Source organism: Lactobacillus sp. ESL0785, assembly GCF_029395455.1.
Lineage (GTDB): Bacteria > Bacillota > Bacilli > Lactobacillales > Lactobacillaceae > Lactobacillus.
The window spans coordinates 1499148-1556818 of record NZ_CP113916.1 but is presented as its reverse complement, the minus strand read 5'-3'; the positions used below and the strand labels follow the sequence as shown (position 1 = coordinate 1556818).

Below are 57671 nucleotides of genomic sequence, written 5' to 3'. Positions count from 1 at the left end.
CAACAGCAGCTTGGGAGGATTCTGTTGACACTCGTCAAGTTGGTCCGCAAATAGCAATAGTTATTGTAACTTTTAAGGATGGTTCGACTAAAGAAGTTCCTGTCTTAGTTGAAGTTATTAAACCAGCAGCAGCTCCTACTGAAGCTTCTCAATCTACTGTAACAGCTAAGAATAATGGCTTAATTCAAGTAAAACAGGGTGAAAGTGTTGGCAGCGCTGCAGATGCAGTAACAGCTTTACCTGCTGATGCAAGTGCTGCTTGGAAAACGCCAGTTGATACGAGTAAAGTTGGCCCACAAATAGCAATAGTTATCGTTGCTTTTAAGGATCACTCAACTAAAGAAATCACTATACTGGTTGAAGTTACAAGTAAGCCTACCGAGGCTGAAACAACTACTGTTTCTGCTAAGGATTCAATTCAAGTAGAACAGGGTACAAGTATTGGCAATGCCGCAGATGCATTAAACAACTTACCTACTGATGCAAGTGCTGCTTGGAAAATGCCAGTTGATACGAGTAAGGTTGGCCCGCAAATAGCAATAATTATCGTTGCTTTTAATGATGGTTCGACTAAAGAAGTTCCTGTCTTAGTTAATGTGACAGCTCGTCTTACAGCAGCAGATAAATCAACAGTTACAGCTAATAAACCGATTGAAGTTGCTAAAGGTGGCACTATTAGTGATGAAATGATCAGGAGTAGTTTGAGTGATTTGCCATCAGATGCAAAAGTTGAACTTATCACTGCTGTTGATACTACCCAACTTGGTCTAATAATTGCTACAGTTAAAATTACATTTAGTGATAATTCAATTAAAACTATTCCTGTTATAGTTAATGTTATTGCACAAGGAACAACTGATGCTGATACTTCAAATGTAGTTGCTCAGGGCACAGTCCCGGCTGTACACAATGTTATCTTAGCTGATGCAGAGGCTACTAAAGGATTATCGTCATTACCCAATGGTGCCAAGGTAAAATGGAAGGATCCTGTTAATACTAGTGAACTTGGTCCGCAATTAGCGGTTGTAACAGTTATCTTTGGTGATGGTTCGACTAAGGAGATAACCGTCTTGGTTAATGTTGTAGCTTCACAAGCTGATACTTCGAATGTCCAATCAAACGGCACACTAACGGCTACTAGAGGGCGAGCTATCGTGGATGCTTTTAAAGCAGTAACAGATTTACCTGATAATGCAACAGCAGCTTGGAAGACATCGGTAGATACTTCTTCAGCAGGCTTAACAACTGGAATAGTAACAGTTACTTACAGTGATGGTTCGACTAAAGATATTTCAATTACAATTAATGTCCAAGATAATTTGATTGTGGATGTTACTGATGCCGCAATAGCTGCTAAACCCGGATTGACAGCCTTGTATAATAAGTTAGTTGATCTAAGTAGTAAGCTGGCCGATGGTGATCATAAAACGGCCAAAAAAGATGTTGATAAATTATTGCAAGAAATGGGTAATTTACCATCAACATGGACTAGTGGCTGGGAGATGTTAGCACCGCTTAGTTCAGTTTATAATGGCTTAGTTACAGTAGCTAAAGATTTAGTTAACATTGATGCAAACTCTGATTTGACGGCTATTTTTTCTGCTATGACAACAATTAGCAGCAGTATAGATTCGGTTAAGCGTATAGGACTTAATAATGTACTTACAGCTATAACGAATTATACTGGAAATAACAGTTCATTAAAGATACTTGCAGCCTTAATGAAAGCTTGGAGTCCGAGTTTGTCAAAAATCTTTACCGCTTTAGAAGCTATCCAATCTCATATAACATCAGATCAAGCGCAGGATGTCCAAACAAAATTTAATTCTTTTGTATTGCAATTAAAAGACTTGCCACATTTGTCTGGTAGCCCTGTAGATATTTTCACAATGGGACTTTATGCAAAAAAATTTGATATAATTTATAATCTTGGTAGTGACATCTTGGATGATTTAAAGAATGCAGAACCAGATATTGCTAATTTATTCAAGGTGATTGATCAGGTTAAAGGTAACTTTACTGGTGATCAAGTTAAAGAATTAACAGAGCTGTATACTTCTTCAGAGAATTATACTGGTACTGATCCGACTCTTAAGCAGGTCAGTGGACTTGCAACATTGTTGGATCCGGATGCTACTAAGTTATTTAGTGCAGCTAGGAAAATTATTACTAGTTCAGCGGGAGCTGATTTTGCAAGTGTTGCTACAACGTATCAAGAGATGATGTCGGAATTTGCTCAATTACCTAAAACAGCTAATGAAAAAAATCCAAGTACTGGCAAGCCGTATAATAGTATTTCAATAGCTTCAGATAACTTAGAGGCTATTAAAGCTATCTATAACGATATGAAGGCAATTTCTAGGGTCTTTGATGCTGCAGGAATTAATTCCCAGGCGCAAACTATTCAGGATAGTCTTGTAGATATTATCGATAAGTTAAGTACAAAAGAGCAAATTCTAAATGACCTCTATGGTGCTTTAGAGAATGGTAAATTACCATTTTTGTCAGAACTTTAAAATAAATTAATTACTTTTTAAAACGGTAACGAGTCAGTCGTTGCCGTTTTTTGTGCTAACTAAAAAAGTGCCATCATGTAAGCGGTAAAAAAACAATCAAAAGTATCAAAATAATTAAATAATTTTCAAAGTAATAAAAATAACAAAAATTATAACAAAATTTTGTTAAAAATAAAATTAATGATAGAATTTTACCACTTAAAATAAATAACATATTAAGTAACAAGAACTATGATTTTATCATATGATAACGCTTGACTATTTTTTACTAATAGTTATTATTGAAGTGAAATATAAGATTAATTAGGAGGACTCTAAATTGGATTTTAATTCTAAGAAAAAGTTACAAAAAGATGTGTCTAAAGCATTAAAAAACGGTAAGCTTCATAAAGCTGCTCGTAACTTACTGGTAACTACAATCGCTGCGGGTAGTGCTTTGGGCGGCTTAGCATTTGTCTCAAATGTTAACCCGAGTGCTAATACTGTAGTAGTGGCTGCTAAGAAAGCCGTTAAGAAGGCTAAGGCTGCTGAAGTTAAGAGATCATCAGCAGTTTACAACAAGAAGGGCAAGAAGGTAGCCGGCCACTTTAAGAAGGGTAAGACCATTAAAGTTTACGGTACTAAGACTATTAAGGGTAAGAAATATTACTCATTAGGTCATGGTAAGTACATAGCTGCCAAGAACGTGAAATTAGCTAAGACGGTTACTCTTAAGAAGACATCATATATTTTCAATAGTAAGGGTAAGCGTGTAGGCGAGAAGACCTTTAATAAGAACAAGAAGATTAAGGTATATGGTACTAAGACCATTAAAGGTAAGAAGTACTACAGTATTGGTAATGGCAAGTATGTACTTGCTGCTAATACTACGAGCGGAGCAGTTTCAACACCAACCAGCAATGGTTCAAAGGGTTCAAATAGTTCGAACTCATCAAACGGTTCAAATGGCTCAAACAATTCAACTGGTACTAACACTCCAAGTGGTAATACTGCTCCGGGAGGTTCAAATACTAATACTCAAGATGGTGTTTACTTTGTAAGAACTGTTTCAGATGATAATACACCAATTACTTCAGATACAATTGATATGGGTTCAAAAGGAAGCATTGATTCATTAGTTGCTTTGATTAAGTCAGAGTATGCACCTAAGATTGATGTTGAGGGTGCCACTGTTGCTTGGGATGAAGCTTCTCTTGAATCAGATATTAAAGCATCACTAAAAGCAAGTAATGTCACTGTTGACGACAAAGGCTATTTTGAAGCTCCAGCTAAAGCTTTTGATATTAAATTAAAAGCAACGGCATCAAATGGTAAAGTAGCCACACTAACAATTACGGTTAATGTTCCTAAATCAGATTCAAATACTAATAATACTCAAGATGGTGTTTACTTTGTAAGAACTGTTTCAGATGATAATACACCAATTACTTCAGATTCAATTGATATGGGTTCAAAGGGAAGTATTGATTCATTAGTTGCTTTGATTAAGTCAGAGTATGCACCTAAGATTGATGTTGAGGGTGCCACTGTTGCTTGGGATGAAGCTTCTCTTGAATCAGATATTAAAGCATCACTAAAAGCAAGTAATGTCACTGTTGACGACAAAGGCTATTTTGAAGCTCCAGCTAAAGCTTTTGATATTAAGCTAAAAGCAACGGCATCAAATGGTAAAGTAGCTACACTAACAATTACAGTTAATGTTCCTAAATCAGATTCAAATGATTCAGAAGGTTCAAGTAGTGAAAGTCAAACTGCAGGTGATATTACTGTTAAGTTCGTAACAACAGATGGAACAACGGATACTCCAGTATTGGATATGGATAATGTTACTATTCCAGGAGCAGGTCATAAAGTTGGCGATGCAGTAGGTGAAAAATTCTTAGATGCTTTTATACAAGCAGAAGGACGTAGCGTCTACAAATTAGCAACTGGCACTGACTTACATGGTAAGACTCAGGGGTTAACTGGAGATAGTAAGTTTACTAAAGCTGGTCAAACAGTAACAGTATATCTAACTAAGCAAGATGCTAAGAAGATTACAGTTAAGTTTGTTAACCCTGATGGCAGTCCAGTAGCAGGATTAAACAGTGTAAACTTAATGCCAACTGCAAATCAAAAAGCAGGTGATATAGTTGACTTAAAGACTGATGCAGCAATTATCTCGGCCTTAGGCAGTAATTATCGTTTAGCTGAGGATAATGAAATTACAGACACCACTAATTCATATAAGAAACAACCAAAAGTCGAATTTAAGGGTAAGGAACAAACGATTACTGTTTATGTAGTAAAAGCACAATAGACAAAATAAAAGTAACAGTTCCAACTACTGATATTAATAAGTATGGTAAATTGTCAGAACTTTAAAATAGAATAATTCCCCTTTAAAACGGTAACGAGTCAGTCGTTGCCGTTTTTTTGTGCTAGTCAAAGTAGCTGACTAAAAAGTTCACTTTTTCAAAATTTTCACTATGCAAGCGGTACCAAATTTAGTATAATTTGATAAGTAAAAAATAATTAAAGGAGGAAATTAATTTGCCGAAAGCGACAAATCAAGGTTGGCACCTGCCGACTACCCCAGAATATCGTCAATGGTCGAAAGCCAAGCTCCGTGAGCGAATAGGCCATGACCAGAAGTTAGATAATTATTTAGTTAGGAATCAGAATTATTATATCAATGCTAATACGCTTGCTCTTTATGAGTTTCAAAAGAAACCATTACTGGGTAAGTATAAGAGTGTCTTGTTTGATGCTGAAGCAGGAATTATTCTTAGTGAACGCAGCAGTCAGGCATTGATTACGGCTTTTTGCAGGCAGAATTTGTTGACAGGGTTGGAATTTCAGCGCGAATTATCAGTTAAGCTGCATTTGCAGGCGCATTATGTGATTGCAACTGGTAAGTTAGCGTTCTTCTCCATGCGCAGTTATACAACGGGAGCGGTTGATTGGGTAGCCTTGCACCAGATGAATGAGTATCGTTCGTTAGGTAAGCGGGCAATTGCATTTGAGTCAGTCAAGCTTGGCGGAATTAGGTATACCTTTTCTTTTTATCATTGTAGTCGCTACATTAGTTCTCAAGTCTGCAATAGTGTCTACTATAATCATGCGGTGTGGCAATTAGGGACGATGCATTTAGGATCATTAGGGTGGCAGGTTAGACGAACGCAGAGCAAGTCGATGATTGATCAGAAGCAGTATTTTGAACCAGCACCATCTCTAAATAATTTTTCGCTTAAGCAAGTCTGGCAAGAGTTACTAGATAAGCAGCACGCTCGTTATGGTGCTTACCTGACAGATTATTATGAATTAGCTTCCATTCAGGAGGCGCACTGCTTTGTTTATCTGTTAAGTCGGCGACCAGATACTTTATATTAGTGCATTATAGTCTGAGTAAGACTTCATTGTTTGAAGTTCTGTGTCAGACTATTTTTTTACACTTTTTTCATCCAGTAAGTAACTTGAATTTGAGCTAGATGGTATTAATTAATATCTAAAATAACAAATTAAACATTACGATAATATTAACTGTTATCGCTTACTTTTATTGCTTTTAATAATTACCAGTAACTTGCTAATCTAATAGTGCACAAGCGTTTGTGACAAAATTGAAAATGAGGAATGTCACACAATGAAGATTAGTAAGCAGGCTTTTTTAGCCGCCTGGGAAAATCAAAAATTAGTTAGGGGTGCACTTAAGACAGCGCATGTTAGACGGGACTATAATAATTATGACGACTTATTACAGGAAGGAATATTTGTCTATGCAACAGAACTTGCTCAAGGGCAGCCATTGACGAGAGAAGAAATTGATCGGCGGAGTTTTCGCAAGATTATCTGGCGTACACTAGACTTGCTGCGTAAGAATCAATTAGTGCAAGAACGGCAGACAGATCTGCTGGCAGCACAAAATTTGCGGCAGATGCATTCTTGGGATAATTATCTAGCTTTAGAAAAGGAAATTCCCCAGATGACAGCTTTAGAAGCAGTAATCTTTTATCGCCATTTACTAGCTGGTGAGACGATAACGGAGATAGCAGCTGCTAGCGGCGTGACGCGAGTACAATTGCAACGGATTAAGCGCCGTTTAATTAATCATTTACGTCAAACTTTAGAAATCTCGTCAAACTTTTTGTAATAAAATTATGAACAATATTACTTTTTGACTACAAATAATTGGAAGCTATTGTCTAGAACATGATAGCTCGATACAATAAAGATGTTGATTAAGGAGGAAATTCAATTTATGAGAAATAGTTTTATCACTGGTGTTGCTGCGGCCACATTATTGACCGTTGCTGCACCAGTTACCAACAACTTAATGGCTAATTCTCCAGCACGTGCTGAGAAAGTGTCAGCTGCTACAGCAACTGATAGTCAGGCAACCTTTTTAAATACTGCTGTTAAGCAGGCTCAGAAGGTAGCTAAGAAGTACGGCTTATATCCGTCAGTAATGATTGCGCAGGCGATTGTAGAATCAGATTGGGGCCAATCTGGCTTAGCAGTTAATGCCAATAATTTATTCGGGATTAAGGCTGATACAGACTGGACTGGTGCTGTTTATACTTCTAAAACACGTGAAGAAGACAAAAACGGCAAGAGCTATTATGTTAATGCTAAATTCCGTAAGTATTCAAGTTACCAAGGTTCCTTTGATGATAACGGCAAAAAGCTGCGTGAAGGTGTTACCTGGCAACCTGACCGTTATCAAGGAGCTTGGCTTGAGAATGCAGCCACTTATGGCGATGCCACTAAGGCGCTGACTGGTACATATGCCACTGCTCATAATTACAATACAATTTTGAATACAAGAATTACTGCTTCTGACTTGACCCAATATGATCCGAAGATTTCAAATGTCAGTGGTTCTTATACCGTTAAGAAGAACAGCGCAACTTATGCATGGCCGACTGATCATTCAATTTCTGCTAAAACTGACACAATTAATAAAGGTGATAATGTTACCGTTACTAAGACGATCACTTTTTATAATGGTAAGAAGAGAATGTACGTTGCTGGTAAAGGCTGGGTTAATGGCTCCGCATTAAATCTTGGCAGTGCCTTGCCACCAGCTTCTCATGCTCCTCAAGGTGCAGTTAAGGTCAATAAGACTTTAATGCATAATGCTTATGTTTATAATGCAAAAGGTAATCGAGTTAAGGGGATGAAGCCCCTGAAATCTGGCACTGAAGGCAAAACTGTCGGTACCTATGGCAGTAAGACAATTAATGGCAAGAAATATTACCGGATTGGTGTTAACCAATATCTTGCCGCTGGCAATATTGACGGTACAATGCGTATCTTAAAGCATGATTCTTATATTTATAATGATTATGGCAATCATGATAGTAATAAGAAGGAAAAAGCAGGTAAGTCAATTGCTACTTTTGGCGGCACGGTGACAATTTATGGTAATAAGTATTACCGGGTTGGTATTCATCAATATCTCAAGAAGAGCAGTTTTTAATGATTAAGTGTTTATAATAAGGAATGAAAATTTTTAGATGAAGATAAAGAAACTAATAACTACTGTCGCTATCGGAGTAGGTTTAGTTACGCCTATTTTTGGTGTTAGCCAGCACCAAGTTATAAACGCTGCGTCAATTAATTCAAGTGCGAAAAAAGAAAGTTATGGTGGGGTTACCTATCTGTATAAAATGCTTAAGGCTGAAGGAATTAAGTATAATAAGTTTACTGTTGATAATAAAATTCACTATCGTAAAGGTAAGCCTGAAGGGATTGTCATTCATGAAACAGCCACGCCAAATGCGAGTGCACACGATGAAGCAATCTACTTTAACCGAACATGGCAAGAAATGGATTCCTACGTTCATGCTTTTGTTGACCACAAGCATGTTATCCAAATGACGACACCTAAGTATGGTGTCTGGGGTGCTGGTCCAGTTGCCAATAATCGCTTTTTTCAAATTGAATTATGCGAAGAAAATTCGCGGAAGAATTTTGTCAAAAGTGTTAATAACGATGCAATTTATGCTGCCAAGATTTTGCACCGTTATCATTTACAGCCTAATAATGCGGTTAATGACGGTAAGGGTACTATCTGGTCGCACCATGCAGTTAGTCGCTTTTTAGGTGGGACAAATCATACTGATCCAGATGGCTATTTTGCTAAATGGGGTTACTCAATGGGGCAGTTTTATCATTTAATTAAGTATTATTATAATATGCAAGATGATGAAACTGATTCGGCACTGGAAGCAGTTGAGGTTACTCCTAATCCTATAGAAAATAGTACTAGTGATAATGCGATTGCCGCTTCAGCTTCTCAAGCTTCAACAAATAAACAAGTATTAATGCATGATGCATATATTTATGATAAGCAGGGTAAGAGAACAGCTGCTAAGCTACAAATCGCTGGTAGTAAGGTAACTGTGGTTGGTAGTGAAATGATTAAAGGCCGAAAATATTTACAAGTTGGCGATAATGAATATGTTGTTGCCAGCAATATTAATGGGGTAATGCGTCACTTAACACATAATGCTTATGTCTATGATACGACTGGGTTGCGTGTGCAGCACCCAACTTTAAAGTATGGTCAAAAGCTCCGAACTTATGGCAGTCAAGTGAAGATTGGCGGTACTAAGTATTATCAGATTAATGTTGGCGAATTTGTCAAAGCACGTAATTTTTAATTAATTTATTACATAATAAAACCACTACGATAAATTTCTCGTGGTGGTTTTTGTGTACGGACGTAAAGATTTTTAGGCTAGGTCTACTGCTAATTATTTGATGATGCTTTAGCTTGAGCCAAGACGGCCATCACCGCAACACTGTGGTCGTATAATTCATTAGCAGTTTTTACATCGTGATGATCAATAATATTAACAAAATCGGTAAATTCACTAGCCATTCTGTGTGGGAATTGGTTAAGGTTAACTTGCTTTTTTGCGCCAGAGCGCATTTCCACAGTAAAGCTGTCAAGCACACCAGTGGAACCGTCAAAGTAGATGGTTCCCTTTTCGCCTTCGATAAATGATCGCGGTGTTGCGTAGCAATCCTTAGCAGCAATTAAAGTTGCTTGTTTATCTGGATAAGCCAAGTTTAAGATACCTGAAGTGTCAATCTGCTTTTGCATAACTGGATAGTACTGAACTTGTTCAGGTTTGCCGAAAAGACCAACAGCAAGATGAATATTATAGATGTTCAGATCAGTTAATGTACCGCCGCCCTTAGCGGGATCAAATACAGGTGCAATATTACCTTTCAGGAAATTATCGTAGCGACTTGAATATTGAGTGTAATTAAGGGCAACGATATGAATTGGGCCAATTTTGGGTAGCAGCTGCTTAATTGCCTGATAGTTAGGCAAGTGAATGTTAGTGATTGCTTCTACAATAATAACATCGTGTTGGTCAGCTAATTGCTTTAATTCGATGGCTTCGGCAGTTGTGTCAACATAAGGCTTTTCACAAATAACATTTTTACCAGCCATAACTGCTTTTTTGACCACAGCATAGTGCAAGGAGTTAGGAACAGCAACATAAATAGTGTCGACATTCGGGTCATGATAGAGACGGTCGTTATCGGCAAAGACTTCCTTAATGCCATATTGCTTAGCTAAATCACGGGCAATCTGCTCACTGCGTTTAGTAGTGGAAATTGCCATTAATTCTAGACCGGTAATTTGGTTAGCAGTTGTTAAAAAGTCATGGACGATTTTTCCACTGCCAATAATCCCTAATTTCATTTTAAAACCTCCATTAATATATCTACTTTAATGGTACCGCTTAAATTAATTAGCAGGTAGTTTGGCGGCGTTCTTAACAGCACTAGGTAAGGTTAGATTATTAAAATTACCAATTTGACTGAGATTTTCATTAATTGTGGCTTTAAGCACTTTGGCGTAGGTTAAATTAACTTTAGCTTTGGCGGCAATTAACTTTTTGCCTTTTACTGTTAACACAACGTGAATTTTTTTGAATTTCAAGTGTTTTTTAACGTCTTTAAGTTGGGTTTTATTTAGTTTAGTAGTTAATAAGTTAGAGATAGTTTTGATGAACCACTTTTTGTCGGCAATATTGGCACTTAGGGTATAAGTCTTACCATGTTTCTTTAGTTTGGCAGTTTTACTACTCTGATTAATAAATTGCTGCAGGGGTTTACTAATAGCTTTGCTGCTCAATGAGTTTGCTGCTGTTTGATAATTAGCAGGCAACTTTTTGTAGTACCATTGATTGTTACTTCTAGTATAGAGGCGTTTAGTTGCGGGTTCCAGCCATTCATCAGTCTGGGTTGTTTTGTTATTATATAAAGTTTGATTGTTGACATGAATTAAGAGCGGCCTGTTGGTAAAAGCTGCGGTGGAGGTAATCGCTTCGTTAAGACCACTATAGTGTGCGACAATATTTTGCTTCAATTGTCCGCTGTGAATAGTCTTAATATCTTTTTTGATGTTAGTAATTACCTGATGCTTAGTCATTGCTGCCGTAGTCTGCGGTTGATTCAAGCTGATTCCGAGTCCACTTGCGAGAATGAAAGCAATGAGTATTTTCTTGAATTTCATGTATTTAAAGCTCCTTAATTAATTCTTACTTTATATTCTATAGTAAATTCACGTTTTATGCAGCTTTATTTTTACTTAATAAAAAGTACTTTAGGCTGGAAGTAGCTTAAAGTACTGATAATAATTATTTCTTCGTTGTCTTAGGTAACGGCTTGGCGTTTAGTGCACTACTTGGTAATTTAAGGAAGTCTTGGCTGCCCATATTGCCATAACTTTGGCCGACATTGAGTTTCATTAACTTGCCAATTTGCATGTTAACCAGATATCTGAAAGAAGACATCTTGCCATTTTTAACTACTAGTTTAACTTTCATATTTTGAAATTTGCTAGCTTTTTCTAATTTATGATAAACCTTAAGCTGCTGGTCGCTTTGAGTATTAGTAGTGAAAACAGGGTCGACTGCTTCCTGCATAACTTTTTTATCATCAATGGTAGCAGTTAGGGTATAAGTATTGCCGTTGCGAGACATCTTATAAGCCTTGGTTAAGGCTGCCGGTGGATCCATTAACATCTTGTTGTTCATGAAGGAATCAAGTAAATCAGCATAAGTGTGTCCCGTCAGCTTTTCGATATCGACTTGGTACCAAGAACTCTGACCATTTAAGTATAGGCGTCCAGAATTATCGGCCCATTGCTCAGAATTTTGCGTTTTGCCTTTAGCTTCCGTTTGATAATTAAGGTGAAACACCGTCGGATTACCGCCAAAAGTTGCGGTAGTCATTACATTTTGCTTTGCTGTATCAGTTCCTAAAGTAACAATTTGTTTGGCTTGACCACTTTTGAAACTTTTTTCAGCTTTTTGCACTACTTGTGTTTTAGTTAAAATGGGTTGGCTTTGCTTTTTTTGCTTAGAACAACCGCCAGCAATTAGGGCTGCAACAAGACTTAAGCCAAGGATAATTTTCTTAAATTTCATAATGCTTCTATATTCTCTTTTCTTATAATCATTAATATCTCTATTGTATCGTAAAATTATGATTTAAAAAATGATTTTTAATTGTAAACCCTATGAAAACAAACTTGAAATGTGTAAAATAATAAGTGAAACTTTTAATTTGTAAAGGAGATATTTCATGTCAAAATTAGTTTTGATTCGTCATGGTCAAAGTGAATGGAACCTTGAAAATAAGTTCACTGGCTGGGTTGATGTTGATTTGTCAGAAAAAGGTGTAGAAGAAGCTAAGAATGCCGGTAAATTGATCAAGAAGGCTGGTTTGCAATTTGACCAAGCCTATACGTCAGTTTTAACGCGTGCGATTAAGACTTTGCACTATGCTTTGGAAGAGAGCGGCCAACTTTGGGTACCAGAGACTAAGTCATGGCGTCTTAACGAGCGTCACTATGGTGGTTTGCAAGGCCTGAACAAGAAGGCAACTGCTGAAAAGTTCGGTGATGAACAAGTACATATTTGGCGTCGTTCATATGATGTTCTGCCACCAAAGATTGAGGATAGTTCAGAATTCAGTCAAGTTCACGACCGTCGTTATGCTGACCTTGACCCGAACATTATTCCACGGACTGAGAACCTGAAGGTTTGCCTTGGCAGAGTTATGCCTTTCTGGGAAGATCATATTGCACCAGACTTACTTGCTGGTAAGAATGTGATTATTGCGGCTCACGGTAACTCATTGCGGGCTTTGACTAAATACATCGAAAACATTTCTGACGCTGACATTATGAATTTGGAAATGAAGACTGGTGAACCAGTTGTTTATACCTTCGATGATAAGTTGAATGTCACTAACAAGGAAAAATTGGATTAAATTTTAGTTTAAGATACGAAAAACTCTTTGAATCATACTGGTTCAAAGAGTTTTTTTAATATTTATATGAATTAATTAAGCCTTGAGTTTAGGAATAGTTTTAACTTTGTTCTTACTGTAAAGATAATTAAGAAAGGCAATTACAGCTAGACAAAAGTCACTGCATGCACAAATCAACATAATATTGCTTGGCAGAGTGCTGCCCATTATTTGGTTAATACCATTAACGATTTTGGGCGAAAGCACGGTGCCAATATTAAGAGCAATCATTAAGATAGATTGGCCCATAGTTGCTGTATTAGCGTCTGTGAGTAGTGCCATCCAATTATAAATAAAAGGCATACAGAAGCTGTTGCCAATGCCAATAAAAATCAAAGCAATGAGCAAGAAAGGAATATTATTTGCAATTGAGGTTAAAAAGTAACCTAACATGATGATTAGATAGCCGATTGAAAAAACAATGCGTCCAACATGCTTCATCATAAAACCAAATAAGGACGCCGTTGCCATAGTTGCCAGCTGAATAATTCCGGCAATTACACCAGCAGTACTAGCAGAGCCTAACTTTTCTTGAATAATTAAGCGAGGCAGAGTGAAATTAATCGGCATATAGCAGATTAAGGTTGCCAGCATAAAGAAACAAACCAATGCAATTTCAGGTGTGAATTTAAATTTAGTCTTGCTAGCTGTTTTTTTAGTGCTAACTTTCTTGGGCTCATCAATAGTAACAAATAAGCTAAATAAGATAATGGGAATAATTGGAATTAAGTAAACCAAAAATGCTTGGTGCCAGCCTAAAGTAACTAGACTGCCGACCGTAAAAGAGCCCAAGGCACTGCCTAAAGTTTGAATTGTATTTTGGTAACCCATCATGTGTGCCATTGTGTTCTTATCTGTTCGGTATAGTTGGACAATTAAGCTCGTACATAATGGCATGAAAATTCCGAAAGCTAGGCCAACAATAATTCTTGCGGCTAAAATAACGGTATATGAACTGCTAAAGAAAGGAATAATTCCTAATAAAATGATTCCCATTAAACCAGCTAAAATTGTCTTTTTTTGGCCAACAATTCGAATTAAAAATGGGCAGGCGAGAATGCCAAAGATCTTAGCTAAGTTAGGAATAGTAGAAAGAGTATCAATTTGGGCTTTAGTGACTCCGGGAAAACGCATTAATGGCAAAGCTGGCGAAATTACAGGTGCCAGCATGACAGCTAGAGAAATTGATAAAACGGAAATTTTGAAAATAATACTCTTATGCGAAATATTTTTCATAGTTATTCTCCGAAGTTATGAGCTTCTAGTGGGTAGCGATGTATCTTTGAGCACCAGCTGCGGCAATGGCACCATCACTAGCGGAAGTTAGAACCTGACTGAGATATTTGGCGCGGGTATCACCAGCAGCGAAAATACCTTGATCATTGACACTCATGTCTTCTTTGGTATGCAGATAGCCTTGCTGATCAACGGGAACAATATCTTTAACAATTGCTGTTGCTGGCATCATGCCTAAGAAGAAAAAGACGCCATCGCAAGCAAGATCAGATGTTTGGTTAGTCGTTAGATTTTTCAGTGTAACGCCTTCAACATTCATGTCACCATGAACAGCTTCAATTGTCGTATTCCAGATAAAGTGCATCTTGGGTTCTTTTTGTGCACGTTCTTGGTTGGCTTGACTGCAAGTGAGGTGTCCGTCAGGTTTATTGACAATTACGTCGACTTCACTGGCAAATTTACAGATTAAAAGTCCTTCATTAATTGCTTCATTATTATCGCCGACAACCACAACTTTTTGGTCTTGATAAAAATCGGCATCACAAGTGGCACAGTAAGAAACGCCCATCCCCGTAAACTCTTTTTCGCCGGGAATGCCCAATACGCGTGGTGTCATTCCTGTTGCAACAATTAGGGTCTTAGCCTTGTAGTCAACTTTTCGTGTGTGAACAATTTTGTAACCATCTTGTAGTTCAATTGCTTTAGGCGATTGCATTTTAATAATTGCCCCGAAGTTTTCGGCATGCTTACGCATCTTAGCAATTAAGTCTTCACCAGAAGATTCTAAAATTCCAGGATAAGTGGTAATTTTGGTAATTTGATTAGCGCGACCACCGACTTCATCTTTTTCTAAAATAATGGTTTTTAAGCCGTAACGCGCGCTGAACAATCCAGCAGATAAACCTGCTGGACCAGCACCTAAGATAAGTACATCACAATTTTCCATCAAAAAACTCCTTTACAAATAATGACAAACATCACATGTATTCATGTGTAAAATGTAATTTGTTGCTGATAACTAAAGGATATAACTTTTTCAAAGTACTAATATATAGGCGTTACTTATGTGGTATAAGTTTTAGATATGGGACTAAGCAAGCTGTTTTGTATTAAAATTTAATTGTGAAAAAAATAATAATCTTGATGCGAGGAGTGTTCATAATGAAAACGATTAATTCTGAGTTTTTTGATGAGGTTGTTGAAGATGACGGGCAAAAATGCCTAGTTTTGTTTTCACGGAAAACTTGTCCAGTATGTAAAAAAGTTCACCCAAAGATTGAAGACCTTGAAGATGAATTTCCAGATATACCTTTTTACAATGTTGATGTTGAAGCAAGCCCAGAATTACAAGCAAAACTACGCTTAAAGGGTGTGCCGCACGTGATTTTGTTTGATGACGGTGAGCCAGTTAAGCGGCTTAGTGGTAATCATGATGAAGACGAATATGCAGATATGCTGGCTTAATTGATAAAGGAGAAGATATATGGGAAGAACGGTTTATCCAACAGGAACGGTTAGATATAATCCTGATAAAACTTGGAGTGGTTACACATTGTTTAATGCATCCGGAGTCGGGGCTGTTTTAATTGATATGTCCGGCAAGGTTGTTCATGAATGGAAGGATTTTCAAGGCTTTCCGAATAAGATGGTTCCCGGTGGTAAGATTTTTGGCTCTTTAAGATGTCGTGATCGTTACGCTGCTTACCAAGATTATGCTGATCTGACGGAAGTTGACTGGGACGGGAAGAAAGTTTGGAGCTTTGACCATAACCAAGAAGTCGATGATGAAGACGTTGGTAAGGGCTGGGTTGCCCGCCAACACCATGATTATCAAATTGAAGGTAATCCTGTGGGCTACTATGTTCCAGGTCAAGACGCTAAGGAAGACTTTAACAAGGTCTTGCTGCTAACTCATAACAATGTCAAAAAACGTAAGATTTCACCGCAGCCGCTTCTTGAAGATGTCTTAATTGAAGTTGATCGTGAAGGTAAAAAATTATGGTCATGGCATATTATGGATCACTTCCGTGAATTTCATTTAACTAATATTGAGAAGAACGCGATGTTCCATGATCCGAATACGCAGCAAAGCGGTGAACATGGTGAGGGTGATATTTTCCACGTTAACTGTGCCAGTTATTTAGGACCTAACCATTGGTTTGATGAGGGTGATGAACGGTTTAATCCTAATAACATTATTATGGATTCTCGTGAAGCAAATATTATGTGGATTGTTGACCATGAAAGCGGTAAAATAGTTTGGCAAATTGGTCCAGATTATACTATTTCCTTAGCTTTGCGGTTGTTAGGGCCATTAGTTGGGATGCATCATTCACATATGATTCCTAAAGGGTTGCCTGGTGCTGGTAACATTATGGTCTTCAATAATGGTGGTTGGGCTGGCTATGGACTACCTGATCAAACTTCAAAGACAGGAATGAAGACAACCAGAGTCGATACTTCACGCGTAATTGAATTTAATCCAACTACTTTAGAAGTTGTTTGGTCATTTGGCATGACTGACTTTGATAGCAAAACGCCATTCCATGGTCACCATTTCTACTCACCATTAGTTAGTGACGCCCAACGTTTACCGAACGGTAATACCCTAATTGATGAAGGAACCGAGGGTCGCTTCTTGGAGGTTACACCAGATAAGGAAGTAGTCTGGGAATATGTTTATCCATATGTTGGGGACTACTTGGTTTACCGTGCTTATCGGGTTCCTTATGAATGGGTACCACAGTTAACTAAAGAAGAGCCTAAAGCAATCATTCCGCCAAAGATTGCTGACTTCCAAGTACCTGGTGCTGCTGATCCTAAATTTAAGGATGATGTCACAGTTTCAGTTGCTGGGACTGCTGGTTATGGCAAGGGAGCAGCCTTCTGTGTGGATAAACTTTAATTAGGAGTCAAATAAAATGAAGCTCGTTCAATTACAATACTTTCTCAAAGTTGCCGAATGTCATTCAATCTCGAAAGCTAGTTATGAATTATTTATTTCTCAGCCAGCATTGAGTGAATCAATTAAATTATTTGAAAGTGAAATGGGATCGCAAATTTTTGAACGAACACGTAGAGGTGTGGAATTAACTGCTAAGGGCAAGCAAGTTTATCACATTGTTCAGAAAATCCAACGTGATGTGGATGAATTGCAGCGTTTTGCCGTTAATAATGAGGATATTAAGTCGCTTAATCTGGCAGTAGTGCCGATGATTTCGGGGACAATTTTTCTGAAAATTATTAACAAAATTTATCAGCAATTTTCTAAGTTGGAAATTTCACCAGAAGAATTAAGACCGCGGCGTTTGCTTGAGCGGCTGCGTGATGGAAAAGTGGACATTGCGCTGTGCAGTAAGCGCAAGGATGACGAAGTTTTGTTTGACATGATTGTTACAGAAATGCACTTACAGCACAAGAAGTTACTTGACGTGCCGTTGAGAGTATATGTGTCTAAAGATAGTCCCTTGGCTGCAAAGCAGACTATTGGTGAGGACGATGTTGAAGGTTTGACTTGCTTCGTCCTGAATGATTATAAAAATTGGCCGGGACACAAGCAGCAGTATGTATTATCAAGTCGCGATATTATTTTTAATGCGGTTGCCCATAATCGTGGTTATACAGTTATGCCGGAAACAGCATCAATAGGCAATAATTATTTTGTTTCTGGCAAGCTTTGTGCTATTCCCTTAAAGGTGCAGATGACTGTTCCCTTGGAAATAATTTATCCTGCTAAAAACAATATAACAAAGTTAGAAGAAAAAATTTGTTCAATTATTGAGCAAACGCTCCTTGATAATTATTAAAATTCAATAACATGAAGGGACCTAATTCTGAATTTTATTGAGTTAGGTCCTTTTTTGTACAATCAAGCAATTACTATAATCATCATAAATAGGAAACAAATTTTAAGATAAGAGTAAGTACCAGTTTTTAAGATCGTAGAAGGAGAAATTAATTATGGAAAAAGAAAGAAGTGTACCGGTTTTATCGAATTATCGGTGGGTTATTTTGGCAGTTTTGTCGTTAATGACGATGACTAGCAGCTACGTGCAATTTCAAATTTCCGCTTTAGCAATTCGGATTATTCCGCAGTTGCATATTGTGCCTGCTCAATTCGCTAGTCTACTTATGGCGCCAATGTTAGTTGCCGTTTTTTTAAGTATTCCCGGAGGAACACTTGGCGATAAATTTGGACCTAAAAAAGTAGTGGCAACTGGGTTTATTGTCTCAATTATCGGTGCTTTTGGTCGGCTATATGCTACGAATTATGCGACTATGATGATTGCTTTACTCATGTTTGGTGTTTATATGGCCTTGGGCAATGCCAACTCAACCAAAATTTTAGGTACATGGTTTAAGCAAGATACAGGAATTGCTATGGGGATTTGGTTTGCTTGCAGCACGGTTGGTACGAGCTTATCACAGATTACGGGGGCATATTTTCCCACAGTTCAGTCAGCATATATTTTTTCATCAGTTTTAATAGTTATTATTGCCTGCCTGTGGCTGCTTTTAGTTAGAGATACACCTAAAGGTGAAACACTACCAAAACACGAATCAGTTACTAAATACTTTGGTGTTGCCGCAAGAAGTAAGCGGGTTTGGTTATTGTGCATCTGTGGTGGTATTGTCAGTGCTGCTTCGATGTCCTTTATTGGTACGCTGCCGCAAATTTTAGTTAATGCCAAGGGCGTTAATCCTAAATTAGCTGGTATAATGACGTCTTGTGCGTCAATGGGTGCATTATTTGGTTCAATGATTGGGCCAGCAATTATTAGAAAGTTGCATCGGGCCAAGCCATTTATGCTTTTTGCGGTCATTCTTTCAGGCATTATGATTTTTATGAATACTAAGTTGTCCGGTGGTGCAATTATGATGGCTAACTTGGCAATTGGTGGTTTGTTTGGTTCAATGACCGGTCCAGTTTTAAAAGGGATGACAATTCAATTACCAGAAATTGGGCAAAAATATGCAGGTAGTGCCGGTGGTATTGGTGGTACTGTTTCAATGCTGTTATCTTATATTGTTCCGGTTTCTATTTCAGGAATTGCTGGTCATAATCCAGTAATGACAATTGGTCTACAGGCATTATTACATGTGAGTGCAGTGATTTTCATTTTACTTTTACCAGATGCAAATCACGTTAAGTAAAGATTAGTAAAAAATTGATTTTAAAAAACGATGAATTAAGTTCATCGTTTTTTATATTGTAATGTTAATTTATTGTGAAACCCCTTACAGATAAAGTATAATTAGGATATGCTATAAATGAATGGAATGATGAAAATGAATTTTACTCAATTACGCTGCTTTGTTAAGGCAGTTGACAATTCTAGTTTTACAATTGCGGCAGAACGACTTAACTTCTCCCAATCAGCCGTTTCTAAGAATATTAAAGATTTGGAAACAACAATTGGTGTGACCTTGATTAATCGCGCACATCATCGCATTTCATTGACCAATGCCGGCAAATACTTTTATCATGTTGCGCGCAATGTGATTGATGACATGGATTATACGGTTGCTTATTTACAGAGCCAGAGAAATAATGCGGGAACATTGTTGCGGATTGGTGTATGTGACACGCCTTTAGAACAGCAAGTATTGCCAATCTTTTTGCGAAAATTACGGTCAGTTAATAACAATATTGATGTTCAGTTTGTCTTCGTTCTCAATAATTCAATTGGTGAATTATTAAACCATCATGTGGATATCTGCGCGATTGCTCGAGATGACGTTGAAATTGTTGAAGATGTCCAGTTTGAGCCATTAATTACTGGGCAATTTGTGGTTGCGTGTCCGTCAGATTCTCCGCTTGCACAAAAAAAGCAGATAACTTTGGCTGATTTAAAAAATAAGGACATTTTTTTGCTAGATCCCAATAGTTCGTTGAATGTTCAAGTTAAATTTCAGAATACCTTAGTTAATAATATTGGCATGAAGCACATTAAGTTTGTGCAGGATTTTTTAAGTATGGGTGTTTATGTCAAAGCCGGCTGGGGTTATGGCGTGTTGCCGAATTTCATTGCTGATTATCAAGCAAATGGTATTACTTACATTCCATTTGCTTATCATGAAATCTCGCCATATGGTATTGCTTATATGGAATCCTTTGCTAGTGAGACTATTTTAAAGCAAGTGATTGCCATTTTACGCCAATCAATTACAGAATTCTTACCAAATAAAAAATAATTATTAGGTCGGACTAACAAATAAAATACTGTTAGTCCTTTTTTATGCCAAAAATTGCTTGTAAAGTTGGTATCTATTCCATTTAGTAATCATCAATTCCTAATTTAGTGCAAAGCTTCACTTAATTCATAGTATGATGAAAGAGATTAGAGGATTTCGTTTTTATAGAAGTGAGGGATAAAAAATGAAAGATACCTATGACATAATTGTTGCTGGTGCCAGCAATGCTGGTGCAATGGCAGCCATGGCAGCTGCGGAAAAAGGTGCCAAAGTTTTATTAGTTGATAAAATGGGCAGTTCAAGATTTTTGTTTCGGTCATTTTTTGCAGCATTAGACAGTAATGCACAAAGAAGAGCAGGAATTAAGGTTGATAAAGCTAAGTTAATGAATTTCTTAACTTTGTTCTATCAAGATAATGTTGACGAACGCCTATTGTGGACTTGGGCTAACCACACTGATGAAACAGCAAACTGGCTTGAAGAAAATATTTTGAAGCCAAACGGTGGTGTACTGAAGCCACAATCAGATGCTTATTACGAAACTATTGTTAATACAGCTTTCAATACTGAATTAGCAATTGCGACACCTGATGATGATTGGGCTCACTACGGTGACTGGATGATCGATAAGGTGAAGGAATTAGGCGTAACACTTAAGTACAATACCAAGTTAGAAGAGTTGGTTACAGATGATAGCGGTAAGGTAACGGGTGTCATTACTAGCGATCGTGATTCAGGCGAAAAGACCGAATACGCTGCTACTAAGGGTGTCATTATTTGTACTGGTGGTTATGGTGCCAATGTTGAATTGATGAAGAAGTGGGATCCACTTGGCTACAAGAAGAATGTTTATTCTGATGGCCCACGTGATGATGGTTCAGGTATTTTGGCCGGGCTAAAAGTTGGTGCAGCTCGTGATGAAGAACCAGCTGAAATCATTTTTGACCGTGGCGCTGTCCCAGTTGGTACTAACGCTGAAGATCATTATGTTATTGACTTTAAGGATCCGGGTTACTTCTGGATGGGCGCATACCCAATGCTGAAAGTTAACCTAAACGGTGAGCGTTTTGGTAACGAAAGTGTGCCATACCAATTTGACATTAATGCAATGGCTAAGCAACCTGGATACTTGGAAGCACAAATTTGGTCTGAAGATGCAATGGATCATATGGCGCAATTTAGAACACAAGGTTGTTCACGTTTAGGCTTCCCAGGAATTTATAATACTGAGGAGAACAAAGCTGAAGTTCAACGGCGAATCGATGATGGCATGGTTAAGAAGGCCGACACAATTGAAGAATTAGCAGAGATGTTAAACCTGCCAAAAGAAAAGTTGGTTGCTACTGTTAATGAATATAACAAGATGTGCGACCAAGAGGAAGATACTGACTTTGGTAAAGAAAAGTTTAGATTGTTCCCAGTTGAACATGGTCCATACTACGGTGTGATTATGGGTGGTCGGCTATTGGCAACGCTTGATGGCTTAAGAATTAACACCAAGATGGAAGTTATTGACAAGATGGGTAAGCCAATTCCACATCTTTATGCAGCAGGCAATGCTAGTGGTGGCTTCTTCTGGGGTAGTTATCCAGATAGAGTTCCTGGTCTGACATGCAGTCACGCACAAACATTTGGCCGTTTAGCAGGTCAATATGCTGCGGAAAATTAAGTTGTAAATTTAGAGAGGGTTAATTATTATGGAACAAAAACAATTACCGAAGCTTTCAAACTATCGGTGGGTGATTTTAGCAATTGCCGCATTGCTGGATATGATTAGTAATTACGTACAATTCCAAATTTCATCATTAGCTACGCAAATTATGCCAGCATTACATATTACAATGCCGCAATTTCAAAGTTTATTAATGGCACCAATGTTAATTGCGGTTGTCTTAAGTATTCCTGCGGGATCGTTAGCCGATAAATTTGGTGCTAAGAAAATCGTCACAGTTGGATTAATCGTATCAGTTATTGGTGCGTTTGGTCGTTTGTGGGCTAATAACTTCATCACAATGATGATTATGCTGATGATGTTTGGGGTATATATGGCACTTCTAAACGCTAATACTATGAAGATCTTTGGTATTTGGTTTAAGCAAGATACTAACATGGCAATGGGGATTTTCTTCGCTTCAGCTAGTGTAGGAATTATGTTGTCACAAATTACGGGACCAATGTTTCCTAGTGTTAAAGCAGCTTATATCTTCTCATCAATTGTTTTACTTGTGTTAGGTGTCTGCTGGGTATTATTTGTTAAAGATACACCAAAGGGTGAAGAAGTTCCTAAGCAAGAAATGCAAGCCGATCAAGCCGCATCTTCATGGAGTTTCTTTAAAGAAGCTGCTAAAAGTAAGAAGACCTGGATTGTTGCTCTTTGTGTAGGTTGTGGTATGGGTGCTAGTGAAGCTTTCTCCGGAATTTTGCCACAAGCATTTGCTGCAAGAGGAATGAGCCCACAACAAGCAGGTACTGTTGCTGCTATTGCGACTGTTGGTAGTATGTTTGGCAGTGCCTTTGGCCCAGCAATTATTAATAAGCCTAAGAATGCTAAACCATTAATGATTGGTATTACCATTTTAGGCGGTGTTTCAATGGCGATTAGTTGGTACGTTCCTTTAGGAGCAGTTCTGACAATTAACCTAGTTATTGGTGGCTTGCTTGGTGCCATGACTGGTCCGATTATGCAGGCAATGCCAATTACTTTCCCAGAAATTGGACCTAAGTATGCTGGTTCAGCTGGTGGGTTAGTTGGTACTGTATCATTGCTTTTATCATACTGTGTACCAATCATTATTTCGATGATTGCTGGTAAGAGTTACTTAATGACCTTTATTATTCAAGGACTTGTCTTTGCTTTGACTGCTATTTTTATGGCAATTTTACCAAATCCAAATGCAGGTCGTCATCGTTAAAGTTATTAATTAAGAGGAATTACTATGACACAAAAAATCACGACAAAGCCGGGCAAATATACCGGTTCAGGTCAAGGTAAGGAAAGCATCATTAATGTTGAAGTTGATGTTAATGAAGACAAGATTAATAGTGTTAAAGCATTGAACAATTTTGCTCCAGATAGTTTAGCTGATAACGCCTTTAAGAAGATGGCTGATAAGATTGTGAAAAATCAGTCAGTTGACGTTGATGTTGTTTCAGGAGCTTCTGAAACCTCACGGGGAATTATTGCTGGTGTTAAGGATGCTTTAACCAAGGCCAACGTTAACTTTGCTGCTCTAAAAGAAAATGGTAAGCAAAATGCTAGCGCTGATAAAGAAGTAATTGATGTCGATGTTGCTGTTGTGGGTGCTGGCTCTGCTGGTGCTGCTGCAGCACTTGCTGCTCAGCAAGAAGGTGCTAGTGTTGCCCTTCTTGAAAAGACAATTTCACCACTTGGTGCTGGTACGTTCGCTGGCGGGATGTTTGCCGCTGATAGTCAACAACAAAAAGATTTAAATCAGGTTGTTTCAAAGAAGTGGCTTTATGACGAATACATGGATGCCTCACAGGGCTATATGAATTCAATCTTAGTTCGGCGGATTATTGATGAATCTGGTAGAACCGTTGACTGGCTGAACGAAAACGGCGCCATCATGAAGTTGGTTGATGCCGGGACTGGTGGTAGTTATGACCATATTGGGATGCCTGCAACTTTGCACGGCTACCAAGAAGGTGGTACTAAGGCAATTACCAAGCTGATTGAAAAATTCAAATCAATTGGCGGTAAGATGTACTTTGGCTTTGCTGCAAAGAAGCTTCTGACAGATAATGGTGTAGTTACTGGTGTTATTGCCCAAGGTGATGATAGTACTTTAGAAGTACACGCCAAAAAGGTAATTATTGCTACCGGTGGTTTTGGTGGTAATCCGCAAATGCGTAAGGAATATTTAGGTGATGTCAGCACACAAGGTCAAGTTTTGCAAAATACCGGTGACGGTTTGAACATGGCTTGGGATGCTGGTACTGCTCACCATATTAATGGTTCAACCCACTATTTCTGGCAAACATTCAGTAATGAAGATATTGGTGCAATGGCCAAAATTGTAGGTCCGGGTTGGCTGCCGCTTAATGCTTTAGCCGATTTTCCGAACTTGCGCGTTAATAATCGGGGTCAACGCTATGCTAGTGAAACTCATGCCTTAGACTTCGCTGTTCATGGTGCCGAATTATCTGAACAGCCAAAACAAACTGAATATGTTGTTCTTGATCAAGCAATGTTGGATAAGATCAAGGAAGGCGGTACAGTTGCGATTGAAGATCATTATGGGAAATGGAAAAACCATCGTGAATTCTACATGGAATTTAATTATCCAACTGATACTGAAGAAAACATTAAGCGTGAGCATGAAAAGACTGACTTCACGGCTCTGTTAAATCAGCTTGAATCAACTAACGTTGTCTTTATTGGCGATACGATTGAAGAATTGGCAGACAAGATGGGTGTTGACAAGGATAACTTGCAAAAGTCTGTTGCGCAATATAATAATGCCAAGAAGACTGGTGAAGATGACCTGTTCTTCTCTGATACTAACCGGATGATTCCAGTTGAGAAGGGTCCATTCTACGCAGTTAAATTCATTGCCCGTAATTTGGGAACACTTGGCGGTGCAACGATTGATGAAAAGATGCATGCTTTAACCCCAGAAGGTGAACCTGTTCCTAATCTCTATGTTACTGGTGCCGATGCATCTGGGATGTATGGTAAGGCTTATGTTGACTTTGAAGGTGGAACATTAGGCTTTGCGTACATTTCAGGTCGGTTGGCTGGAATTGATGCCGCTGAAACTGCAAGAACAAACAAATAATTAATTTAAAAACATGTATGAATTAAAGAAATTTTGATTTATACGTGTTTTTTACTAAGGAGGGGAAATTATGACAGAAGAAAAATATGATGTTGTCATTGTTGGTGCTGGTCTTGCTGGCTTTGCAGCTGCAACTGAAGCTGTTGACAATAATTTGAAAACTTTATTGGTTGAAAAAGGCAATACAACTGGTGGTACTGGTAATTATGTTGAAGGTGTGTTTGCTGCCGATTCCGAATTGCAGAAGAAGGATAATGCTGTAATTGACAAGAAGGAACTACTCGAAGAAGAGCTGAACTATTCTCACTATAAAGGTGACGGCAGAATGTGGCAACGCTATATTGCTAATGCTGGTAAGAATGTTTCTTGGCTGCAAGACCGTGGTGTTAAGTTTTGGATGGTTGTCAATATGGGGACCAGTGTTAGAACGTGGCATTTATTTGAAGGTAAAGGTCATGATGCTATTCATAAGGGACTAGAACCTTACGCTACTAAGAAGGGACTAATTATTAAGACTATAACTAAGGTAACTGCTTTAGAACCTAAAGATGACCAGAGCTATGATGTCACTTTAACAATGGTGGAAGATGGAACTACCGAAATTGTTAATGCTAAAAACGTAGTTTTGGCATCAGGTGGTTATTTGAACGATTCAGAACTATTTGGGAAGACGCCGCACCAAAATCCAGACAATGTGATTCCAGTTAACTCGGGCAAGAGTACTGGTGATGGATTACGTTTAGCGTGGAAATTGGGAGCGAAGAAATACTTTACTGGAATGTCAATGATGTTTGGCGGTCAATTAAAGGATAAAACTGTCCCTGCCTTTAAATTATGGGGCACCGCAATGTGGAGCTCAGTTTGCGATCAACCACAAATGTGGGTTAACGAATTAGGCGAACGTTTTGTTAATGAGGCCGCTTGTGTTGTTAACTGGGCAAATGAAGGTAATGCTATGAACCGGCAAGACCGCGTCTTCTGTATCTTTAGTCAATCGATCTTAGATGACTTTACCGATAAGTCCTATCCACGTTCAATGAAACCGATGGTACCAGAAGATAGATACCCGACTTTGCGCGATGATATTGAACAGGCTGAAAAAGACGGCCGTAAGTTCTTACACAAGGCAGCTACAATTGACGAGTTGGCTGCAGAAATTGACACACCGAACTTGCCAGCTTACGTTAAGCATTACAATGAAATGGCTGCAAAAGGCGAGGATACTGACTTCCATAAGCCTGCTAAATACATGTTGCCTATTACTGGTGATGGTCCCTACTACGCAATTGAATTAGGCGTTGGTGCTTACACGACTGGCGATGGGTTACGGGTGAACATTAATAATGAGGTTTTGGATACCAAGGGTAGACCGATTCCAGGTCTTTATGCAATTGGTAGTGATGGTTCAGCGGTTTTATACGGTGATACTTATGGCGTTAACGTTCCGGGTACTCATGCCGGTTATTGTATTTTTTCAGGTAGAAATGCAATTAAGGCAATTGTTGATAAGGATTAAAATAAATATTGGGGAACAAAATAGAGCAGCTTTTAGCTGCTCTATTTTTATAATTAAAATCAGTAGATAATAATTGAAGTATATATGAAATCATAAATTTAATAGGAAAAGATAATAAAATTAAACCACCTAATAAAGCTAAAATGCCAATTGATAAAGTTAAATATTTTAAAATGTGGTTGGTAATGGCTAAGATTGCGATGGCAATTAAGCCGCCACCAATAATTAAACTGCTGCCCATAAGAATAAAACCCATTATAATTCTCCTTGTATATTCGTATATTATTAATCTAATTATAGAATATTATCAGGTTATCTGAAATAATAAATCTATTTTTTATTTCTTTAAAATGTAGCATACTACACTATTGCCCTTAAATGTAAGCGATGTTATAATTCCATTGTTAATCAAAGTGATTAACTTAACAAAGATGATTTAAAGGAGGGAAATATTATGAATCAATTGCATGATGGAATTTATCAAGCTCAAGAAATGGGTCATGGCGGCCCAATAGCTGTTGAAGTTGGTATCCAAAATAATAAAATTACTGCAGTCAAAATAGTTTCAGAATCGGAAACTAAGGGAATTGCGGATAAGCCGCTAAAAGAATTACCAAATAAAATTGTCGAGCAGCAAACTTATGCTGTTGATGCAGTAAGTGGTGCATCAATGACTTCTGCAGGAATAAAAAATGCTGTTAAAAAGGCCTTGGAACAAGCAGGTACAATAGATATAGCTGTCAAATCTGAAAATGAAGAAAAAGATGGTAAAACATATCATCTGGAAACTGATATTGTAATTGTCGGTGCAGGTCCTTCTGGGTTGGCGGCAGCTGTAACTGCTGGTGAACAGGGACTTAAGTCTATTGTATTTGAAAAAAACAGTAACATCGGTGGAACAGGCAGTATGGGGATGGGTCCCTTAGGAATTGATACGCAAATTCAAAAAGATAACTTTAATGATTTATCTGTTGAAGAAGCCTTTAATGAACATATGAATTATACCCATTATCGTGTAAATGCAGCTTTAGTTAAGAAGTACTTTGCTAAGTCAGCTGAAACAATTGAATGGCTACAAAAAATGGGTGTTAAATTTGCAGGAGCATTTCCATACTTTAAAGGTGCCAATGCTACATGGCATATTGTTCAGCCAGAAGATGGCAGCAAGCCTGGACCAGCTGCAGCATCGTGGATGAATAAGCATCTGTACCAAAGAGCCCAAGAGCTAGGGGCTAAGTTTTATTTAGTAACACCAGTTAAGCATTTGGTTAAAACTGGTAACCAAGTTACAGGAGTAGTTGCACAGTCAGGTAATCAAGTATATGAGGTTAAAGCCAAGTATGTATTAGTTGCGACTGGTGGTTTTGCTTCTAATAAAGAAATGCTTCGTGATGAATTAGGCTTACATCTTAATGACGACTTCTTTGACTTTGAAGTTCCAGGAATTACGGGGGATGGCTTACAAATGATGTGGCAAATAGGTGCACAAAAAGACCATGCTTCAGAAACCATTGAGACCATTTTTTCGTTACCACATAATATTCGTTACTTTCATAGTGATGCGGGATTGCGTCAGCCAAACTTACTAATTAATCAAAATGGTGATCGCTTTATGAATGAAGCGCAAATGGGTAATACTACTTATACAGGTAACGCACTAATGTTGCAGCCAGGCCATTATGCTTATTGCATTATGGATCGTCAAATGCTGGAACAGTATAAAAAAACTGGTGTTGATATCGTAAATATTGTGTCACCTGGAAATCCGTTTGGTGGTATTGATGATGAAATTGCTCGTGCAGAAGCAGAACGTTATGAAGGCATAATTGCAGCCAATACAATTTCAGAATTAGCGCAAAAACTGGGAATCTCAAAGCATAAGTTGGCTATTACAATTGGAAATTATAATGAAATGTGTGCTGAACATCAGGATTTACAATTCTTTAAGCCAGCTAAGTATCTCAGACAACTTACAGGACAGGGTGGTTTCATTGTTGGCAAATTCTATTTAAGTGCTTATGCAACTTTGGGCGGTATTCGTACTGACGAAAATATGCGTGTGTTTGGTGAAAACGGCCAAGTAATTCCTGGATTGTATTGTTCTGGTCAAGATGCAAATACTATTTATGGTGATAGCTATAACTTTACTTTGCCTGGTAATTCAATGGGTTTTGCAATTAATTCTGGTAGAATGGCAGTTGAAGCAATGGCTAAAAAGCAAAGGATGTAGGAATTAACCGGGCTTGATAATTTTCTAAAAAATGTAGTATACTACATAATAGGAAGGAAGCTAGGTATGTCTGATCAACTTTTAAATCGCTTAGGACCAAAGATTAAAATTGCCAATACCCTAATTGAGAAGGAATTAAATAATCATTTTGCAAGTCTATTTCAAGATTATTCCTTAACTGGAGCTCAAATCTCACTTTTAGTTTACCTATATGATTCAAAGGGGAGAACTATTACGCAAAAAGAGATTGCAGATACTTTTGTACTCAGTCACCCAACAATTCGCGGGATTGTAAAGCGGTTAGCTGACAATAACTTTATTCAAACAGCGCATCTAGAAAGTGACCAAAGGCAAATTGTACTGACTTTGTCAGCTGCTGGTTTTAAACTGATTGATGAAAATATTACGGAAATTCATGCAATTATGGATAAAATTAATAGCCAAATTATTGCCGGCCTTAGTGATCAAGATATCGGACAGTTAGAAATCTTTTTAAATCAGATTATTGCTAACTTCTAATAGCTTTTTTTATTTATAAAAGTGTAGCTTACTACATAAAAGGAGAAAAGATGACACAAGAAATAAAACAAATTTCTGGAAAAAAGCGAAATTTAATGATGGCGGTGCTGCTATTTGGTGCCTTTGTGGCATTATTAGCAGAAACGTTCCTAAATAATGCGTTGCCAACAATTATGACTGCATTTGGCGTTAGTCAATCCACGGCCCAATGGCTCACAACAGCGTACTTATTAGTAGTTGGCTTGATGATTCCAATGTCAGCTTGGATTTTTGAATCATTTAACATGAAGCAAAATTATCTAACAATGATGGGAATTTTCTTTATTGGTTCGATAATTTGTGTTTTTGCACCTAATTTTTACGTTTTGTTAACTGGGCGAATTATTGAGGCAATTGCGGCTGGTGGCTTAATGCCATTCATTCAGAATGTGATTTTGATGATGTTTCCACCTGAAAAGCGCGGCATGGCAATGGGAATTACGGGTTTAGTAATTGGCTTTGGTCCAGCTGTAGGTCCGACAATTTCTGGTTTGATTTTAAAATATTCCGGCTGGCAGATGCTCTTTATCATTTTGAGTGTTACCAGTGGTTTGGTAGCTCTGTTAGCAATTTTTACGGTACAAAATATTACGACACCACACATGAGTACGACAGATGTGATTTCATTCTTAGAATCAATTGTTGGTTTCGGATTGATTTTGTATGCTTTGTCTGAAATAGGTAATACTGGTAAAATCACATTTACGTTAGCTCTAATTTTTATTATTGGTTTGGTAGTTATTTATCTTTTCTGCCGGAGACAATTACATTTAGAAGAACCGTTACTTGATATTCGTGTTTTTAAAAATTGGCAGTTTGACCTGTGTACGCTATTAAGTACAATCAGTAACTTGGCCATGGTTGGAATCGAATTAGTTTTGCCGCTGTATTTGCAAACTACACGTGGCGAATCGGCTTTGACTTCTGGTCTTGTAATGATGCCGGGAGCATTGCTGCTGATTATTTGCAACCCAATTTCAGGGACTTTGTATGACAAATTGGGAATTAAAAAGTTATCACTATTTGGTTTTACAATGTTAGTTCTTGGAACTGTGCCAATGCTGACTTTTAGTGCGCAAACTAGCTTAGTAATGATCGGTATATGTTACGCTTTGCGGATGGTAGGAATTTCCTTTACGATGATGACAACCTTTACTGCGGGAATTAATCAGGTACAGTCAAAAATGACTGCCCATGCCAATGCCGGATCGTCGACAATTCGCCAGATTGGTGGGTCATTGGGAACAGCCCTAGCGATGTTAGTTGTAACCATCGGTTCTGCTAATGTAGTTGTGAATAAAGCCGCTGCTTTAGCAACAGGTTACCATTGGGGCTTCATCTTAATGCTAATCTTTGCGATAATCGGTTTGATCGGTTCGTTTGGGTTGCCAACAGCTCAGGAAGAAAATAAGTAAATTCTGGTTGAAAAGCTTTATTAAGTTCTTACTTAATAAAGCTTTTTTTGATAGTAGATTAAATTACTTTACAGCATTTTGCTTTTGTTTTGTGCAATAATGACATAATAGAATAAAAATTGGGGAGTAATTTACAATGTTTAACTTATTTATTTTGCTGATGGAACGGCTAGGCATTATTATGTTGCTGGCATTTTTGCTGGTTAATATGCGCTTTTTTAGAAACCTAATTGAAAAAAGAACATTAAAATCACAAATTTGGCTGACCATTATTTTCGCAATTTTTGTTGTGATGGCGAATTTAACAGGAGTTGAGATTACTAGTTCTAAAGAAGTAGTTACACCGTTGATTATAACCGGCTTGCCGCAATCAGATTCGATAGCGAATACGCGTGTTTTGGTGATTACAGCTGCTAGTTTAACTGGTGGACCGTATGTTGGGATGATGGTTGGCCTGATAGGTGGTCTGCACCGCGTTGTCTTCGGTGGCTTTTCGGATTATTTTTATATTGCTAGTTCTGTCCTCATTGGTTATCTTGTTGGGATATGCGGCGATCGCGTTAAAGGCGACAATCTTTATCCATCAACACCATGGGTAGCTGTTTTAGCTTTTTTTGCGGAATTAATTCAAATGGCTTTCATCTTTACTTTTCATGGTATTGGTTTAGTAACCTTGATTTTTGTTCCAATGGTGCTGTTAAACACAATTGGTGCAAGTTTATTTATTGAAATCTTGAAGACTTACTTATCAAATGAGCGCCAATTAAAGGCGGTTCAGACCAAAGATGTTTTGGAATTAACTAACAAAACGCTACCTTATTTTCGTAAGGGTCTTGACTTCGACTCGGCAAAGCACGTTTGTCAAATTATTAAGCAATATACTAACTTTGATGCGGTAGGATTAACCGATCGAGTTAATGTTTTGGCCCATGTTGGTGCTGGTGAAGACCACCATATTGCAGGAGAACCAGTAATAACCGACTTATCCAAGACTGCTATTTTAACGGGAAAAGAAAAATTGGCCTACTCGAAAAAAGAAATTGGCTGTCCAGAACCATCTTGTCCATTAACGTCAGCGATTGTGTTCCCCTTGCGTGTTAATAATCAGACAATTGGTGCCCTTAAATTATATTTTTGTGAGGGTAGTAAAATGACGGTTGTTGAAGAAAACTTGGTCCGTGGTTTGGCGATGATTTTTTCGGGACAATTGGCAATTGGGATTGCCGAGCAGCAGACCAGTTTACTCAATGAAGCAGAGATTAAGGCCTTACAGGTTCAAATTAATCCGCATTTTTTCTTTAATGCGATTAACACGATTGGCGCCTTGATGCGAGTAAACGTGGAAAAAGCACATCAGGCATTAATGCAGTTAAGTGTCTTTTTTAGATCCAGTCTGCGCAATGGTCAAGAAAAAGAAGTTACATTAGAACAAGAAAAGCGTCATGTTGATTCTTATATGAGTATTGAAAAGCTGCGATTTCCTAATAAATTTATTATTGATTATCAAATTGAAGTTCCCGATAATATTTTACTGCCATCATTTTGTTTACAAATTTTTGTTGAAAATGCAGTGCGACACGCTTTTAAAGGACGTAAGCAGGGGAATCGGATTATTATTCGTCTTAAAGAGCTTGCAAATCAACGCGTTGAAGTCAGCGTAACGGATAATGGTACCGGGATTGCACCTAGTGTGCTGCAATCTTTAGGAAAAAAGCCAATTAGTGAATCTAAAGGCAGTGGCACGGCACTATATAACTTGAATTTGCGGTTAAAAGGATTATACGGAACGAGCAGTCAATTGAAGATTGTCAGCAATGATCAAGGAACAATTTTTAAAACCAATATTCCCTTAAAAATTGTTGAACAAGAACAATGAGTAGTTGGCTAATAAAGGGTGTTAATGAAGGATACAGAGATGAAGATTTTATTGGTTGATGATGAGCCACTGGCACGAACAGAATTAGAATATTTAATTAAAGCCAGTCCCGTTCTTAAAGACGTAGCTGTCACAATTTATCAGGCAGAAGATATTAAGCAGGCTCAGAAAGAATTATTGAAGAACAAAATTGATTTAATGTTTTTGGATATTTCGCTTAATGAAGAAAATGGCTTTGAATTGGCGGATGAATTAAAGTTGTCTTATTCACCATTGATTATCTTTTCGACGGCATATGATGAATATGCGATTCAGGCTTTTGATGTTGGTGCATTAGATTATATCCTGAAGCCGTTTGAGCAAGAACGGATTGATCAGTCACTAACTAAAGCACTGCAGGTAATTAATTCTCGTAAGCAGCCCAGTCCGAATAATTCCGAGCAGCCGGTAAGTGATATACTCAGTATCGAATTGGCTGACCGTAACATTGTGATTAAAACAAGTGCGTTAATTACGGCGACTATTAATCGTGGCATATTGACAATTTCGACTGCTCAAAACCATTATCAAACTAAACAAACTTTGGCTTGGCTAAAAAAGCGGCTTACGCAGCCTAAATTTATGCAAGTACACCGGAATGCAATCATTAATGTCGAAGAGGTAAAGGAAGTTCAGCCATGGTTTAATCATACGCTTTTGTTAGTGATGAGTAACGGTGAAAAAATACAGGTTGGACGGTCGTACCGTAAGGACTTAAGTCAGCGACTGGGAATGTAATATTAGTCACGTTAATTTAAGGGCAGTTCACGAGCCAATTTTTGCAGTTCGGCTTGAATTTGCACTCAAAAACTCGCTTTTCTAGTATCTTTAACATTGAAAATAAGAAATTCAGAAAGGACGAGTAAGATGAAAAGAAAAGAAGATAAGCACCAATCAGCACCACTGTTATTTCAAATGTTGATTTATGCCACAATCTTATTTGTGTCACAATTAATCTCAGAAATGATGCCAAAGAATTTTCCGGTGCCCACACCGGTAATTGGTTTAGTTTTATTGTATGTGTTGTTGACAGCACACGTTATTAAAATTGAATGGGTTGATTCTTTTGGTAGTGCACTAATTTCATTAATTAGTTTTATGTTTGTTCCGTCAGGAATTTCAATTGCTGCCAACCTTGATATTATGAAAGCCCAAGGTGTGCAACTCGTGTTGGTAATTTTACTATCAACGGTAATTCTGTTGGTCGTAACAGCTTATACTACAAGAGCATTGCTTTGGCTTAAAAAGAAATTGACTGCAGTTAAATTGAATGGCACCTCGCAAGGTGTTAAGACAGGAGGTGGCAAATAATGTCATATATAAGTAATCCCTTATTTGGAGTCTTTTTATCTTTGCTGGTCTTTTTAATCGGTAAATGGCTATTTAAAAAATCGCATGGTTTGTTTATTTTTCAGCCTTTGTTTGTTGCAATGGTCTTGGGAATTGCCATTTTAGTAGTACTAGGTAAGTACTTTGATGTTTCAACTGCTCAGGTTTATGCTAAGGCATATAAGCCTGGTGGCGATATTATCTTCTGGTTTATTACTCCAGCAACAATTGCGTTTGCAGTTCCTTTATATAAACGAAATGATGTTGTTAAAAAGAATTGGGGCATTATTTTACTGAGTTTAATTATTGGTACCTTTATTTCATTAATTTTAATTACTTTGATTTCTAAAGCGGTCGGTCTTGATGAAGTTGGCATTAGATCAATGCTTAGTCAATCAGCAACAACCGCGATTGCAATGCCGTTAACAACTTCAATTGGTGGTAATGCTTCAATTACCGCGATGGCTTGCATTCTTAATGCTGTTGTAATCTATGCTTTGGGTAAGCAAATGGTTAAATGGTTTAAGCTTGATAGTGATCCAATGGGAACAGGTCTTGGTCTAGGAGCAGCAGGTCACACAATTGGCTCTGCATTTGGATTAGAGCTTGGTTCCGTTCAAGGTGCGATGGCTGCTGTTGCTGTGGTGGCTACGGGATTAGTAGATAACTTGCTTGTTCCGGTATTTGCTCATATGCTGGGCTTATAATTATTGGTAATGGACAAATATTGTAAAAATTTATTAGTATTCAGTTTACTTACGCACTCAATCTTTGAGTAAAGAAGCTGGTCTGACTTAGTGTCAAGACCAGCTTTTTTTGTATGAGAAAACTAACTTAAACTTCTTGTGCAGCAGCCACCAATTAAGTGTCCCCCAGCCTCAAAATAATCCCAGTGGGCTTCATTGCAACTTGGATTATTGGATTTAATAATTGCTCTAGTGAAAAGCAAGATAAAGAACCAACAACTACAAAGTCAGCTGGTAAAGCTACTGGTGAACAAATTAAGATTGTTGCTCCATTTTCAGGTGAAGTTACGTTAGTTGCGGATACACGGCATGCTGTTGGTTTAAGAAGTGATGACGGAATTGATACAGTTGAACTTAAAGGACAAGCATTTATATCTCATGTGAAAAAGGGGGACCATGTTAATCAAGGCGATTTATTGATGGAAATGGATGTTGCGGCGATTGCAGCAGCAGGATATGATCCTGTAGTTTTAAGTATTGTGACTAATACTAATGATTATATCGACGTTATTTCAACTGTTGATAATTCAGAAATAATTGTTGGTGATAATATTATGGCTGTAATTAAGTAATCTGAAGTTGCTGTGAATATAAGATAATACAAAAGGGAGTAGAATTAATTCTACTCCCTTTGTGATTTATTATTTAATCTGCATGACGCCATTTGGCATCTGTTAAAATTCGGGCAGTTAAAAGACCAATTGGCAAAGCAATAACAATCATTAACGCATTCATAATCCAATAGGCACCAACATTAATGTTAGTAACACCGAAATTAAAAACAGCACGATACATGTATAATCCAGGTACCATGATCACAATTGCGGGTACCGTAATCGCAATTCGCGGAAACCCTACTCGATCACGAACAAAGCTCGCGAGTAAGCCTGCTAAAAGCGCCCCAATAAAAGCAGCAAGGGCAGCAGGCATGTGATTATAATCAACTAAACTTAAACGTAAGGTGTTAGATAGGGCACCGATTAATGCGGCGACAGTTGCCATTGCAGGTTTAGCGTTAAACATTACGGAAAAGCCAAAGACTCCACCAAAACTAGCTAGAATTCTGTAAATTGTTAAAACAGTAGGAGTAAGCTTTAGGTCCGGCATAGCTCCCGGCATTAGATTTAGACTGGTTGCAACGCCCCAGCCAACCATTGTGGCAATCATAATAATCAATCCAGCATACGCTAAACGTTCGAGTCCTGATCGCATATCGAGTTTGGACATATCCAGTCCTGAAGTGATGAAAGGAAAACCCGGGATCACATAAAGCATGGCGCCAATATATCCATAAGCGTGCTGGTAGTCCCAGCCACATAATTTATGACCAAGTAAAAAGCACAGGAAGTAAACCGCACATGAGCTAGCAACGCCTACTGCAATTTTGGCTACAAGTGTAATTTTGTGCTTACCCATCTGACCGCGAATATAGTTACCAATGCCTGCACCAAAGAAGGTACACAGCATTTCTGGTAAGCCGCCACCAAGTAAAAAAATAAAACAGCAGCAAGCAAGTCCCGCACTCAAAGCTGCAATTGTCAGCGGGTAGGTAACCGTATGGCGTTCAATTTGATTAAGTTCATGATGGATAGCGCCAATTGTTAATTGCTCATTTTTAATTTCAAATTGGCGGACAAATTGTTCCATCTTATTTAATTTATTCATATTAACTTCAGTTGTTGGCAACGACAAGGTTTGCGAGTAGGACTTGTTATTAACGTCGAAGCAGGTGTATTCAATTGAAACTAGACCAATATCAGCTGAACAAGTAATTCCTAGTGCTCGGGCAACAGTATTCATTGAATCGCGTACGCGCCAAGCTCCTGTTCCGCATTCTAGCAGCATAATACCGATTCTACCGACAAGTGAACCTTTTTCAACTAAAGTTGTATCTTTAATTAGCGTATTATCTGGGCTTTTAAAAAATTCTTTCCAATGAATTTTCATATGATGTCTTGCCGACAAATGATGGCGCGTTATAACTGGTTCGTTTTCTTCCATTAGTTAAACAACTTCCTTTTTAATCTTAACAAAGATAAATTAATTTTAGCATAAGAGTGCAAGTCGCATTTTTAAGCAACACATGATTATATTAAACATTTTGATGATGGCCTTGACTGTACAGTAAAAGATTGTGGCATTACGATCGATATTGATAGTGAAAGTTAGACTTGCGGACTGACTTTGATGCACAAGATCCATCTGAGGACTTTTCATATTATGCATTGAAAAGCCGTGTACGTTTATATATTGGTTGTGATATTGCTGCTGGCAGATTCGTTCTCAACCATAGTCTTAACTTTATGCTTGATGAAGCTTGTTTAATTGTAGCGGCTAAGGCCACTAGAATGGCAACGGTTCATTACTTAACGGATTAATTTAAAAGCGCTAGTAAGTAAGCTGGCGCTATTTTATTACTATTTATGCGCATTATTGATTAAAACTGATTTTTTTTGCATATATTTGAGTAAAACTGATTGTCTTTTTAACTGAAACCGAATACAATATCTGCATGAGGTGGAAAAATGTTAACGCAGGAACGGCAAAAGATAATTGAGAATTACGTCAACCAACACCAATTATGTCAAGTTAGCGAATTAGCGCAGATGATTCCTACATCAGAATCGACAATTCGTCGTGATTTGACACAGCTGGAAGGTAACGGATTGATTAAGCGGGTTCATGGTGGTGCCCAATCACTTAAGAACTTTACTCATGATGTGTCCCAGCATATTCGTTTTAATCTGAACCATGAGGACAAAATTCAAATTGCTCGTTATGCGGTTCAACATTATGTGCACAAAAATGATTATCTTTTTATTGATGCAGGAACGACAACCTATGAAATGGTGCCTTTTTTAGCTAAAATTCCGCAAATTACGGTGGTGACTAACGGACTGGAAACAGCATTAGGAATGATTAGCCACGGTATTGAGACGGTTTTCTTAGGTGGAAAAGTCAAAGAAGATACGCATGCGGTTGTTGGTCAATCGGCGATTGACCAGCTGCAGGGGATGAACTTTGCTGCCAGTTTTATCGGCACTAATGGGCTTGATTATCAAGGTAATTTGACAACGCCAGATCTTGAAGAAGCCGCAATTAAAAAATTAGAAATTGCTCATGCTGACCATGCTTATGTACTAACCGATGCTTCTAAAATTGGTGAACGTAATTTTGCAGTTTTTGCCAATAGTAAAGATGTAACCATTGTTACGACCGTGCTTAATGCCGGATTAAAAAAATTATTACCTAATAAAATTAACTTGAGGGAGACTAAATAATGATTTATACAGTTACTGTTAATCCTGCCTTGGATTATGTCATTCAGTTGAAACAAATCAAACATGGTGAGGTTAATCGCAGTAAGAATTGCTCATTTCTAGCAGGTGGTAAAGGCATTAATGTGTCACAAATTCTTAATCAGCTGGGAATTGAAAATACTGCGTGGGGTTTTGTTGGTGGCTTCACGGGTAAAGAACTGGTGCGACAGTTGAATCAACGTCGGATTGTGAATGATTTTGTGACTGTGTCAGATGCAACTCGTGTTAATGTCAAGCTGCATGCTGAAAAAGAAACAGAAGTTAATGCGGCAGGTCCGAATATTACTCAGCAAGAAATTACGGCATTTAAGGATCGTCTTAGTGATTTACAAGCTGGCGATATTGTTGTTTTAAGTGGGTCGTTAGCACCTAATTTGTCAGTTGACTTTTATCAGCAACTGCTGCCAACAATTAAAGAAGCTGGCGCTGAATTTGTCATTGATACAACGGGTAAAGCATTGCTAGAAACTTTAAGTTATCAGCCACTAGTTCTTAAACCTAATCATCATGAATTAGCAGACTTGTTTAATACGACTTTTAATACTGACCGAGAAATGCTTGCTTGCGCGCGCAAATTGTTAGATCAAGGTGCGCAAAATGTCATGGTTTCTATGGCTGCAAGCGGCGGTTACTTGATTACACGTGAGCATATTTATCATGCTAAGGCTGCTATTGGAACAGCTGTTAATTCAGTTGGTGCCGGTGATTCAATGATTGCTGGTTTTGTTGGGACATATGTTAATAGTGGTGATCCGGCTGAAAGCTTCCGTGTTGGAATGGCGTGTGGTGCTGCAACTGCCTTTACTAAAGATATTGCCGTTAAAAGTCAAATTGAAGCTGTTTTACCGCAAATTAATGTAGAACAAATTTCATAAAAAGGAGAATTAATAATGAAAATCAAAGATATTTTAGCTCCTGAGTCCATGATTATGGCGTTGAAAGCAACTAATAAGGAAGCTGCAATTAAAGAGATGGCCGACTTAGAGGTTGACACAGGAATTGTTAATAACGAAGATGAATTTATTAAGTCAATCTGGGAACGTGAAAATGAGTCAACGACGGGGATTGGTGATGGCATTGCAATGCCTCATGCCCGCAATAAGTCAATTAATAAAACTCGCGTTTTGTTTGCCAAAAGTGATGCAGGAATTGATTATAATTCGCTTGATGGTAAACCAGTCAACTTGTTCTTTATGATTACTGCGCCAGCTGGTGCTGACAATACGCACTTGGAAGCTTTAGCTAAGTTATCCGGGTTACTGATTAATCCAGATTTAGTTAGTGCATTAAAAAAGGCACAGACCCCTGAAGAAGTAATTGCTTTGTTTGAACAGGCGGAGGCTAAAAAAGATGCTGAAAAAGCGGCAGAGCAGGCTAAAAAAGCTTCTGCCGGAAATGATACTGAAAAGCCACTGATTGTTGGGGTTACTGCTTGTATTAATGGGATTGCTCATACTTATATGGCTCAAGAAGCATTAATTAAAGCTGGTAAAAAGCTCGGTGCTGATGTCCGTATTGAGACCAACGGTTCAGAGGGTGTTAAGGACAAGTTAACGGCTGATGAAATTCGCAGAGCTAAGGGAGTGGTGATTGCTTCTGATAAAAAAGTCGATATGCCACGTTTTAATGGTAAGCCACTGATTAGTCGACCAGTTGTTGATGGAATTAATAAGCCCGATGAATTAGTGACCGCAGTTTTGGATGGTCAGGCTAGTGTTTACCATTCGGATAGTCAGGCAGCAACTGCTGATGATAGTTCTAAGAAGGGAATATGGGGGTCGATTTATCAAAACTTGATGAACGGCGTTTCTCACATGTTGCCGTTTGTCATCGGTGGTGGAATTTTGATGGCAATTTCCTTTATTGTTGAGAACTATGCTGGAGGTCCTAAATCACCTGCCTTCATTTTCTTAAATAATGCCGGAAACATGGCCTTTGCTTTCATGGTGCCAATTTTGTCAGGATATATTGCTGAATCGATTGGTGACTTGCCTGCCTTGATGCCCGGTTTTGTTGGTGGCTTTATGGCGACAGTTTACAGCGGCTCATATGGCGGTGCTTATGTTGCCAACGTGGTAACTAATGCTAAGTCGCCTGCAGGTTTCTTGGGTGGTCTGGCTTCAGGATTTATTGCCGGCTATTTAGTTGTGGGTTTAAAGAAACTATTTACTAAATTACCTAAGTCGCTTGAAGGTATGAAGCCGATGCTGATATATCCAATTTTGAGTTTACTCTTTATTGCACTTATTATGTATTACATTGTTAACCCGATTTTTAGTAGTATTAACTTTGCAATTACTAGCTTTTTGAATCAGATGGGTACAGGCAATTTAGTTGTTTTAACAACAATTTTGGCAGGAATGATGTCCATTGATATGGGTGGACCTTTCAACAAGGCGGCTTACGTCTTTGCTTCTGGTGCTTTTGCTAATGATCCCCATTCAACGGTAGCTGCTGTTATGATGGCTGCTGTTATGGTTGGTGGCATGGTGCCACCATTTGCCACGGCAATTGGGACGACTTTCTTTAAGAATAAGTACACTGAAGATGAGCGCCGTGCCGGTGTTACTAATTGGATTTTAGGCTTTTCCTTTATTACTGAAGGAGCAATTCCATTTGCTGCCGCTGATGCGGGACATGTTATTCCATCATGTATTATCGGATCAGCTGTTGGTGGTGCTTTAGTTGGTTTATGGCGCATTGGTGTTCCCGCTCCTCACGGTGGTCTGTGGGTATCACCACTTGCTAATCATATCGTTCTTTACTTTGTTGCAACAATTGTTGGTTCGATTGTCGCTGGCGTGATTTTAGGCTTGTGGAAAAAGCCAGTGGATGATAAGTAAATTGTCGATTTTACGCGCTTATTTGAAATAAAAATAATTAAGTAAAAAAGTAATCAAATTGTAACTAAATAGGAATGATACGTCACTTTAGGGTGGCGTATTTTTAGTGTATAATTGTTATTAATTGTAAGTGAATTTGTAAGTGAATTGTTGCGGCTGGACTTTTTGACTATTCCGTAGACTTGTAAGGTTAGAGAGGGATGTAGCTAATGAAAAAATTAGTTAAATTTAAAAAATTAGCGGCTTTAACAGTTTTGCTTAGTGTAGTGCTTTTAACATTAAGTGCTTGTGCGCAGATGCCAAAAAAGAATGGGAAAATTTCAATTATTACTACAACTAATGTGTATGCTGATATTGCGCAGAATGTGGTTGGTAAATACGGTCATGCCGAAGCAATTATCACAAAAGGGGCAATGGACCCACATGATTTTGAACCGACAACTAACGATGCTAAGGAATTGGCAACGGCTGATATTGTTGTTGCTAATGGCTTGGGCTATGATAGTTGGATGAACAAATTGGCGTCTGCTGTGGATAAGAAGGCGGTTTTGGTTGGTGAAGATCTGATGGGACTGCATAAAGGTGCTAATCCTCACATTTGGTATAATCTAACAATGCCAACTAAATATGTTGCTTATTTGGTTACTAAATTGTCCCATCTGGATCCAAAACATGCTGCTGCTTATCGTACTAATGGTCAGCGTTACTTAGCTAAAATTGCTGCTATTCAGAAGATAGCAGCTAAAATTGATGGCAAAAGCAGTAAACCAGTTTATGTGAGTGAACCTGTTTTTGATTATGCACTGGAGGCTGCTCATTTGCGGGTGGCTGACCGTGATTTTGAACAGGCAATTCAAAATAATACGGATCCTAGTCCAGCGACTGTCCAGACGATGACAGATAATATTAAAAAGCGTAAAATTGCCTTTTTTGTTGATAATGCTCAAACATCAAGCACAACAGTTACTAATTTTATTAAACTGGCAAAAGAGCAGGCAATTCCTGTATTAGTAGTGCGGGAAACAATCCCTGATAATATGACCTACCTGGAATGGATGCGGACAAATTATCAAAAATTAGCACAGGTTGTTAAAAAAGGAGAAAATTAACATGAAGAAATTACTCACGGCGATAGTACTAGCTGCCAGTCTAGCAACTTCATCTGTTGTATGGTCAACGCAAGTTCAGGCCAGCACGATTAATGACACAGCTAAGCAAGATAGTTACAGTGGGGTTACTTACCTGTATAAAATGTTGCAGCAAGAGGGAATCGCATATAATTGCTTTTATACAAATAATAAATTTGGGTATCGTAATGGTAAGCCGGAAGGAATTGTCATTCATGAAACGGCAACCCCTAATGCGACAGCTCATGATGAAGCAATTTACTTTAATCGTGAATGGATGAATATCGACGCTTACGTTCATGCATTTGTTGATAAAAATGGTGTAATCCAGATGATGACACCAAATTATGGTACTTGGGGTGCTGGTCCAGTAGCCAATAGTAGATTTATCCAAGTGGAATTATGTGAGGAAAATAATCTAGCTGACTTTGCTAAAGGTGTTAATAATGATGCTGTTTATGTGGCACAATTATTGCATCGGTATGATTTGGTACCTACTAATGCTGTTCATGATGGTCAGGGGACAATTTGGTCACACCACGCTGTTTCCAAATTCTTAGGCGGCACTAATCATACAGATCCTGATGGCTATTTTGCTAAGTGGGGTTATTCAATGGATGACTTTTGTGATTTAGTCAAGTATTACTATGACCAGCAGCCAGCAAACACACCAGTAGCACCAGCCGCTACTACGCCTACGCAGCCGACTTTACCAGATCCAGTTGCAACTAAGGTTTTGATGCATGATGCGCTGATTTATGATGAAGATGGTAAGGTTACAGATGCTGCACTTGAGCAAGCAGGAGCAAAATTAACGCTTTATGGTGATAAGATGATTGCTGGGCGTAAATACCTGCGGATTGGCGTCAATCAATACGTTGTTGCTAGCAACGTCGAAGGTAGTTTACGTTACTTAACGCACAACGCTTACTTGTATGATAATAATGGTAAGCGCATTGGTACTAGTAAATTTTACCGCGGCAAATATCTTAGAACCTATGGCGGTCGCGTTAAGATTAATGGGTACAAATATTATCAAATTGATGTTAATCAATTTGTCAAAGTCGGCAACTTTTAAGCTAATAAGGTTAAATAAAGGGAGTGCAAATTTGGCTGATATTTTAGAAGTAACTGATCTTACGATGAGTTTTGATAAAAAGACAGTTTTTAAAAATTTAAATTTCAAATTAAAAAAAGGGTCAATGACTGCGCTCTTAGGACCTAATGGTGCAGGAAAAACAACATTGATTAATATTTTAATGAAGATACTAGTGCCAACTAGTGGCTTGTTTAAGTTTGCTCCAGGTGTTCGTTTAGGCTATGTTCCCCAGTTTCGGAATATTGATGCAGAATATCCACTATCAATTGAAGCGTTTATTGGTTTAAATACGCCAATTATTAAAACTGCCAAAATTAAACGGGCAATAACAACACAATTGCAAGAAACTAACTTGTACCAAATTAAAAATGTCCGAATGGGAGAAGCATCAGGTGGTCAAAAGCAGCGGGCATACTTAGCCCAAGCATTACTTGATAATCCCAATATTATTATTTTGGATGAAGCTACGGCGAGTTTAGATCCTGTTGCTAAAGATGAATTAATGGGTTTAATTCAGCATTTGAATGAAAAACATCAAATGACAGTTTTATTTGTTACTCATGATGTGCCACTGGCGCGTAAATATATGAAAAATTATTTGTATTTAAATCGTGGCAATATCGAACAAGGGGAGATGGAACAGTTTGAGGAGGCGTACGAATAATGTTTGCTTTACCATTTATGCGTAATGCTTTTTTGGCTAGTACATTTATTGCGATTACCTGTGGGACAGTTGGTGTTTATGTGGTAGCACGCAACTTTAGTTTTTTAGCTCATACATTATCAGAAATTGGCTTTGCTGGTGCGGCATTTGCAGTCTGGCTGGGAATTGGTCCTTTATGGGGAATGTTATTGTTTACGCTGCTGGGGTCAGTCAGTGTTGGTGAATTATCTCTTCATAGTGAGCAAAAAGAATCATCAATTAGTGCAATTTCAGCACTTTTTATTGGTCTAGGTGTGCTATTTTTGGCAATTTCTGGTGCTAACAGTAATTATGCGACTAACATTTTGTTTGGCAGTATTATTGGGGTTGATAATCAAGGGGTCGTTCAGCTGGTTGTTTTGTCAGTAATTGTTTTGTTGATGATTTTTGCAATTCAGCGGCCGCTGAATTTTGATTCATTTGATCATATTGGTGCATTAGCACATGGTGTCAGAACAGGTTTAGTCAGTGTGATTTTTTTAATTGCCTTGGCAATGTCTGTATCAATTGGCGCGCAAATCGTAGGCTCATTGTTGGTCTTCATTTTATTAACATTGCCGCCAGCAACAGCTAATTATATTGGTAAAACTGTGTGGTCGATGATTGGCTGGTCTGTTTTCTTTGCCTTAATCGGTGTTTGGTTGGGACTTTATTTGGGCTTTATGACCAACTTACCAGTAACTTTTTTTATTGCAGTAATTGAAGTTTTTATTTATCTAGTGACTTATTTCACTCATTTGCTTAGACATAATTTATAGATAATAAGCTGACTTATTTATGATGATAAATTAGCTTATATTTAGATTGTGAAAAATAATACATTACAATTGCTGATATTTAAACATTCTTTAATAAATTTCACTAACTATCGGAAGCACTTTCATGTATAATAAAGGTGAATAATAATTTTAATAATTTTATATAAAAGGAGATCTTTTAAATGACAGCTTATTATAATGGTTTTCCCCAAAGTGATCGTAACGAAGCAATCAATATGATTAATGTTGATGAACTTGAGGAACGTGCAAAAGAAATTATGCCAGAAGGAGCATATTATTACATTGCTTCAGGTTCAGAAAATGAGTGGACATGGCGTAACAATACTTATGCTTTCAACCATTTTCAAATTGTACCGCGGGCTTTAACCAATATGGATAATCCACAAACTGATACTGAGTTTATGGGAATGAAATTAAAGACCCCAATTATGATTTCACCAATTGCTTGTCATGGAATTGCGCATAAGGATGCTGAAGTTGCTACTCAAAAGGGTGCAGCAGCTGCTGGAGCATTGTTCTCATCAAGTACTTATGGCAATAAGAGTGTTGAAGAGATTGCAGCTGCAGCTCCAGATGCACCACGTTTCTTCCAACTTTACTTAAGTAAAGATTGGGAATTTAACAAGATGGTCTTTGATGCGATTAAGAAGGCTGGCTATAAGGGTATTTTCTTAACAGTTGATGCACTTGTTTCTGGTTATCGTGAAGCTAACTTGAGAACTAAGTTTGCCTACCCAGTTCCACTAGACTTTTTTACTCGTTATCAAGGTGGTAAGGGTGAAGGTCAAACTGTTGCACAAATGTATGCTTCATCTGCTCAGAAGATTGGTCCAGATGATGTTAAGCGAATTAAGGAAATGTCTGGCTTGCCAGTATTTGTTAAGGGAGTTGTCTGTGCTGAAGATGCTTACTTAGCAATGGGTGCCGGTGCAGATGGGATCTATGTAACTAATCATGGTGGTCGTGAAGTTGATAGTGGCCCAGCAACCATTGATATGTTGCCAGAAATTGCTAAGGCCGTTAACCACCGGGTTCCAATTATCTTTGATTCTGGCGTTCGTCGTGGTTCACACGTCTTCAAGGCTTTGGCTTTAGGAGCTGATATAGTTGGTATTGGCCGTCCTTACCTTTATGCATTAGCTCTTGGTGGTGCTAAGGGAGTTGAATCAGTTATTAAGCAATTGAATGATGAATTAGTAATTGATATGCAATTAACTGGCTGTAAGACAATTGAAGATGTTAAGCATGCACGTTTGACACATATTGATTATACCGCTGATAATTTGAAGTCAAATACTGATCCTTCAAGAATTAAGCCTTATCCTGTAACTAAGGATAATCAAATTAAGGAAGACGACTCAGATGCCGTTTCAGGTGCTTCACAAGCTTAAAAGTTTAATTTAAATAATTTTAAAAACTGATGTAGGTGTGAGACTTGCATCAGTTTTTTGTTGGAAAAAACTGAAATAACCCTAAATTTACTTGATGTAACATGATAATTGCGTTACTTTGATGATTTTAACTGGTAAGTTATTGTTTAGAAAGGATGGTAAGGTGTAAATGGAATTTGCTCGGATTTTATGTGAAAAAAGAAAAGAGTTGCATTTAACGCAGCAGCAGTTGGCCGATAAATTGCACGTGACGCGGCAAACGCTGTCGCGGTGGGAGAATTCTCTCAGTTATCCCAACTTAGATACGCTAGTAGAACTCAGTAATATTTTAGCAATTTCTTTGGACACTTTATTGAAAGGAGACGATAACGTAATGGTGAAAAAGATTAGTTCAGATGTCAAAGATAAACGCAAATATCGACGCTATCTGATAACAATTATTAGTATTTTGTGTGTTGTTTTATTGTGGTTATGTGTTTTAGGCTGGGGTCGGGCGAATCAAGTTGAGCTGGTTGACCGCTTTAATCCTTTTTTGGCAACTAAATATGGTTACGCGACTTTGCCAGATAAGGTGACGCTAAAAAAGGAACGCGGAATTGAACAACATGGTAAGACTAAGAAAAAAGTCTGGCTTAATGTTCCGCAACCAGTTGAAGCATGTGTTTATGATGGTCCATTTGGCAAGGGGTCATGGTTAAAATTTCAGACTGGTGAATATGATAAGCAGCATCGTTGGGTCTATATAATGCATAAGGGCTCGTATGTCTATGAGACGCATTTAATTAAGAAAAGTGAAATACCAGTGCAGATGCGAGAAAAAATATCTGATGATTATTGGCCGTATAAAGAAACTCGGGGACCAGAAGGATTAGAGCCTAGAACTGATAATAGGATACCGTGGTGGCCATTTAGTTAAGATTAATCTCACAGATAAATCATTATTTTTTAATATTTATGCAAAAAAGATTGGACAAATACAAAATTTCTGTTATAATTCTTACTTAAATAGCTTAAGAGTAGTAACTTGTTTTTTCTATTAGCGAGTCTGCAGTTGGTGGAAGGCAGATTAGAATAATTAGTGAAGGCGTGCTTAAGCCACAACTTAGGAATTTAATAAGCGGATACTTAGCTATCAATGAGAGTGGTACCGCGGGTAAAAACTCGTCTCTTCTTACATTATTGTAAGAAGGGGCGAGTTTTTTTATATCTGGGAGGTTAAAAATGAATTTAGAAAATAAACGACGATGTAACCAGGGTAGTTCATTTTTAATCAGATTAAGATCAAGAAGTGAGGAATAAGCTATGAAAAAGGCAATTAAATGGCTCAAGGCTGCCTTAGTGATGCTGGTAACACTGACAATGTTAGTTAATTGTGTTAGCGGCGTTCAGGCAGCTCAAGCACCAAAAGCAACGGATAATTATTTACAAAAGGTTAAACAAAAAGGCGAGTTAATTATGGGGACTAGTCCTGATTTTCCGCCTTATGAATTTGTCAAGAATGTTAATGGTAAGTCAAAAGTATACGGCATGGATATTGAGGTAGGTAAAAAAATTGCCCATGACATGGGTGTTAAGCTCGTTGTTAAGACCATGGACTTTGATTCATTGTTGGTGGCTCTAGAAACTGGTAAAATCGACATGGTTATTTCTGGGATGTCGGCTTCACCTAAACGGGCAAAGAGTGTTGCCTTTAGTCAGGTCTATTATGCCAGTGGTCAAGACTTGATTATCAGAAAGGCTGATGCAGGTAAATATCATGATTTCCATTCCTTTGATGGTAAAACAATTGCTGCACAAACAGGCAGTCTGCAAAGTGATTTAATTAAACAGCAAGCACCCAAGGTAACGCTAAAAACAATGGATAAAGACAGCGACTTGATTTTAGCATTGCAGACACATAAGTTTGATGCTGTTGCGGTTGACTCAGCTTCAGCCGATGCTTATGTTAAAAATACAACGGGGATTACCAATATTCGTTCGGGCTTTAAGGACAAATCAGTTGGCTCGTCCGTTGCCTTTCATAAGGGTGCCCAAAGCTTAGTTAATGCAGCCAATAAATCAATTGACGAGATTAAAGCAAAGAATCTAATTAAAAAAGATTATTTGCCAATGGCAGGTAAATATTTGGCATCTAATGGCAAGTCCAAAAAGTCAGCAAAAATTGATAATTCAATGTGGGCATATAAAGACTTCTTTGTTGCTGGTGTGGGTTATACCTTATTTATTTCCGCAATTTCTGTCTTTTTCGGGTTCTTACTTGGTGCTATTCTTGCGTTTATGCGTTTGAGCCGTAATAAAGTTGCTCATTCGATTGCTACAGCTTATATTGAATTTGTCCGTGGTACACCTCTGATGGTGCAGTTGCTCTTTATCTACTTTGGCTTAGGACTAGTGGTTAATATTCCGGCACTACTATCTGGGATTATTGCGGTTTCGCTTAACTCGGCTTCGTATGTTGCAGAAGTTATTCGTTCAGGGATTAACTCGATTGCACTGGGACAAACTGAGGCTTCCCGGTCTTTAGGAATGTCGCGGACAGAAACAATGCGTTATGTCATTATGCCGCAAGCCATGAAAAACATTTGGCCAGCTTTGGGGAATGAATTTGTTTCCTTAATTAAGGAGAGCTCAATCGTGTCGGTTATTGGAGTTAAGGATTTGATTTATCAATCAAGAATCGTGCAGGCTGATACTTATCGGGGCGTAATGCCGTTAGTAATTACGATGATTTTGTACTTTATCATTACGTTTAGTTTATCGAGTTTGATGAAGGTATTTGAAGGGAAGATGAAACATGAGTAACGAAGAACCACTGATTAAAGTTGAGCATTTAAAGAAGACTTTTGGTGATAACGAAGTTTTAAAAGATATTAACGCTGACGTTAAGGATGGTCAGGTTATCTGCTTAATTGGACCATCGGGTGCAGGTAAAAGTACTTTTTTGCGGTGCTTGAATTTATTAGATCAACCAACTTCTGGTAAGGTGATTTTTGAAGATAAAGAATTAACTGCCTTGAGTGAAGACGAGCTGAATACTTTGCGGGAAAAGATGGGTATGGTATTCCAACAATTTAACCTTTTTCCACATATGAGTGTTATAGAAAATCTGAAATTGGCACCGATGAAGGTTAAACATGTAACTGATGAAGCGGCAACAGCTAAAGCTAAAGAGTTACTTGCGCAAGTAGGATTGGCTGATAAGGCTGATGCGTTCCCTGCTAGTTTATCGGGAGGTCAGCAGCAACGGGTGGCCATTGCACGGGCATTGGCAATGGATCCAGAAATGATGCTTTTTGATGAGCCAACCTCGGCACTTGATCCGGAAATGGTTGGAGAAGTATTGAAGGTTATGCAGGATTTGGCCCAAAAAGGGATGACAATGGTTGTCGTTACTCACGAAATGGGCTTTGCGAAGAATGTGGCTGACCAAGTTTGGTTTATGGCAGATGGGTATATTCAAGAAAAAGCAACACCAAGTGAGTTCTTTGCTCAGCCAAAGACAGCACGGGCGCAAGACTTTTTGGCTAAGGTTTTAGAAGCATAGAGGCTATATAAATGGAAGACAAAAAAGCACTTAAGATATTGTCTGATTTAATTAGTATTGAATCGACTAACGATCACGAAACAGCGGTAGCCGATTATCTGGTTAATTTGTTTAAAGATTATCCGGTAAAAATCACGCGGGTTACTTATGCCGAAGATCGTGATAATTTGGTTATTGAGATGGGGAATGAAGGACCACTGTTAGGCTTTTCTGGTCATGAAGACGTAGTTTCCGCAGGCAGCCTAGATAATTGGCAAACACCACCGTTTACTGCGACCATTAAAAACGGCAACTTATATGGTCGCGGCGCTAGTGATATGAAGTCAGGCCTAGCTGCCATGGTTGTGGCAATGCTGGATTTACTAAACAGTGGTCAAAAATTACCGGGTCGAATTCGGCTGCTGGCATCAGTAGGTGAAGAAACTGGTGAATATGGTGCAGCTCAACTAACTAAAGAAGGCTATGTTGACGATCTTGATGGCTTAATTATTGGCGAAGCATCTAACTGTGATATTGTAGTGACGCACAAGGGCGTCATTGATTATTATGTGACTTCTAAAGGTGTGACAGTTCATTCATCAACACCAGAGAAGGGTAAAAATGCTATTATGCCATTAGTTGCTTTTGCCCAAAAGGCGCAAGCCAAGATGGACAGCCATAATCAAGTAGACCCAGTTTTGGGTCCCTTGACTCATGTGATTAGTCAAATTCAGGGTGGTAGCCAGATTAACTCAGTTCCAGATAGTGCTTGGCTTTCAGGCAATATTAGAACGACGCCACTTTATCCGAATGACCAGATTTACAAGGAACTTGAAGAGATCGTAGCTGAGTTGAACCAGCAGGGAGCAGAGCTGGCAATTCGTTATAGTTTCCCAGAGGTGCCATTACCTAACCAAAAGCACACTAAGCTTGCCAAGTTAACGCAGGCTGTTATTAAGGAAAAGCTGGATTATGGTGGTAATTTTGTTGCTGATACAGGCGCAACAGATGCTTCGGAATATATCCGCTCTGTTGGCGATTTTCCGATTATAATTATGGGACCGGCACCGGGAGATGTTGCCCATGAACCTAATGAATATACGCCGGTAAGTAATTATTTAGCGGGCTGTGAGCTTTACCAAGATTTGGCTTGGAAGTTCTGGCAAGAATATACAAAATAATAAAAAAGATACAATATCAATAAAGATATCGTATCTTTTTTTGATTAGCATAATATGGTGCTGAGATATGCTAAAATTAATTTGATTTTTGTATACGGGGGAATTCAATGATAGCTTTATTTAAAACGTTGTTACGACAAAAAAATTGGTTAACTTACAGGATACTGTTATTGCAATTACTAGCTACGTTGTTTTTTTCATTTATCATTGATTTGAGTTATTCAGCTAAAAGTCGCTTAAGTTTATATCCTGATAGTTTTGTTACTGCATTTATTTTATTTTTTGTGTTAGCGAATATTATTTATCTTGGGATCACTTGCTGGCAAAATGAAAAATTTAATCATAACCAGACGTGGCGATTAATCCCATTGCATGATAGTCAATTATATTTAACTAATACAATTTCTTCTGGAATTGCCTTTATCTATCTTGATCTTTTATTGGGAATTGAACTGGCATTAATATTAGTGATATTTTACCCATTTGATGGATATACTCGGCAACAGGTAGCTGCTTTTGGTTATTGGGTCACGCACTTAACGTGGTTAAAATGTGGGAAGTTATTATTGGCTGCACTACTATTATTACTTATTGGTCTAGCTGTCTATTTAACTGTCAGCTTTTTAAATTTTAGTAGTCATGCCGTAATTGACTTTTGGCCGGGTAAGTCGCATCAAATTATCACTTGGCTGGTACGGTTAATAATGATTATATTAGTTAGTGGATTATTGGTGATTAGTTATAACATTTGGTGGGATGTGTCCGCTAATATCGGTCATTTTTTAACTGGAAGTTCTTATCAGGATATGGAAATGACGATACCTAAAATTAGCATAAGCGGAGATTTTGGGCTTTTTTTGCTTTATGACGTAATTATACTAGTAATTGATCTTTGGCTTTTTACCCATTATGTTGAAGCTAAAGTTAATAGATAAATATAAAGTATTAATATATAGCATTAAAAAAATGCATACAATTATAATTTGACATTATACATGGATAGCTATACATTATAGCTAGTTATGTATATGCTTTATGCTAATAATGGTATGCTCATCTATAATTTAGTCAACAGATGTTGAATTTTACCTGCTAGTTTAATACTATTTAGAATTTTTGATTAATCCTCTTTATTAGCATCAGCAATATAGAGGATTTATTTTTTGCCTTAATTTGATAAGTCAACAGCAGAATATTCTCAAGATTTGCTAGCAAAAATTAATATTGTGTATCTATATGGTGGTATTAAAAGCTGAATTAGTAAACGTAATTTTAATGTATTGGAATTAGGTATATTAATTTTTAAGACTTGGAGAATGGTATGGGAAACTATTTGAATTTTTACCAAATACTTAGAATCATTTGCAAACATATAATTTTTATTATTACTAGTTTTGTAATTTGTCTGGCTGCTGCAATAGGTATAGATAAATTTGTCATAACACCGCAATATACAGCAACTACACAAATATTGGTCAATCAAAAGAAAGTTGGCTCTGACCTTAATGGGATTTACCAAGGTCAGCAAGCTGATGTCCAAATGATTAATACGTATAAAGATATCATTACTAATCAAGTGGTCTTAAAAGCTGCGAGCCAAAATTTGGCTAATCCAAGTGATATCGTCAAGCCCTATTACGTCAGTGTTAAGCAGCTTCAAAAAGATATTTCGATTACCAGTAATCAAAATTCACAGGTCTTTGCTTTAAATGTAAAAAGTCATAATCCGGATGAAGCAGCTACTATTGCTAATGAGATTGCCAGTGTGTTTAAAAGAAAAATTGGTAAAATCATGAGTATTGACAACGTGATGATTGTTTCTAAGGCCTTACCGGTACGGCAAAAAACATTTCCCAAAACCTCAGTAATGTTATTAATTGGTGCAGGTGTTGGATTGTTAATCGGTTTGAGCTATGCCTTTATTAAAGAAATAACCGATACAACTATTAAAGGAAATGAATTCTTGACTACCGAACTTGGATTGCCAAACCTAGGCCATATCTTTAGAATACGGCCAATCCAGAATTACAAACGGTATCGTTGAGTTTTAATTATCACGAAGGATAGTTATTATGTTTCATCGCAAAAAATCTACTAGGAGTAGAAAAAATAAAGTTAAGTTAATTACTGATATTGATCCGAGAAATATTGTTTCTGAACAATTTAGAACGATTTTAACAAACATAAATTTTTCAGCGGTTAATCATGAATTAAAGACAATTCTGATTACTTCTTCGCAAGCTAATGAAGGTAAGTCGACTATTTCTGCAAATTTAGCAGTTAGTTGGGCTAAACAAGGTCGCAAAGTTTTATTGATTGACGCGGATTTACGTCAAGCAACAATTCAAAGCATATTTGGCTTGCGTAATAGTCGAAAAGGCTTGTCAACAATTCTAGCAAGTGATAAAAGTTTTGACTTAGTGGTGCAGCAGAGCCTAGTGAATAATTTATCAATAATTGCAAGTGGTCCTATTCCGCCTAATCCAGCGGCGCTTTTAGGATCAAGACGAATGGAAGAGTTGCTTGCCTATTTTAGAAATTATTATGATTTGTTAGTTTTAGATGTTCCGCCAGTATTGCCAGTAACAGATACACGAGTCATTTCTCCAAAAGTAGATGGTGTTGTGTTGGTTGTTCGTCAAGGTCAAGCTCAAAAAGCTGCTGTTAAGCAGTCTGTGGAACTTTTGCAAACAGCAAAAGCTAATTTATTAGGCTATGTACTAAATGATGTAGTGCCTAACTATCATGCATATCGCAAATAATTTCTGAAGTATACATCAATAAATTATATCGGTAATCATTAAGCTAAAACGTAATCCGAAATTTTTAAAAAATTCCGAACTATTCAATAAAAAATCAAAGAGATTATAAATTTATTGTAGTAAGGAAGCGGGGAAAATGGAACTTAAAAATAAAATTTTGATAAATCAAAATATGATTAATGAGCGGAATCTGTATTGCTTTTTAAAAAGAGGTTTTGATATTGCCCTAAGCCTAATTGCGCTACTAATTTTAAGTCCACTCTTTTTTGTGATTGCAATTGCTATTAAATTAGACAAGAGTTCACCAGGACCAATTTTTTATTCTCAAATTCGAATTGGCAAAAATGGTCATAAATTTAGAATGTATAAATTTAGGTCAATGGTAGTTGATGCGGATAAACAGTTCAGTGGATTACTTCATAAAAATGAGATTACTGGGGCAATGTTTAAAATGAAGAATGATCCACGCGTAACTAAAGTGGGTAGAATAATTAGGAAGCATAGCTTAGATGAATTGCCGCAGCTATGGAATGTATTAAAGGGCGACATGACTCTAGTTGGGCCACGACCACCGTTAGAACGTGAAATAACTCAGTATACCAATTTTGATATGCAAAGACTGGTAGTTAAACCAGGATGTACAGGTTTGTGGCAGGTTACAGGAAGAAATGCGGTTAGTTTTTATGAAATGGTCAAAATAGATATTATCTATATCAATAAAGCTAGTCTTTGGCTAGACATGCAAATTTTACTAAAAACCATTTTTGTCGTTTGTTTTCCTAATACGACCTATTAGATAAAAAAGGAATTACTTATGAAAATTTGTTTGGTTGGCTCTAGTGGCGGTCATTTAACTCATTTATATATGCTTAAAAAATTTTGGCAAGATAAAGATCGCTTCTGGGTTACTTTTCCTAAAGATGATGCTGTAAATTTGTTGGCTAGAGAAAAAATGTATTCGTGTTATTTTCCAACCAATCGAAATTTCAAAAATTTAATCAGGAATACTTTTTTAGCAATTAAAATCCTTAAAAAAGAAAGACCAAATTTGATAATTTCTTCTGGTGCGGCGGTGGCTGTTCCGTTCTTTTATATTGGCAAGCTATTGGGAATGAAGACCGTTTATATTGAAGTATTTGACAGAATAAACAAGGCCACATTAACGGGAAAACTTGTTTATCCTGTTACTGACTTGTTTATTGTTCAGTGGGAAGAAATGAAGCAGGTTTATCCCAAGGCAAAAAATTTAGGAAGTATTTTTTGATGATTTTTGTAACTGTCGGTACGCATGAACAACCGTTTAACCGTTTAATCAAGAAAATCGACCAATTAAAGGCGCAAAATAAAATTACGGATGAAGTATTCATTCAAATTGGTTATAGTACTTATTTGCCTAAAAGTTGCCGGTATGAAAAATTCATTTCACCAGCTAAAATGCAGGCACTAATTAATCAAGCTTCTGTAATTATTACTCATGGCGGGCCATCTTCTTTTATTGAAGTCATTAGACAAGATAAAACGCCAATTGTGGTTCCGCGTCAGGAAAAATTCAACGAACACGTTAATGATCACCAATTAATCTTTTGTACTGAGTTACAAAAACGTGGTTTTCCTATTAACGTTATTACCAATATTGAAGATTTGGCTGAAGCAATTCGGTCGCAAAAGGATAATCAGCATCCCAAGTTTCATAGTAATAATCAAAGCTTTAATCAGAATTTAGCAACTTTAGTTCGCCAATTGTTTTGAGGAAATAGAAAATGATACCTAAAGTTATTAATTACTGCTGGTTTGGCAAGGCATCTTTACCGCCCCAAGTTCAGCGTTGCATAAATTCTTGGCAAAAATATTGCCCAGATTATACGATTATTCAGTGGAATGAAAGTAATTTTGATGTTAACAAGTACAGTTTTACAAAGGAAGCCTATGAAAGACAACAATGGGCTTTTGTCTCAGATGTGGCAAGATTAGACATAATTTATCATTATGGTGGTATCTATTTGGATACTGATGTTGAACTAATTAAAAGTTTGGATTCAGTTTTGGCTGCGGAAGCTTATTTTGGTTGTGAAGATCGGTTTACGGTTAATACTGGTGGGGGCTTTGGCGGCGTTAAGGGTAACAAGTTTATTTTGGCTAATCTTAATGAGTACCAGAGGCTGCATTTTATTAATCAAGATGGTACGTTCAACCAAGTACTTTGCACGGATATAACAACGCACTTGCTAGCAAAAAGCGGATTTAAATTTAATGGGAGTAAGCAAAAGATTGGTAATGTAATTATTTATCCAAGTTCATATTTTTGTCCCGTAAATTTTTGGCGGCAAAAATTAGTTATTAAACCCAATACAATTTCCATCCACCATTATGCTGCTTCGTGGAAAGATGAAAAAAATAAGAGTAAATCAAGTGGTAAGGTGTTAGGGATAAAGAAATATCTGAAGCACTACATTGATTTTCTATGGGGATATGGCACTTATAATAGCCTTAAGCGGTTAATCAAGTGATTTTGTGGCTGTGTAATTGATGATGGGGATTTACGTTTGAAATTAACTACTGTAACTAAATTAATTATCATAATGTCTGTTGTTGTTTCAGTGATGGCAATTTTAAGTGGGGCAGGGATAATCTCTAATTCACTTTCAAGTGCGATTCAAGCAATTGTAAGTATGCTATTAATGCTTGCAATTTTATTTTCAAATAATAAATTTAGTTATTCTTTTATTTTTCTATTTTTATTATCGCTATTTATTTGTCTTATAAACAGTGCGCCGTATATGATTTCGGGTACATTAATGATTACCTTTATTTATGTATTGCGCACGAATGTTGGCATTGATTACAACAAAATATTAAAGTGGCTGGCAGCTGTTGTGGGTATTACATTTGGCCTAATAGTATTAGCTAATTTATTAACTGGTCGGGGTGCAAATGATTTTGAAATGTGGCGCGGCAATGGTTATATTTTTAGAAAATCGTTGGGTTTTACCCATCCTAACGTGGCAATGCAATTATGGTTGGCAGTAGTACTGGACTTTTGTTCTATTGAACGACATAAATTTGAACGTGTGGACAATTTCGTAGTTGGGATTTTAACCTACATTATTTATACGCAAACGCAATCTAGGACTTCAACTTATCTTATTTTGCTTTATTGTGTCATTGCTTTTGGATTAGGGAATAAAATCTATCTTAGAGTTAATCGAACTGTTTCAAAGTTAGTTTGCTTGCTTCCAGTTGCTATCTTTACAATTTCTTTGTGTACCTTATTTTATCGATATTCGCCACTACTAAATAACATTCTCTCAGGCAGATTAGCGCTTTACAAACAGTTTTATTCGATGTATGGCATTCATCTGTTAAAAAATCCTGAACTAGAATCGGCAATGTTTGATAATGGATATTTGCAGGCATTACTTGCAAAGGGAATAATTTTCACAATGCAATTGTTATATATTTTAATAATGATGGGCTGGAAAATTAAAAAAATGAGGATTAAAGATATTTTGATCTTCACAATGTACGTCCTAATTGGCTTCACTGAAACCTCACTGCAGCACTTTGAACTTTTTATACCTGTCGCAATATTATTAGCATCTAGTGTGCAGCAGGGTAAAGATGCAAAATTGCAACCCGAAATAAATTAAAGGTTTAAACATGAAAGTTTTTAAGAACTATTTATATAATGTTGCTTATCAGATTTTTATTGTACTTGTACCATTAATTACTACACCGTATATCGCTCAAGTTGTTGGCCCTAAAGGAGTGGGAATTAATTCTTTTACTACTGCTACAATGCAATACTTTATTCTGTTGGGTAGTATTGGAATTAATTTATACGCCGAACGGCAAATTGCCTTTGTCCGTGATAACAACAAACTGGTTACTCAAACTTTTTATGAAATTTTATTTTTAAAAATCATTACAAGCGTTTTGTCGTTTTTACTGTTTCTGATTTTTTTGTCATGTGTTCAGCAATATCATATCTATTATTGGGCACAATCATTTTCGCTGATTGCATCTGCTCTTGACATTTCATGGCTTTTTATGGGCGTGGAAAACTTTTCTGTAACTGTTATTAGAAATTTTATTATTAAGATATTAACAGTAATTAGCATTTTTGTTTTTGTTAAATCTCCAGCAGATTTAGTCTACTATATCCTAA

Annotated in this window: 53 protein-coding genes (2 of these 53 cut by a window edge); 46 read left to right on the top strand and 7 right to left on the bottom strand. The window is 37.5% G+C overall.

Features of this window, described 5'->3' with window-relative positions:
- From OZY43_RS07420 to OZY43_RS07395, 6 genes are all read left to right on the top strand, one after another.
- Positions 1-2516, top strand: the end of a protein-coding gene (locus tag OZY43_RS07420; RefSeq protein WP_277164558.1) for a Rib/alpha-like domain-containing protein. Its footprint begins 3448 nt before the window's first position; 2516 of the gene's 5964 nt are visible here — the last part of the coding sequence; its start codon lies off the left edge, out of view; the stop codon is at positions 2514-2516.
- A gap of 319 nt (positions 2517-2835) precedes the next feature.
- A complete protein-coding gene (locus tag OZY43_RS07415; RefSeq protein WP_277164556.1) occupies positions 2836-4815 on the top strand; it encodes an SLAP domain-containing protein in 1980 nt (659 codons plus the stop codon).
- 233 nt (positions 4816-5048) lie between these two features.
- Entirely contained in the window at positions 5049-5888 is an 840-nt protein-coding gene (locus OZY43_RS07410; protein ID WP_277164554.1) for a hypothetical protein, read from the top strand.
- A 253-nt stretch (positions 5889-6141) separates the two neighbouring features.
- The gene (locus tag OZY43_RS07405; protein WP_277164552.1) at positions 6142-6648 is read left to right on the top strand and encodes a sigma-70 family RNA polymerase sigma factor; all 507 of its coding nucleotides are present in this window, start codon (positions 6142-6144) and stop codon (positions 6646-6648) included.
- A 108-nt stretch (positions 6649-6756) separates the two neighbouring features.
- Positions 6757-7977, top strand: a complete 1221-nt coding sequence (locus OZY43_RS07400) for a glucosaminidase domain-containing protein (protein WP_277164550.1) — start codon at positions 6757-6759, stop codon at positions 7975-7977.
- A 37-nt stretch (positions 7978-8014) separates the two neighbouring features.
- Positions 8015-9163 carry an SLAP domain-containing protein gene (locus tag OZY43_RS07395; protein WP_277164548.1) on the top strand — a complete coding sequence of 383 codons (1149 nt, stop codon included), beginning with the start codon at positions 8015-8017 and terminating at the stop codon, positions 9161-9163.
- A gap of 89 nt (positions 9164-9252) precedes the next feature.
- Here the strand turns inward: OZY43_RS07395 and OZY43_RS07390 are convergent, their stop codons facing one another.
- The 3 genes from OZY43_RS07390 to OZY43_RS07380 form a co-directional block, all read right to left on the bottom strand.
- Positions 9253-10221 (bottom strand): Gfo/Idh/MocA family oxidoreductase, encoded by a 969-nt coding sequence (locus OZY43_RS07390; protein ID WP_277164546.1) that lies wholly within the window; start codon positions 10219-10221, stop codon positions 9253-9255.
- Positions 10222-10266: 45 nt separating this feature from the next.
- Complete coding sequence (locus tag OZY43_RS07385; RefSeq protein WP_277164544.1) at positions 10267-11037, bottom strand: DUF6612 family protein; 771 nt, start codon at positions 11035-11037, stop codon at positions 10267-10269.
- Positions 11038-11161: 124 nt separating this feature from the next.
- Entirely contained in the window at positions 11162-11953 is a 792-nt protein-coding gene (locus tag OZY43_RS07380) for a hypothetical protein (protein ID WP_277164542.1), read from the bottom strand.
- Positions 11954-12110: 157 nt separating this feature from the next.
- Between OZY43_RS07380 and OZY43_RS07375 the strand changes: the two genes are divergently transcribed.
- Positions 12111-12800, top strand: a complete 690-nt coding sequence (locus OZY43_RS07375; protein WP_277164540.1) for a 2,3-diphosphoglycerate-dependent phosphoglycerate mutase — start codon at positions 12111-12113, stop codon at positions 12798-12800.
- 75 nt (positions 12801-12875) lie between these two features.
- On the opposite strand, the gene OZY43_RS07370 is transcribed toward OZY43_RS07375, so the two are convergent.
- Entirely contained in the window at positions 12876-14075 is a 1200-nt protein-coding gene (locus OZY43_RS07370; RefSeq protein ID WP_277164538.1) for an MFS transporter, read from the bottom strand.
- A 25-nt stretch (positions 14076-14100) separates the two neighbouring features.
- Positions 14101-15021 (bottom strand): FAD-dependent oxidoreductase, encoded by a 921-nt coding sequence (locus OZY43_RS07365; protein WP_277164536.1) that lies wholly within the window; start codon positions 15019-15021, stop codon positions 14101-14103.
- 215 nt (positions 15022-15236) lie between these two features.
- Here OZY43_RS07365 and OZY43_RS07360 point away from each other — a divergent pair, with 215 nt between their 5' ends.
- The 9 genes from OZY43_RS07360 to OZY43_RS07320 all read left to right on the top strand — a co-directional run bounded on the left by OZY43_RS07360 (position 15237) and on the right by OZY43_RS07320 (position 26585).
- Complete coding sequence (locus OZY43_RS07360) at positions 15237-15539, top strand: thioredoxin family protein (protein ID WP_277164534.1); 303 nt, start codon at positions 15237-15239, stop codon at positions 15537-15539.
- Between the two features lie 19 nt (positions 15540-15558).
- Complete coding sequence (locus tag OZY43_RS07355; protein WP_277164532.1) at positions 15559-16980, top strand: aryl-sulfate sulfotransferase; 1422 nt, start codon at positions 15559-15561, stop codon at positions 16978-16980.
- Positions 16981-16996: 16 nt separating this feature from the next.
- Complete coding sequence (locus OZY43_RS07350) at positions 16997-17881, top strand: LysR family transcriptional regulator (protein ID WP_277164530.1); 885 nt, start codon at positions 16997-16999, stop codon at positions 17879-17881.
- Positions 17882-18035: 154 nt separating this feature from the next.
- Complete coding sequence (locus OZY43_RS07345; RefSeq protein ID WP_277164528.1) at positions 18036-19229, top strand: MFS transporter; 1194 nt, start codon at positions 18036-18038, stop codon at positions 19227-19229.
- Between the two features lie 117 nt (positions 19230-19346).
- Entirely contained in the window at positions 19347-20270 is a 924-nt protein-coding gene (locus tag OZY43_RS07340; protein WP_277164526.1) for a LysR family transcriptional regulator, read from the top strand.
- Positions 20271-20454: 184 nt separating this feature from the next.
- Complete coding sequence (locus OZY43_RS07335) at positions 20455-21939, top strand: FAD-dependent oxidoreductase (RefSeq protein WP_277164524.1); 1485 nt, start codon at positions 20455-20457, stop codon at positions 21937-21939.
- Positions 21940-21967: 28 nt separating this feature from the next.
- Positions 21968-23182, top strand: a complete 1215-nt coding sequence (locus OZY43_RS07330; RefSeq protein ID WP_277164522.1) for an MFS transporter — start codon at positions 21968-21970, stop codon at positions 23180-23182.
- 24 nt (positions 23183-23206) lie between these two features.
- Entirely contained in the window at positions 23207-25069 is a 1863-nt protein-coding gene (locus OZY43_RS07325; RefSeq protein ID WP_277164520.1) for an FAD-dependent oxidoreductase, read from the top strand.
- Positions 25070-25139: 70 nt separating this feature from the next.
- Complete coding sequence (locus tag OZY43_RS07320; protein WP_277164518.1) at positions 25140-26585, top strand: FAD-dependent oxidoreductase; 1446 nt, start codon at positions 25140-25142, stop codon at positions 26583-26585.
- Here OZY43_RS07320 and OZY43_RS07315 read toward each other — a convergent pair.
- The gene (locus OZY43_RS07315; protein ID WP_277164516.1) at positions 26560-26841 is read right to left on the bottom strand and encodes a hypothetical protein; all 282 of its coding nucleotides are present in this window, start codon (positions 26839-26841) and stop codon (positions 26560-26562) included. The two genes, OZY43_RS07320 and OZY43_RS07315, sit on opposite strands and share 26 nt — an antisense overlap.
- Before the next feature lie 198 nt (positions 26842-27039).
- On the opposite strand from OZY43_RS07315, the gene OZY43_RS07310 reads away from it, so the two are divergent.
- From OZY43_RS07310 to OZY43_RS07275, 8 genes are all read left to right on the top strand, one after another.
- Positions 27040-28815 (top strand): FAD-dependent oxidoreductase, encoded by a 1776-nt coding sequence (locus tag OZY43_RS07310; protein ID WP_277164514.1) that lies wholly within the window; start codon positions 27040-27042, stop codon positions 28813-28815.
- Between the two features lie 66 nt (positions 28816-28881).
- Complete coding sequence (locus OZY43_RS07305) at positions 28882-29334, top strand: MarR family transcriptional regulator (RefSeq protein WP_277164512.1); 453 nt, start codon at positions 28882-28884, stop codon at positions 29332-29334.
- Between the two features lie 50 nt (positions 29335-29384).
- Positions 29385-30788, top strand: coding sequence for an MDR family MFS transporter (locus OZY43_RS07300; protein WP_277164511.1), 1404 nt, complete (start codon positions 29385-29387; stop codon positions 30786-30788).
- 136 nt (positions 30789-30924) lie between these two features.
- Positions 30925-32664, top strand: coding sequence for a LytS/YhcK type 5TM receptor domain-containing protein (locus OZY43_RS07295; RefSeq protein WP_277164509.1), 1740 nt, complete (start codon positions 30925-30927; stop codon positions 32662-32664).
- Positions 32665-32703: 39 nt separating this feature from the next.
- Positions 32704-33441 carry a LytTR family transcriptional regulator DNA-binding domain-containing protein gene (locus OZY43_RS07290; protein ID WP_277166392.1) on the top strand — a complete coding sequence of 246 codons (738 nt, stop codon included), beginning with the start codon at positions 32704-32706 and terminating at the stop codon, positions 33439-33441.
- A gap of 129 nt (positions 33442-33570) precedes the next feature.
- Positions 33571-34014 carry a CidA/LrgA family protein gene (locus tag OZY43_RS07285; RefSeq protein ID WP_277164507.1) on the top strand — a complete coding sequence of 148 codons (444 nt, stop codon included), beginning with the start codon at positions 33571-33573 and terminating at the stop codon, positions 34012-34014.
- Entirely contained in the window at positions 34014-34739 is a 726-nt protein-coding gene (locus OZY43_RS07280) for an LrgB family protein (protein WP_277164505.1), read from the top strand. The genes OZY43_RS07285 and OZY43_RS07280 overlap by 1 nt, the downstream gene beginning before the upstream one ends.
- A gap of 185 nt (positions 34740-34924) precedes the next feature.
- Positions 34925-35350, top strand: a complete 426-nt coding sequence (locus tag OZY43_RS07275; RefSeq protein WP_277164503.1) for a PTS glucose transporter subunit IIA — start codon at positions 34925-34927, stop codon at positions 35348-35350.
- 73 nt (positions 35351-35423) lie between these two features.
- On the opposite strand, the gene OZY43_RS07270 is transcribed toward OZY43_RS07275, so the two are convergent.
- Positions 35424-36779, bottom strand: coding sequence for a threonine/serine exporter family protein (locus tag OZY43_RS07270; protein WP_277164501.1), 1356 nt, complete (start codon positions 36777-36779; stop codon positions 35424-35426).
- 170 nt (positions 36780-36949) lie between these two features.
- Between OZY43_RS07270 and OZY43_RS07265 the strand changes: the two genes are divergently transcribed.
- From OZY43_RS07265 to OZY43_RS07160, 22 genes are all read left to right on the top strand, one after another.
- Positions 36950-37156, top strand: coding sequence for a hypothetical protein (locus OZY43_RS07265; protein ID WP_277164499.1), 207 nt, complete (start codon positions 36950-36952; stop codon positions 37154-37156).
- 147 nt (positions 37157-37303) lie between these two features.
- Entirely contained in the window at positions 37304-38059 is a 756-nt protein-coding gene (locus OZY43_RS07260; RefSeq protein WP_277164497.1) for a DeoR/GlpR family DNA-binding transcription regulator, read from the top strand.
- The gene (pfkB, locus tag OZY43_RS07255) at positions 38059-38973 is read left to right on the top strand and encodes a 1-phosphofructokinase (protein ID WP_277164495.1); all 915 of its coding nucleotides are present in this window, start codon (positions 38059-38061) and stop codon (positions 38971-38973) included. Before OZY43_RS07260 ends, pfkB begins: the two co-directional genes overlap by 1 nt.
- Before the next feature lie 15 nt (positions 38974-38988).
- On the top strand, positions 38989-40941 hold the full coding sequence (locus OZY43_RS07250) for a fructose-specific PTS transporter subunit EIIC (RefSeq protein WP_277164493.1): 1953 nt from the start codon (positions 38989-38991) through the stop codon (positions 40939-40941).
- 209 nt (positions 40942-41150) lie between these two features.
- On the top strand, positions 41151-42050 hold the full coding sequence (locus tag OZY43_RS07245; RefSeq protein ID WP_277164491.1) for a zinc ABC transporter substrate-binding protein: 900 nt from the start codon (positions 41151-41153) through the stop codon (positions 42048-42050).
- Positions 42046-43146 (top strand): SLAP domain-containing protein, encoded by a 1101-nt coding sequence (locus tag OZY43_RS07240; RefSeq protein WP_277166390.1) that lies wholly within the window; start codon positions 42046-42048, stop codon positions 43144-43146. Before OZY43_RS07245 ends, OZY43_RS07240 begins: the two co-directional genes overlap by 5 nt.
- A 64-nt stretch (positions 43147-43210) precedes the next feature.
- Positions 43211-43831 carry an ATP-binding cassette domain-containing protein gene (locus OZY43_RS07235; protein ID WP_277166389.1) on the top strand — a complete coding sequence of 207 codons (621 nt, stop codon included), beginning with the start codon at positions 43211-43213 and terminating at the stop codon, positions 43829-43831.
- Positions 43831-44628: a metal ABC transporter permease gene (locus OZY43_RS07230; protein ID WP_277164489.1), complete on the top strand. Its 798-nt coding sequence runs from the start codon at positions 43831-43833 to the stop codon at positions 44626-44628. Before OZY43_RS07235 ends, OZY43_RS07230 begins: the two co-directional genes overlap by 1 nt.
- A 182-nt stretch (positions 44629-44810) precedes the next feature.
- Positions 44811-46040 carry a lactate oxidase gene (locus OZY43_RS07225; RefSeq protein ID WP_277164487.1) on the top strand — a complete coding sequence of 410 codons (1230 nt, stop codon included), beginning with the start codon at positions 44811-44813 and terminating at the stop codon, positions 46038-46040.
- Between the two features lie 169 nt (positions 46041-46209).
- Positions 46210-46956 carry a helix-turn-helix domain-containing protein gene (locus OZY43_RS07220; protein ID WP_277164485.1) on the top strand — a complete coding sequence of 249 codons (747 nt, stop codon included), beginning with the start codon at positions 46210-46212 and terminating at the stop codon, positions 46954-46956.
- A gap of 386 nt (positions 46957-47342) precedes the next feature.
- Complete coding sequence (locus tag OZY43_RS07215; protein WP_277164483.1) at positions 47343-48842, top strand: ABC transporter substrate-binding protein/permease; 1500 nt, start codon at positions 47343-47345, stop codon at positions 48840-48842.
- The gene (locus OZY43_RS07210; protein ID WP_277164481.1) at positions 48835-49584 is read left to right on the top strand and encodes an amino acid ABC transporter ATP-binding protein; all 750 of its coding nucleotides are present in this window, start codon (positions 48835-48837) and stop codon (positions 49582-49584) included. The genes OZY43_RS07215 and OZY43_RS07210 overlap by 8 nt, the downstream gene beginning before the upstream one ends.
- 11 nt (positions 49585-49595) lie before the next feature.
- On the top strand, positions 49596-50744 hold the full coding sequence (locus OZY43_RS07205; RefSeq protein ID WP_277164479.1) for an ArgE/DapE family deacylase: 1149 nt from the start codon (positions 49596-49598) through the stop codon (positions 50742-50744).
- A gap of 170 nt (positions 50745-50914) precedes the next feature.
- Positions 50915-51679 (top strand): hypothetical protein, encoded by a 765-nt coding sequence (locus tag OZY43_RS07200; RefSeq protein WP_277164477.1) that lies wholly within the window; start codon positions 50915-50917, stop codon positions 51677-51679.
- A gap of 386 nt (positions 51680-52065) precedes the next feature.
- Positions 52066-52788: a Wzz/FepE/Etk N-terminal domain-containing protein gene (locus OZY43_RS07195; RefSeq protein ID WP_277164475.1), complete on the top strand. Its 723-nt coding sequence runs from the start codon at positions 52066-52068 to the stop codon at positions 52786-52788.
- Positions 52789-52816: 28 nt separating this feature from the next.
- On the top strand, positions 52817-53506 hold the full coding sequence (locus OZY43_RS07190) for a CpsD/CapB family tyrosine-protein kinase (protein WP_277164473.1): 690 nt from the start codon (positions 52817-52819) through the stop codon (positions 53504-53506).
- A 136-nt stretch (positions 53507-53642) separates the two neighbouring features.
- Positions 53643-54302 (top strand): sugar transferase, encoded by a 660-nt coding sequence (locus OZY43_RS07185; RefSeq protein ID WP_277164471.1) that lies wholly within the window; start codon positions 53643-53645, stop codon positions 54300-54302.
- 18 nt (positions 54303-54320) lie between these two features.
- On the top strand, positions 54321-54770 hold the full coding sequence (gene pssD / locus OZY43_RS07180) for a PssD/Cps14F family polysaccharide biosynthesis glycosyltransferase (RefSeq protein ID WP_277164469.1): 450 nt from the start codon (positions 54321-54323) through the stop codon (positions 54768-54770).
- On the top strand, positions 54770-55255 hold the full coding sequence (locus tag OZY43_RS07175) for a glycosyltransferase (protein WP_277164467.1): 486 nt from the start codon (positions 54770-54772) through the stop codon (positions 55253-55255). The genes pssD and OZY43_RS07175 overlap by 1 nt, the downstream gene beginning before the upstream one ends.
- Positions 55256-55266: 11 nt before the next feature.
- Positions 55267-56013, top strand: coding sequence for a glycosyltransferase (locus OZY43_RS07170; RefSeq protein WP_277164465.1), 747 nt, complete (start codon positions 55267-55269; stop codon positions 56011-56013).
- A gap of 36 nt (positions 56014-56049) precedes the next feature.
- Positions 56050-57153, top strand: a complete 1104-nt coding sequence (locus OZY43_RS07165; RefSeq protein ID WP_277164463.1) for a polysaccharide polymerase — start codon at positions 56050-56052, stop codon at positions 57151-57153.
- A 10-nt stretch (positions 57154-57163) separates the two neighbouring features.
- Positions 57164-57671, top strand: partial view of a flippase gene (locus OZY43_RS07160; protein ID WP_277164461.1) — the 5' portion only. It continues 905 nt past the right edge of the window; 508 of the gene's 1413 nt are visible here — the first part of the coding sequence; it begins with the start codon at positions 57164-57166; the stop codon falls past the right edge of the window.

Excerpts from the sequence above, each read along its gene's own strand:
- OZY43_RS07405 (WP_277164552.1), top strand. The coding sequence starts at position 6,142 with ATGAAGATTAGTAAGCAGGCTTTTTTAGCCGCCTGGGAAAATCAAAAA.
- OZY43_RS07400 (WP_277164550.1), top strand. The coding sequence starts at position 6,757 with ATGAGAAATAGTTTTATCACTGGTGTTGCTGCGGCCACATTATTGACC.
- OZY43_RS07395 (WP_277164548.1), top strand. The coding sequence starts at position 8,015 with ATGAAGATAAAGAAACTAATAACTACTGTCGCTATCGGAGTAGGTTTA.
- OZY43_RS07390 (WP_277164546.1), bottom strand. The coding sequence starts at position 10,221 with ATGAAATTAGGGATTATTGGCAGTGGAAAAATCGTCCATGACTTTTTA.
- OZY43_RS07385 (WP_277164544.1), bottom strand. The coding sequence starts at position 11,037 with ATGAAATTCAAGAAAATACTCATTGCTTTCATTCTCGCAAGTGGACTC.
- OZY43_RS07380 (WP_277164542.1), bottom strand. The coding sequence starts at position 11,953 with ATGAAATTTAAGAAAATTATCCTTGGCTTAAGTCTTGTTGCAGCCCTA.
- OZY43_RS07375 (WP_277164540.1), top strand. The coding sequence starts at position 12,111 with ATGTCAAAATTAGTTTTGATTCGTCATGGTCAAAGTGAATGGAACCTT.
- OZY43_RS07370 (WP_277164538.1), bottom strand. The coding sequence starts at position 14,075 with ATGAAAAATATTTCGCATAAGAGTATTATTTTCAAAATTTCCGTTTTA.
- OZY43_RS07365 (WP_277164536.1), bottom strand. The coding sequence starts at position 15,021 with ATGGAAAATTGTGATGTACTTATCTTAGGTGCTGGTCCAGCAGGTTTA.
- OZY43_RS07360 (WP_277164534.1), top strand. The coding sequence starts at position 15,237 with ATGAAAACGATTAATTCTGAGTTTTTTGATGAGGTTGTTGAAGATGAC.
- OZY43_RS07355 (WP_277164532.1), top strand. The coding sequence starts at position 15,559 with ATGGGAAGAACGGTTTATCCAACAGGAACGGTTAGATATAATCCTGAT.
- OZY43_RS07350 (WP_277164530.1), top strand. The coding sequence starts at position 16,997 with ATGAAGCTCGTTCAATTACAATACTTTCTCAAAGTTGCCGAATGTCAT.
- OZY43_RS07345 (WP_277164528.1), top strand. The coding sequence starts at position 18,036 with ATGGAAAAAGAAAGAAGTGTACCGGTTTTATCGAATTATCGGTGGGTT.
- OZY43_RS07340 (WP_277164526.1), top strand. The coding sequence starts at position 19,347 with ATGAATGGAATGATGAAAATGAATTTTACTCAATTACGCTGCTTTGTT.
- OZY43_RS07335 (WP_277164524.1), top strand. The coding sequence starts at position 20,455 with ATGAAAGATACCTATGACATAATTGTTGCTGGTGCCAGCAATGCTGGT.
- OZY43_RS07330 (WP_277164522.1), top strand. The coding sequence starts at position 21,968 with ATGGAACAAAAACAATTACCGAAGCTTTCAAACTATCGGTGGGTGATT.
- OZY43_RS07325 (WP_277164520.1), top strand. The coding sequence starts at position 23,207 with ATGACACAAAAAATCACGACAAAGCCGGGCAAATATACCGGTTCAGGT.
- OZY43_RS07320 (WP_277164518.1), top strand. The coding sequence starts at position 25,140 with ATGACAGAAGAAAAATATGATGTTGTCATTGTTGGTGCTGGTCTTGCT.
- OZY43_RS07315 (WP_277164516.1), bottom strand. The coding sequence starts at position 26,841 with ATGGGTTTTATTCTTATGGGCAGCAGTTTAATTATTGGTGGCGGCTTA.
- OZY43_RS07310 (WP_277164514.1), top strand. The coding sequence starts at position 27,040 with ATGAATCAATTGCATGATGGAATTTATCAAGCTCAAGAAATGGGTCAT.
- OZY43_RS07305 (WP_277164512.1), top strand. The coding sequence starts at position 28,882 with ATGTCTGATCAACTTTTAAATCGCTTAGGACCAAAGATTAAAATTGCC.
- OZY43_RS07300 (WP_277164511.1), top strand. The coding sequence starts at position 29,385 with ATGACACAAGAAATAAAACAAATTTCTGGAAAAAAGCGAAATTTAATG.
- OZY43_RS07295 (WP_277164509.1), top strand. The coding sequence starts at position 30,925 with ATGTTTAACTTATTTATTTTGCTGATGGAACGGCTAGGCATTATTATG.
- OZY43_RS07290 (WP_277166392.1), top strand. The coding sequence starts at position 32,704 with ATGAAGATTTTATTGGTTGATGATGAGCCACTGGCACGAACAGAATTA.
- OZY43_RS07285 (WP_277164507.1), top strand. The coding sequence starts at position 33,571 with ATGAAAAGAAAAGAAGATAAGCACCAATCAGCACCACTGTTATTTCAA.
- OZY43_RS07280 (WP_277164505.1), top strand. The coding sequence starts at position 34,014 with ATGTCATATATAAGTAATCCCTTATTTGGAGTCTTTTTATCTTTGCTG.
- OZY43_RS07270 (WP_277164501.1), bottom strand. The coding sequence starts at position 36,779 with ATGGAAGAAAACGAACCAGTTATAACGCGCCATCATTTGTCGGCAAGA.
- OZY43_RS07260 (WP_277164497.1), top strand. The coding sequence starts at position 37,304 with ATGTTAACGCAGGAACGGCAAAAGATAATTGAGAATTACGTCAACCAA.
- pfkB (WP_277164495.1), top strand. The coding sequence starts at position 38,059 with ATGATTTATACAGTTACTGTTAATCCTGCCTTGGATTATGTCATTCAG.
- OZY43_RS07250 (WP_277164493.1), top strand. The coding sequence starts at position 38,989 with ATGAAAATCAAAGATATTTTAGCTCCTGAGTCCATGATTATGGCGTTG.
- OZY43_RS07245 (WP_277164491.1), top strand. The coding sequence starts at position 41,151 with ATGAAAAAATTAGTTAAATTTAAAAAATTAGCGGCTTTAACAGTTTTG.
- OZY43_RS07235 (WP_277166389.1), top strand. The coding sequence starts at position 43,211 with ATGAGTTTTGATAAAAAGACAGTTTTTAAAAATTTAAATTTCAAATTA.
- OZY43_RS07230 (WP_277164489.1), top strand. The coding sequence starts at position 43,831 with ATGTTTGCTTTACCATTTATGCGTAATGCTTTTTTGGCTAGTACATTT.
- OZY43_RS07225 (WP_277164487.1), top strand. The coding sequence starts at position 44,811 with ATGACAGCTTATTATAATGGTTTTCCCCAAAGTGATCGTAACGAAGCA.
- OZY43_RS07220 (WP_277164485.1), top strand. The coding sequence starts at position 46,210 with ATGGAATTTGCTCGGATTTTATGTGAAAAAAGAAAAGAGTTGCATTTA.
- OZY43_RS07215 (WP_277164483.1), top strand. The coding sequence starts at position 47,343 with ATGAAAAAGGCAATTAAATGGCTCAAGGCTGCCTTAGTGATGCTGGTA.
- OZY43_RS07210 (WP_277164481.1), top strand. The coding sequence starts at position 48,835 with ATGAGTAACGAAGAACCACTGATTAAAGTTGAGCATTTAAAGAAGACT.
- OZY43_RS07205 (WP_277164479.1), top strand. The coding sequence starts at position 49,596 with ATGGAAGACAAAAAAGCACTTAAGATATTGTCTGATTTAATTAGTATT.
- OZY43_RS07195 (WP_277164475.1), top strand. The coding sequence starts at position 52,066 with ATGGGAAACTATTTGAATTTTTACCAAATACTTAGAATCATTTGCAAA.
- OZY43_RS07190 (WP_277164473.1), top strand. The coding sequence starts at position 52,817 with ATGTTTCATCGCAAAAAATCTACTAGGAGTAGAAAAAATAAAGTTAAG.
- OZY43_RS07185 (WP_277164471.1), top strand. The coding sequence starts at position 53,643 with ATGGAACTTAAAAATAAAATTTTGATAAATCAAAATATGATTAATGAG.
- pssD (WP_277164469.1), top strand. The coding sequence starts at position 54,321 with ATGAAAATTTGTTTGGTTGGCTCTAGTGGCGGTCATTTAACTCATTTA.
- OZY43_RS07175 (WP_277164467.1), top strand. The coding sequence starts at position 54,770 with ATGATTTTTGTAACTGTCGGTACGCATGAACAACCGTTTAACCGTTTA.
- OZY43_RS07170 (WP_277164465.1), top strand. The coding sequence starts at position 55,267 with ATGATACCTAAAGTTATTAATTACTGCTGGTTTGGCAAGGCATCTTTA.